At 62.6% G+C, this 57,045-nt stretch carries 49 protein-coding genes, 1 tRNA gene and 2 pseudogenes (1 of these 52 only partly in view); 26 read left to right on the top strand and 26 right to left on the bottom strand.

The genetic code is table 11. From position 1 onward, the window contains the following. On the top strand, positions 1-126 hold the final stretch of the coding sequence (locus DGA31_RS16165) for a hypothetical protein (RefSeq protein ID WP_109513240.1). The gene continues 393 nt to the left of window position 1, outside the view; 126 of the gene's 519 nt are visible here — the last part of the coding sequence; the start codon falls outside the window, past its left edge; it ends in the stop codon at positions 124-126. A 14-nt stretch (positions 127-140) separates the two neighbouring features. Here the strand turns inward: DGA31_RS16165 and DGA31_RS16160 are convergent, their stop codons facing one another. Beyond that, a complete protein-coding gene (locus DGA31_RS16160) occupies positions 141-641 on the bottom strand; it encodes an Lrp/AsnC family transcriptional regulator (RefSeq protein WP_109513239.1) in 501 nt (166 codons plus the stop codon). A gap of 119 nt (positions 642-760) precedes the next feature. Between DGA31_RS16160 and DGA31_RS16155 the strand changes: the two genes are divergently transcribed. The 4 genes from DGA31_RS16155 (at position 761) to DGA31_RS16140 (ending at position 5,979) form a co-directional block, all read left to right on the top strand. Further along, a complete protein-coding gene (locus DGA31_RS16155; protein ID WP_109513238.1) occupies positions 761-1,795 on the top strand; it encodes a histone deacetylase family protein in 1,035 nt (344 codons plus the stop codon). 46 nt (positions 1,796-1,841) lie between these two features. Beyond that, positions 1,842-2,894 (top strand): ornithine cyclodeaminase, encoded by a 1,053-nt coding sequence (locus tag DGA31_RS16150; protein ID WP_109513237.1) that lies wholly within the window; start codon positions 1,842-1,844, stop codon positions 2,892-2,894. 168 nt (positions 2,895-3,062) lie between these two features. Beyond that, positions 3,063-4,478 (top strand): amino acid permease, encoded by a 1,416-nt coding sequence (locus DGA31_RS16145; protein ID WP_109513236.1) that lies wholly within the window; start codon positions 3,063-3,065, stop codon positions 4,476-4,478. Positions 4,479-4,842: 364 nt separating this feature from the next. Beyond that, positions 4,843-5,979, top strand: a complete 1,137-nt coding sequence (locus DGA31_RS16140) for a sensor histidine kinase (protein ID WP_109513235.1) — start codon at positions 4,843-4,845, stop codon at positions 5,977-5,979. A gap of 26 nt (positions 5,980-6,005) precedes the next feature. On the opposite strand, the gene DGA31_RS16130 is transcribed toward DGA31_RS16140, so the two are convergent. The 3 genes from DGA31_RS16130 to DGA31_RS16120 form a co-directional block, all read right to left on the bottom strand. Continuing rightward, a tRNA-Thr gene (locus DGA31_RS16130) sits at positions 6,006-6,078 on the bottom strand. Positions 6,079-6,143: 65 nt separating this feature from the next. Further along, positions 6,144-6,536 (bottom strand): hypothetical protein, encoded by a 393-nt coding sequence (locus DGA31_RS16125; RefSeq protein WP_109513234.1) that lies wholly within the window; start codon positions 6,534-6,536, stop codon positions 6,144-6,146. Positions 6,537-6,586: 50 nt separating this feature from the next. After that, a complete protein-coding gene (locus DGA31_RS16120; RefSeq protein WP_421957973.1) occupies positions 6,587-8,227 on the bottom strand; it encodes a hybrid sensor histidine kinase/response regulator in 1,641 nt (546 codons plus the stop codon). A gap of 144 nt (positions 8,228-8,371) precedes the next feature. Here DGA31_RS16120 and DGA31_RS16115 point away from each other — a divergent pair, with 144 nt between their 5' ends. Next, positions 8,372-10,507, top strand: coding sequence for a TonB-dependent receptor family protein (locus DGA31_RS16115; protein WP_109513232.1), 2,136 nt, complete (start codon positions 8,372-8,374; stop codon positions 10,505-10,507). 217 nt (positions 10,508-10,724) lie between these two features. On the opposite strand, the gene DGA31_RS16110 is transcribed toward DGA31_RS16115, so the two are convergent. The 6 genes from DGA31_RS16110 to DGA31_RS16085 form a co-directional block, all read right to left on the bottom strand. Further along, positions 10,725-12,263, bottom strand: coding sequence for a methyl-accepting chemotaxis protein (locus DGA31_RS16110; protein WP_109513231.1), 1,539 nt, complete (start codon positions 12,261-12,263; stop codon positions 10,725-10,727). An 82-nt stretch (positions 12,264-12,345) separates the two neighbouring features. Then, entirely contained in the window at positions 12,346-13,284 is a 939-nt protein-coding gene (locus tag DGA31_RS16105; RefSeq protein WP_109513230.1) for a SphA family protein, read from the bottom strand. Between the two features lie 40 nt (positions 13,285-13,324). Continuing rightward, positions 13,325-13,858, bottom strand: coding sequence for a flavin reductase family protein (locus tag DGA31_RS16100; RefSeq protein ID WP_109513229.1), 534 nt, complete (start codon positions 13,856-13,858; stop codon positions 13,325-13,327). A 34-nt stretch (positions 13,859-13,892) separates the two neighbouring features. Then, positions 13,893-15,131, bottom strand: a complete 1,239-nt coding sequence (locus DGA31_RS16095) for a styrene monooxygenase/indole monooxygenase family protein (protein ID WP_109513228.1) — start codon at positions 15,129-15,131, stop codon at positions 13,893-13,895. Between the two features lie 76 nt (positions 15,132-15,207). After that, complete coding sequence (locus tag DGA31_RS16090) at positions 15,208-16,011, bottom strand: SDR family oxidoreductase (RefSeq protein ID WP_109513227.1); 804 nt, start codon at positions 16,009-16,011, stop codon at positions 15,208-15,210. 9 nt (positions 16,012-16,020) lie between these two features. After that, positions 16,021-17,265 carry a dienelactone hydrolase family protein gene (locus DGA31_RS16085; protein WP_109513226.1) on the bottom strand — a complete coding sequence of 415 codons (1,245 nt, stop codon included), beginning with the start codon at positions 17,263-17,265 and terminating at the stop codon, positions 16,021-16,023. Positions 17,266-17,559: 294 nt separating this feature from the next. Between DGA31_RS16085 and DGA31_RS16080 the strand changes: the two genes are divergently transcribed. After that, complete coding sequence (locus tag DGA31_RS16080; protein WP_109513225.1) at positions 17,560-18,588, top strand: AraC family transcriptional regulator; 1,029 nt, start codon at positions 17,560-17,562, stop codon at positions 18,586-18,588. A 51-nt stretch (positions 18,589-18,639) separates the two neighbouring features. On the opposite strand, the gene pcaD is transcribed toward DGA31_RS16080, so the two are convergent. Next, positions 18,640-19,431 (bottom strand): 3-oxoadipate enol-lactonase, encoded by a 792-nt coding sequence (pcaD, locus tag DGA31_RS16075; protein ID WP_109513224.1) that lies wholly within the window; start codon positions 19,429-19,431, stop codon positions 18,640-18,642. Between the two features lie 120 nt (positions 19,432-19,551). On the opposite strand from pcaD, the gene DGA31_RS16070 reads away from it, so the two are divergent. Further along, positions 19,552-19,908, top strand: coding sequence for an MmcQ/YjbR family DNA-binding protein (locus tag DGA31_RS16070; RefSeq protein WP_109513223.1), 357 nt, complete (start codon positions 19,552-19,554; stop codon positions 19,906-19,908). 102 nt (positions 19,909-20,010) lie between these two features. On the opposite strand, the gene DGA31_RS16065 is transcribed toward DGA31_RS16070, so the two are convergent. From DGA31_RS16065 to gnd, 4 genes and pseudogenes are all read right to left on the bottom strand, one after another. After that, complete coding sequence (locus tag DGA31_RS16065; RefSeq protein WP_109513222.1) at positions 20,011-21,837, bottom strand: glycoside hydrolase family 15 protein; 1,827 nt, start codon at positions 21,835-21,837, stop codon at positions 20,011-20,013. 31 nt (positions 21,838-21,868) lie between these two features. Beyond that, positions 21,869-22,684, bottom strand: coding sequence for an HAD family hydrolase (locus DGA31_RS16060; RefSeq protein WP_109513221.1), 816 nt, complete (start codon positions 22,682-22,684; stop codon positions 21,869-21,871). After that, on the bottom strand, positions 22,677-24,203 hold the full coding sequence (gene zwf / locus DGA31_RS16055) for a glucose-6-phosphate dehydrogenase (RefSeq protein WP_109513220.1): 1,527 nt from the start codon (positions 24,201-24,203) through the stop codon (positions 22,677-22,679). Before zwf ends, DGA31_RS16060 begins: the two co-directional genes overlap by 8 nt. Then, positions 24,203-25,183: pseudogene (gene gnd, locus DGA31_RS16050) on the bottom strand (phosphogluconate dehydrogenase (NAD(+)-dependent, decarboxylating)); the annotation flags it as partial. The gene zwf and the pseudogene gnd, both read right to left, overlap by 1 nt. A gap of 298 nt (positions 25,184-25,481) precedes the next feature. Between gnd and DGA31_RS30020 the strand changes: the two are divergent. Further along, the gene (locus DGA31_RS30020) at positions 25,482-25,658 is read left to right on the top strand and encodes a DUF6026 family protein (protein WP_164708443.1); all 177 of its coding nucleotides are present in this window, start codon (positions 25,482-25,484) and stop codon (positions 25,656-25,658) included. 37 nt (positions 25,659-25,695) lie between these two features. On the opposite strand, the gene DGA31_RS16045 is transcribed toward DGA31_RS30020, so the two are convergent. Further along, positions 25,696-26,187, bottom strand: a complete 492-nt coding sequence (locus tag DGA31_RS16045; RefSeq protein ID WP_056836362.1) for a GNAT family N-acetyltransferase — start codon at positions 26,185-26,187, stop codon at positions 25,696-25,698. 122 nt (positions 26,188-26,309) lie between these two features. On the opposite strand from DGA31_RS16045, the gene DGA31_RS29640 reads away from it, so the two are divergent. From DGA31_RS29640 to DGA31_RS15995, 11 genes are all read left to right on the top strand, one after another. Beyond that, the gene (locus DGA31_RS29640) at positions 26,310-26,618 is read left to right on the top strand and encodes a hypothetical protein (protein WP_152035044.1); all 309 of its coding nucleotides are present in this window, start codon (positions 26,310-26,312) and stop codon (positions 26,616-26,618) included. Between the two features lie 151 nt (positions 26,619-26,769). Further along, positions 26,770-28,359 (top strand): glycogen synthase GlgA, encoded by a 1,590-nt coding sequence (gene glgA, locus DGA31_RS16040; protein WP_161959194.1) that lies wholly within the window; start codon positions 26,770-26,772, stop codon positions 28,357-28,359. A gap of 17 nt (positions 28,360-28,376) precedes the next feature. Beyond that, entirely contained in the window at positions 28,377-30,188 is a 1,812-nt protein-coding gene (gene treZ, locus DGA31_RS16035) for a malto-oligosyltrehalose trehalohydrolase (protein WP_109513218.1), read from the top strand. Beyond that, positions 30,181-32,259 (top strand): 4-alpha-glucanotransferase, encoded by a 2,079-nt coding sequence (malQ, locus tag DGA31_RS16030; RefSeq protein ID WP_109513217.1) that lies wholly within the window; start codon positions 30,181-30,183, stop codon positions 32,257-32,259. Before treZ ends, malQ begins: the two co-directional genes overlap by 8 nt. Beyond that, complete coding sequence (locus tag DGA31_RS16025; RefSeq protein WP_109513216.1) at positions 32,256-35,060, top strand: malto-oligosyltrehalose synthase; 2,805 nt, start codon at positions 32,256-32,258, stop codon at positions 35,058-35,060. Before malQ ends, DGA31_RS16025 begins: the two co-directional genes overlap by 4 nt. Before the next feature lie 17 nt (positions 35,061-35,077). Then, entirely contained in the window at positions 35,078-35,467 is a 390-nt protein-coding gene (locus DGA31_RS16020; protein WP_056836355.1) for a DUF2934 domain-containing protein, read from the top strand. Positions 35,468-35,628: 161 nt separating this feature from the next. Beyond that, positions 35,629-37,800 carry a glycogen debranching protein GlgX gene (gene glgX, locus DGA31_RS16015; protein ID WP_109513215.1) on the top strand — a complete coding sequence of 724 codons (2,172 nt, stop codon included), beginning with the start codon at positions 35,629-35,631 and terminating at the stop codon, positions 37,798-37,800. Between the two features lie 5 nt (positions 37,801-37,805). Further along, on the top strand, positions 37,806-38,807 hold the full coding sequence (locus tag DGA31_RS16010) for an acyl-CoA dehydrogenase family protein (protein ID WP_206606845.1): 1,002 nt from the start codon (positions 37,806-37,808) through the stop codon (positions 38,805-38,807). Continuing rightward, positions 38,804-39,574: a PIG-L deacetylase family protein gene (locus DGA31_RS16005; RefSeq protein ID WP_109513214.1), complete on the top strand. Its 771-nt coding sequence runs from the start codon at positions 38,804-38,806 to the stop codon at positions 39,572-39,574. The genes DGA31_RS16010 and DGA31_RS16005 overlap by 4 nt, the downstream gene beginning before the upstream one ends. Continuing rightward, positions 39,571-40,197 carry a class I SAM-dependent DNA methyltransferase gene (locus DGA31_RS16000; RefSeq protein ID WP_109513213.1) on the top strand — a complete coding sequence of 209 codons (627 nt, stop codon included), beginning with the start codon at positions 39,571-39,573 and terminating at the stop codon, positions 40,195-40,197. Before DGA31_RS16005 ends, DGA31_RS16000 begins: the two co-directional genes overlap by 4 nt. Beyond that, complete coding sequence (locus DGA31_RS15995) at positions 40,166-40,837, top strand: glycosyltransferase family 2 protein (protein ID WP_109513212.1); 672 nt, start codon at positions 40,166-40,168, stop codon at positions 40,835-40,837. Before DGA31_RS16000 ends, DGA31_RS15995 begins: the two co-directional genes overlap by 32 nt. A 403-nt stretch (positions 40,838-41,240) precedes the next feature. On the opposite strand, the gene DGA31_RS15990 is transcribed toward DGA31_RS15995, so the two are convergent. From DGA31_RS15990 to DGA31_RS15965, 6 genes are all read right to left on the bottom strand, one after another. After that, a complete protein-coding gene (locus DGA31_RS15990) occupies positions 41,241-42,287 on the bottom strand; it encodes an alpha/beta hydrolase family protein (RefSeq protein WP_109513211.1) in 1,047 nt (348 codons plus the stop codon). Positions 42,288-42,390: 103 nt separating this feature from the next. Next, positions 42,391-42,945: a cupin domain-containing protein gene (locus tag DGA31_RS15985; RefSeq protein WP_056836345.1), complete on the bottom strand. Its 555-nt coding sequence runs from the start codon at positions 42,943-42,945 to the stop codon at positions 42,391-42,393. A gap of 100 nt (positions 42,946-43,045) precedes the next feature. Beyond that, positions 43,046-45,109 carry a maltose alpha-D-glucosyltransferase gene (gene treS / locus DGA31_RS15980; protein ID WP_109513210.1) on the bottom strand — a complete coding sequence of 688 codons (2,064 nt, stop codon included), beginning with the start codon at positions 45,107-45,109 and terminating at the stop codon, positions 43,046-43,048. Between the two features lie 95 nt (positions 45,110-45,204). Further along, positions 45,205-45,813: a LysR substrate-binding domain-containing protein gene (locus DGA31_RS15975; protein ID WP_109513209.1), complete on the bottom strand. Its 609-nt coding sequence runs from the start codon at positions 45,811-45,813 to the stop codon at positions 45,205-45,207. Positions 45,814-45,833: 20 nt separating this feature from the next. Further along, complete coding sequence (locus DGA31_RS15970) at positions 45,834-46,094, bottom strand: LysR family transcriptional regulator (RefSeq protein ID WP_056836341.1); 261 nt, start codon at positions 46,092-46,094, stop codon at positions 45,834-45,836. 280 nt (positions 46,095-46,374) lie between these two features. Further along, the gene (locus DGA31_RS15965; RefSeq protein WP_056836339.1) at positions 46,375-46,980 is read right to left on the bottom strand and encodes a DJ-1/PfpI family protein; all 606 of its coding nucleotides are present in this window, start codon (positions 46,978-46,980) and stop codon (positions 46,375-46,377) included. A gap of 110 nt (positions 46,981-47,090) precedes the next feature. Here DGA31_RS15965 and ftrA point away from each other — a divergent pair, with 110 nt between their 5' ends. Further along, positions 47,091-48,044: a transcriptional regulator FtrA gene (ftrA, locus tag DGA31_RS15960; protein ID WP_056836336.1), complete on the top strand. Its 954-nt coding sequence runs from the start codon at positions 47,091-47,093 to the stop codon at positions 48,042-48,044. A gap of 15 nt (positions 48,045-48,059) precedes the next feature. Here the strand turns inward: ftrA and DGA31_RS15955 are convergent, their stop codons facing one another. From DGA31_RS15955 to DGA31_RS15945, 3 genes are read right to left on the bottom strand one after another with little or no spacing between them, the layout of a single operon-like run. Next, positions 48,060-49,001, bottom strand: coding sequence for a hypothetical protein (locus DGA31_RS15955; RefSeq protein WP_109513208.1), 942 nt, complete (start codon positions 48,999-49,001; stop codon positions 48,060-48,062). Positions 49,002-49,031: 30 nt separating this feature from the next. After that, positions 49,032-50,168 carry a lysozyme inhibitor LprI family protein gene (locus tag DGA31_RS15950; protein WP_109513207.1) on the bottom strand — a complete coding sequence of 379 codons (1,137 nt, stop codon included), beginning with the start codon at positions 50,166-50,168 and terminating at the stop codon, positions 49,032-49,034. A gap of 51 nt (positions 50,169-50,219) precedes the next feature. Further along, positions 50,220-50,501 (bottom strand): hypothetical protein, encoded by a 282-nt coding sequence (locus tag DGA31_RS15945; protein ID WP_056836487.1) that lies wholly within the window; start codon positions 50,499-50,501, stop codon positions 50,220-50,222. Between the two features lie 249 nt (positions 50,502-50,750). Between DGA31_RS15945 and DGA31_RS30780 the strand changes: the two are divergent. Then, positions 50,751-51,836, top strand: a pseudogene (locus DGA31_RS30780) (cache domain-containing protein); the annotation flags it as partial. Between the two features lie 87 nt (positions 51,837-51,923). Continuing rightward, a complete protein-coding gene (locus DGA31_RS30775) occupies positions 51,924-52,691 on the top strand; it encodes a methyl-accepting chemotaxis protein (RefSeq protein ID WP_421957974.1) in 768 nt (255 codons plus the stop codon). A 63-nt stretch (positions 52,692-52,754) separates the two neighbouring features. Here the strand turns inward: DGA31_RS30775 and DGA31_RS15935 are convergent, their stop codons facing one another. Continuing rightward, positions 52,755-53,225 (bottom strand): hypothetical protein, encoded by a 471-nt coding sequence (locus tag DGA31_RS15935; protein WP_109513205.1) that lies wholly within the window; start codon positions 53,223-53,225, stop codon positions 52,755-52,757. Between the two features lie 316 nt (positions 53,226-53,541). Here DGA31_RS15935 and DGA31_RS15930 point away from each other — a divergent pair, with 316 nt between their 5' ends. The 3 genes from DGA31_RS15930 to DGA31_RS15920 all read left to right on the top strand — a co-directional run. Then, the gene (locus DGA31_RS15930; RefSeq protein ID WP_109513204.1) at positions 53,542-54,762 is read left to right on the top strand and encodes an MFS transporter; all 1,221 of its coding nucleotides are present in this window, start codon (positions 53,542-53,544) and stop codon (positions 54,760-54,762) included. A gap of 61 nt (positions 54,763-54,823) precedes the next feature. Then, positions 54,824-55,597 (top strand): AraC family transcriptional regulator, encoded by a 774-nt coding sequence (locus DGA31_RS15925; protein ID WP_109513203.1) that lies wholly within the window; start codon positions 54,824-54,826, stop codon positions 55,595-55,597. Positions 55,598-55,774: 177 nt separating this feature from the next. Then, positions 55,775-57,045 (top strand): methyl-accepting chemotaxis protein (locus DGA31_RS15920; protein WP_109513202.1); only part of this gene is annotated, 1,271 nt, incomplete at its 3' end.

The following is a 57,045-nucleotide window of genomic DNA, read 5'->3' as shown; positions in this document are numbered from 1 at the left end:
GCCGCAGACTATGCCGCCCATGCCGACAAGGCCGAGCAGATCGGCGGCGTGTTCTGGGCGCTGTACCAGCAGTGGCAACAAGCGTTCAGCCTGGCGAAAGACGATGGAGCGGTGGTGTTTGGTTGAGTGTCAGGGGTGACTCAGGACGTGCCCGGCTTCGGTATCGCGATACGGTTGCCGGTCTTGACCTCGCGCAGGGCCAGGCTGGACTGGATGGAGGCGATGCCCACCTGGCGCCTGAGCACCTGCTCGATGAAGTCACTGTAGCTGTCGAGGTCTTCTGCCAGCACTTGCAGCACATAGTCGGCATCGCCGGTGATCTTGTGACAGGCCAGGACCTCGGGCAACTGCGCAATCACGGCCTCGAAGTCATCCGGCGCATGGTCGGCGTGGGTAGAAAAGCGGATGTGCACAAAGGCCATGATATCCAGCCCCAGCATGCGCCTGTCGAGGTTGGCCTGGTAGCCCTTGATCACGCCGGCCTCCTCCATGCGCTTGCGCCGTCGCCAGCACGGCGTCAGGCTTAACGACAGCCGCTCACTGAGTTCGGCGTTGGAAATACTCGCATCGTCCTGCAGCAACTCAAGGATCGCCAGGTCGGTTTCATCAAGACTGATGCGTTTGGATAATTTTTTCTTCATCGCGTCATTCCTGAGTAAAAAAACCCGAATTTTTTTAAAAGGCACGAATACAAAGCAAAGAAAGCGCCCCGGGGTCGGAACAGAATAGTTTCACCGGCTCACATTAACGGATGCGCAGAATGTTTACAGTTTTTAGTGATTCCCACCGCCTGCATCACGGCACCGAATTGAAAGACGGTGTGCTCAAGCCTTCGTTCGAACAGCCCAGCCGGGCAGACACTGTTCATCACCGCGTCAAGCAGGTCGGCCTCGGCCAGATCATCGAGCCGCGAGCCTTTGACCGGGCGTGCTATGTCAACGCCCACAGCGAGCGCTATGTCAGTTTTCTGGAAACCGCCTGGGCGCAGTGGTCCGCCACCGGACGCACCCACGATGCCTTGCCGCTGGTATGGCCGGTGCGCGACCTGGCCAACCAGCAGGTGCCCGCGTTCATCGACGGCCAGCTGGGTTTCTATGCCATGGATGCCGGCTCACCGATTACCGCCAGCACCTGGCAAGCGGCCAGGACCAGCGCCGACATCGCCCTGACCGGCCTGGCGCTGCTCGATGAAGGCCACGACAGTGCCTTTGCCCTCTGCCGGCCGCCCGGCCATCACGCGGCACGCGAATACATGGGTGGCTACTGCTATCTCAACAACGCCGCCATCGCCGCCCAACAAGCGATCACGCAAGGCGCCCAACGCGTCGCGGCGCTGGACGTCGACTTTCATCACGGCAACGGCACCCAGAACATTTTCTATGACCGCCGTGACGTCATGTTCGTCTCGCTGCACGGCGAGCCGGCAGTGTCCTATCCGTACTACTCGGGCTTCAGCCACGAAGTCGGTGTCGGCCACGGCGAGGGCTTCAACCACAACTACCCATTGCCGAAAAACACCACCTGGCAACGCTATCGCGATGCCTTGCTGCATGCCTGCAAGCAACTCCAGCAGTTCGCCCCTCAGGTGCTGGTGATCTCCCTCGGGGTCGATACGTTCAAGGACGACCCGATCAGCCACTTCCTGCTCGAAAGTGACGATTTCATCGGCATCGGCGAGCTGATCGCGAGCATCGGTTGCCCCACGCTGTTCGTCATGGAAGGCGGCTACATGGTCGACGAAATCGGCATCAATGCCGTCAACGTGCTGCATGGCTACGAAAGCAAGCGCGCCTGACATTCCCAAGCTGCACCTTTCAACCAGTCAATCCAGGAAGCACACCATGACGCTTTTCATCGACGTCGATCAGGCCGCGCGCCTGTTCACCACGGTCGGCATTCGCCAGGCCATTCGCGAAATGGCCTGCTATATCGAAGCCGACTACTTGCGCTGGGCCGAATTCGACAAGTCGCCGCGCACCGCCAATCACTCGCCCAACGGGGTGATCGAACTGATGCCGACCGATGATGGGCAGCAATATGCGTTCAAGTACGTCAACGGCCATCCGGACAACGGTCAGAACGACCTGCTGACGGTCATGGCCTTCGGGGTGCTGGCCGACGTCCACAGTGGCTATCCCACCCTGCTCAGTGAACTGACCCTGACGACCGCCGTGCGCACGGCCGCCACTTCCGCGCTGGTCGCGCAATCGCTCGCCCGGCCCGGGGCAAGCTCGATGGCAATCATCGGCAATGGTGCCCAGAGCGAATTCCAGGCCCTGGCCTTCCATGAAATGCTGGGCATCGACGAAATCCGCGTGTTCGATATCGATCGGGCCGCCTCGCTCAAGCTCAAGCAGAACCTGGCGGCCTTCCCCGGGCTGCGGGTGATCATTGCCGACTCGATACAGGAGGCGGTCAAGGGCGCGCACATCGTCACCACCGTGACCGCCGACAAAGCCTATGCAACGATTCTCACCCCCGACATGGTCGAGCCCGGCATGCATATCAATGCCGTAGGCGGCGACTGCCCGGGCAAAACCGAACTGCACGCCGACATTCTGCGCAACGCCCGGGTCATCGTGGAATTCGAACCACAAACCCGGATTGAAGGCGACATTCAACAACTGGAAGCCGACTTTCCCGTCACCGAGTTCTTCAGGATTGCCCAGGGTGAAGTACCGGGTCGTGAGCGCACCGATCAGGTCACGGTCTTCGATTCGGTGGGCTTTGCCCTGGAAGATTTTTCATCCTTGCGCTACCTGCAGGACCTGGCACGACAGCACTCGATCGGCGAGCGCATCCACCTGGTGCCGACGCCGGCCAACATCAAGAACCTCTACCAGTTGCTCGACCCGCAACCGCTCAGGGCCGGGCATTTGCGCTCGGCCACCTGAGCGGCCGGGGCTGAGCCTGCACCTAGCCCTGCATCACCGTCAATAGCCGTTATCTCTGACAAGAACACTCGCGGGATGATTCGCGCGTTGCGTCCTGACGCGTGAACCGACGCACCCGATTTCTACTTTCTGCCAAAACTCAAAAACATAAAATCAAGAGGTTTTGTAATGAAATCGACGCCACCAAGGCTGGCCGACCAGCCTGCACTGCAGCGCACGCTCAGCAATCGCCACATCCAATTGATGGCCATGGGAGGAGCCATAGGAACAGGCCTGTTCATGGGCTCCGGCAAGATCATCAACCTGTCAGGCACCTCGATCATCCTGATCTACATGATCATCGGCCTGTTCGTGTTTTTCGTCATGCGGGCCATGGGCGAAATGCTGCTGTCCAACCTGAACTTCAAGACCTTCGCCGACTTTGCCGGCGCCTATTTGGGCCCCAGGGCGGCTTTTTTCCTGGGCTGGTCCTATTGGCTGAGCTGGAGCGTGGCGGTCATCGGTGATGCCGTCGTGGTCGGCGGGTTCTTCCAGTACTGGTTTGCCGATGTCCCGGCGTGGATGCCCGCCGTCGGCATGCTGGCGACCTTGTTCGCCTTGAACGTGCTGACCGTCCGGCTTTTCGGTGAAGTGGAATTCTGGTTCGCGATCATCAAGATCATTGCTGTCGTGACCCTGATAGGCGTCAGTCTGACGCTGATTGCAACGTCGTTCGTATCCCCCAGTGGTGTGACGGCATCCTTGAGTCACCTGGTGGACAAGCAGGCCGCCTTCCCCAATGGCCTGCTTGGCTTCTTCGCCGGCTTTCAAATGGCAATCTTCTCGTTCGCCGGCACCGAACTGATCGGTACGGCCGCCGCAGAGACCCGCTCGCCGGAGAAAACCCTGCCCAAGGCCATCAATGCCATCCCGCTGCGCATCATCCTGTTCTATGTGCTCGCGCTGACCTGCATCATTGCCGTGACGTCCTGGCAACAGGTTTCACCCATCAAGAGCCCTTTCGTCGAGCTGTTTCTGGTGGCGGGGTTTCCGGCCGCGGCCGGCATCGTCAACTTCGTGGTTCTGACCTCGGCAGCCTCATCGGCCAACAGCGGTGTGTTTTCATCCAGCCGCATGCTGTTCGGGCTGGCCAATCAGGGCAATGCGCCAACGGTCTTCCAGCGCCTGTCGGGCAACAGCGTGCCGCTGATCAGCCTGGCGTTCACCTGCCTGCTGATGCTCATCGGTGTGCTGGTGCTGTTTATCGTGCCGCAAGTCATGACGGCGTTCACCATCGTGTCCACCGTGTCGGCGATCCTGGTGATCTTCACCTGGTCGACCATCCTGGCGTCCTACATTGCCTACCGCAGAAAGCGTCCCGAGCTGCATGCACGCTCGGCCTTCAAGATGCCGGGCGGCGTGCCCATGGCCTGGCTGTCCCTGGCTTTCCTGGGCTTTGTGCTGTGCCTGCTGGCGTTGCGCCCTGACACCCGGATCGCCTTGATGGCCATGCCGGCCTGGTTCATCTGGCTGGCCATTGCCTACCAACTGACCCGCAGCCGCAAACCAGAACCGCTCGCGGACTCGGCGGGCGATTACAGTTGAGGCATGACTGGCCTGTCCTTGGCTGCAGCAGGTATGCGCACCGCCGCAGCCAAGGTTCAACCAAGGCCCTTCTTCAAGGCCGTCAACTTCACCCACTGCTGCCGGCTGTTTACGCCACTGAGTCATTTCGGATCACAGGGAGTGTGTTCGGGCAAAAAATCAATGAATAAAGGCGATGGGCATTTCATTTTCTGGCCATCTGTGCGGCAATGACAGGCTTGTGGCATCGCCTTGAAAGACTTCAAGTCAAGCCGGCCCTGTACCTGCCAAAGCACCATGGAACACCCAGACTGACCGTCGGCGCTCTTGCCCTGTCGCGAGGGTGCCCGGCGGCGGCTCATACTCTCTTATTAGGATCACCAGCGTGCGCCTGCCCGATTTTATCGTCAAGAACGCTGAGTCCATCCTTCAGGCCTGGGAAGACTTTGCGAGAACCATCGAGATTTCCGGGGTGGCATTGGACAGGGAGTCGTTGCGCGATCATGCCGCGCAGATGCTTGAAGCCATCGTGGCGGACCTGCGTACCAAGCAGACCCGCTCAGAGCGCATTGCCCGCTCCCAAGGCCAGGGGCCGATTGCCACAGAAGAAACACCTGCCGAAACCCATGCTGTCACACGCTTGATGGCCGGTTTTACCATCGACCAGATGGTTTCGGAGTATCGCGCCTTGAGATCCAGCGTCCTCAATCAATGGATGAAGCAAATCAAGTCAGGGGCAGACTTTGATGCCGACGACATGAATCGTTTTCATGAAGCCATCGACCAGGCACTCGCCGAATCCATTGCCAGCTACTCCAGGGCAGTAGACGTCTCTCGCACTGTATTTCTGGGCATCCTGGGTCATGATCTGCGTACACCGCTTGGCGCCATCATGCTGGGCGCCGACAGCATGCGACGTTCGGCCGACACCAGCCCCCGCGGGGTCAAGCTCTCCAATCAGATCTACACCAGCGTAAAACGCGCCAACCAGATAGTGGGCGATCTGCTCGATCTGACGCGCTGCCAGATGGGACCGGGCATTCCCATTAAAACCACAGCGCTGGACCTGGTGCCTTTGTGCGAGCGTATCGTCGATGAAATCCGTGCGTTTCACCCTGACGTCCACCTGAACTTCATGGCTCATGCGGCGGTGACCGGCCAGTTTGATGGTCCTCGCATGGAGCAGGTCTTTTCCAACATCATCAGCAATGCGATACAGCATGGCGATAACCGAACGCCCATAGCAGTCACCCTGGCACAGGCAGACGGTCACGCAATCTTTACCGTCCACAATACCGGTGAGCCTATCCCGGAGGCGGCATTACCGTTCATCTTCAATCCCATGGGGCGTTTTTCGCAGCGCTCGGTTGCCGACAATCCGCCGACAGAGGGACTGGGCCTGGGGCTTTATATTGCGTCGGAAATTGTCACCGCTCATACGGGTGTTATTGACGTCATTTCAGATAGCGTACAAGGCACGGTCTTTACGGTGACGGTGCCGATGCAGAGACCGGCGGCCTGAGTCGGCGTCGACAGTGTTCAGGCTGATGCCGGCAAGAGGAGTCGAACCCCTGACCTGCGCATTACGAATGCGCTGCTCTACCGACTGAGCTATGCCGGCATTATCTGGAGCGCAGCGATCAGTACGCCGCTGCACCTTCATTTCAGCATAGCCGTATTTGTCCATTAGTCCGTGGTGTTCAACCGTTCGACTCGAGTCCCACTGAACACCGTCTGCAAGGCACTTTTCAGCACAGCGACCTGCTCTGGAACAGCATCGCTACCTCGCGGCAGCTCAGCCAGAAAACGCGAGCCACCAAAGAACTCGACAAACTCGGGCTTGACCACCACTTCCAGACTGGCTGGGCACAAGACCACTTTCTCGATGGCATCGGACCGTTCATATTCCGCCTGGTCGGTATGAAAACCGATCCCCTCCTCCACACTGGCGTGATCGTCATCGTCCAGGCGCGTAATGATCATGAAGTTGGCAGGCGCTTGCGCATCATCACCCAGCGCCACCACCAGGACATTGTCTTCTTCGTAGCATTTTATGGTCGACGCAAAAAAACGCTTCATGCTTATCCTTCTCGATCAGGCTTGAGCAGCTTTGGACAGCAGTCATGCATTCAAGCAATCCCGTTCGGCCCATCCAGCACCTGCCGGACCTTGCGCGCCAGGTCTTGCGGCATGCACGGCTTGGACACCACGTCGAACTCCGAGCCGCCCATGTCGGTGCGCTCGATGGAGTTTTCCGCATACCCCGTGGTCAGCAGCACCTTGACCTGCGGGTGACGGCGCTTGACCTCGCGGGCCAGCATCACGCCGTTCATGCCGCCGGGCATGATCAGGTCGGTGAACAGCAGGTCGTACTGGGCGCCTGACTCGAACTTGCCCAGTGCCTCACGGGCATTGAACACGATCTCGGTGCTGTAGCCACAATCGTCCAGCACCATCTTGGCCAGTTCGGCCACGTCCGGGCGGTCTTCGACGATCAAAATCCGCTCGCTGCCCTGGCGTTGTTCGCCAAGGTGTTTCACCTCGTGATTGACCACACTGGCTTCGTCCACCGGGAAATACAGGCGCAGAGTGGTGCCGACGTTTTCCTCGGTATAGATACGGGCGGAACCACCGGACTGTTTGGCAAAGCCATAGACCATCGACAGGCCAAGGCCCGAGCCCTTGCCTTCGTCCTTGGTGGTAAAGAATGGGTCCATGACCCGGTCGCGGATGCTGGCCGGCATGCCGACACCGTTGTCGGTGATGGCGATGCTCACATAATGTCCGGGCCTGAGCCCGTCAGTGGACAGGCTGGCCAGGTCGTGAATCACCACGTTACGTGTTTCGATAAAAATCTTCGGATCGGGCCGACCGAACAGGGCATCACGGGCATTGTTGAAAATATTGAGCAGTGCCACTTCGGCCTGGGTCGGATCGATACGGCAGTTGCGCAGCGCCGGCTCCAGGTCGGTCTCGACCCGCACACCGGCGCCGAAGGTACGCTCGATCATCGGTTCGCTGGCGTTGACCAGGCCGTTGAGGTTGAGCACCCGGCCATGCAGTTTCTGTTTGCGGGCAAAGGCCAGCAGTTGCTTGGTCAGGGTGCTGGCGCGTTCAACGGCAGCCTTGGCGTGATAGACGCTGCGTTGCACCCGTGGTCCATCGATCTGTGGCTTGTCGGCAGCGCTGCCGATCAGGTCGATGTAGCCGCCCATCACCTGCAAAAGGTTGTTGAAGTCGTGGGCGATGCCGCCGGTCAACTGGCCCAGCGCTTCCATTTTCTGCGACTGGCGCAGCGCGTCCTCGGCGTCGCGACGCCGGCTGATGTCCAGCTGCGAGGCGAAGAAATAGATCAGTTCGCCGCTGTCGTTGAAGATCGGCGAAATGAACAGCGCATTCCAGAAGGTCGAGCCATCCTTGCGATAATTGAGCACTTCGGTGGAGATATCGGTACGGTTGGCGATGGCCTGGCGAATGTCGGCAATGATCTGTTGATCAGTTTCCGGCCCTTGCAGGAACCGGCAGTTATGCCCCAGCACCTCGGCATCGCTGTAGCCGGTCATTTTCAGGAACGCCTGGTTGGCGAAAATGATCGGGTTGTCCGGCCGGTTGGGGTCGGTAACGATCATCGGCATCCGGGTGGTTTCCACCGCCGCAAAGAAGATGTTCTTGCCCTGATGGGAAAGATCACCGGTTGCCGCATTGTCGACCCGTGTTTTATCGTGCGCCACGCCCAGCCACTCCCGTGATATTAATCCGCAACTACTCATCGCCTACGACTGGTGTCAGGGGCAAAGAGTTCGATTCGGCGCGGTTAATGTGCCGCGACGTGACGTCGCGGACCGGCGCAGCATCGAATCAGCGCACAACTGTAACCCTCTCGCTCCGCTACCCGCTTTCAAGGATCAAGGCCCATGCCCGCCCAAACTACCCCTCTGTTTGCCATCAGTGCCCTGAGCGCTGCCCTGGCGTGCGCGCCACAGGCATTGGCGGCCAGCCAGACCGTCACATTGACGGGCATCGAGGTCAATGCCAGCGAAAGCAATCCGGTGCAGGACGCCCGGGAGCGCCTGCAGCGTGTGCCCGGCGCCACCAACGTGGTGGACCTGAACCGGGTCGAACAAGGCCGGGTCAGCAGCAGCGAGGATGTGTTCAGGTATCAGCCGGGCATTTATGCGCGCACCGCCCATAACGAAGGCAGCAAGCTGTCGATTCGTGGCTCGGGCCTGAACCGGGCGCCAGGCGGCCATGCTTCGGGCTTGTTCGAGATGTTCGACGGCCTGCCGTTGACCGGCCCGGGCGGCACGCCTTATGAACTCAAGGAGCCGCTGTGGCTGAGCCGGGTCGAGGTGTATCGCGGTGCCAACGGCTTCGAGCGCGGCGCGCTGGCATTGGGCGGCGCGGTCAATTACGTGACCCACACCGGCTACGACGCCCCGCACCTGCAAGTGCGCTATGAACTGGGCAGCCATGGCTACAGCAAGCGCCAGATCAGCTCCGGCCAGGTGCTGGGCGACCTTGACTATTACGTCAGCCTCAACGACTCGCGCACTGACGGCTTTCAGGACCAGACCGCCGGCAACAGCCAGGGCATGGCCGCCAATGTTGGCTATCGCTTCAGCCCTGACCTGGAAACCCGCTTCTATTTCCGCTACCGGGAAAACGACTACGAAACCCCGGGCCGCCTGACCCGCGAGCAGATCCGCCACGACCCGCGCGCGGCCAGCCCGGTCAACGTGGCCCGCGACAACAAGCGTGTGCAGCCGGGCAGCACCTGGCTGGCGAACAAAACCACGCTGTACCTGGATGACAGTTCGCGCCTGGAAACGGGCCTGGTCTATCACGACTACCCCATGGACCTGCGTGAAGGCACCAACCGCCTGAAAGTCGCCTACACCGACATCAGCGGCACCTTGAACTACATTCGCCAGGACCAGCTGTTCGGGCTGGCCAGCCAGACCACCGTGGGCCTGCGCCACACCAAGGGCCTGCCGAACAACGGCACCTCGGAGTTCGTGCGCAGCCCGGCCGGCAATACCGCAGGCTTTGCGCCGGGCACCCGCACCCGCGACTACAGCTACCTGGGCTCGGACAGCGTGCTGCATGCCTCCAATGAGCTGGAGCTGGCCCCGGACCTGTGGCTGACCACGGGGGTGGCGGCGATCTACACCCGGCGCGAAACCGAAGTCACCTACCCCGATGCCCGTGACCCGTTGAGCATGAGCACTTGGGACTATGCCGCCCGCCTGGGCTTGCGCTACCAGTTAACCCCACAGACCCAGGTGTACGGCAACCTCAGCCGTTCGGTGGAGCCCCCGCATGCCTGGTCAATGATCTGGGGCTCGAACAAGGTTTTTTCCGCCGGTAGCGGCGCCGCCACCGGCCTGCAAAGCGGTGGTGTCGAGCTGAATAACCAGACCGCGACCACTGTCGAACTGGGCGCGACGGGTCAGGCCTGGGTGGGCGATTGGTCTATGGGGTGGTATTACTCACAGTTGAGGCATGAGCTGTTGAGCGTCGAAATCCAGGCCGCCACGGCCACGACGTCCTCGATCATTGCCGAAAGCAACGCCAGCCCGACCGTGCATCAGGGCATCGACCTGAGCCTGGACAGCCCGTTATGGCAAGGCCCGGCCGGCCGCCTGAACCTGCGCCAGGCGTACACCTGGAGCGACTTCCATTACCGCGACGACGATCGTTTCGGCAACAACCGCCTGCCCGGCCTGCCGCAGCACTACTACCAGGCCGAACTGCGCTTCACCCATCACAGTGGCGTGTACGTCGGGGTCAATACCGAGTACGCCTCCAGGGTGGCGGTGGATTACGCCAACTCGTTCCATGCCGACCGCTATGCCTTGCTGGGCGCCACCTTGGGCTACCACTCGCCCGACGAGCAATGGCAGACCTGGCTGGATCTGCGCAACCTGACCAACCAGCGCTACGCCACCACGGTCACGCCGGGCTACAACGACAACGGCGTGGACGTAGCGCGCTCGACGCCGGGCGAAGGTGCGGGTGTGTATGCCGGGGTCTCGTGGAGCTTGCGCTGATGCAGTAGGAGCGCGCGCTGCCGGAATGCCGGACCACCGCGAACGGCTGCGTAACAGTCGTAAATTTTCAGCGTTTCCGAGATTTTGCGGTCATTCGCTGTAGATTTTCAGCGTTGCGAAAATTTTGCGAGCGCTTCGCACTCGGTCGCGGGCAAGCGCGCTCCTACCGGGGGTGAATTCAATATTCAATAAAATCAGTAAGTTATTGTGCAGACCGTTACCGGTCAAAGCGTTCCGCCAGGTTGCGCAGGGCCTCAAGCTGGCGGTCAATGGCCTGGCTGATGCTGTGCCCTTCTTGCGCCTTGCCGGCGCTGACCCGTGACCGTTCGGCGACCTGCATCACCTGGCGGTTGAGATCCTCGGCCACCTGGCCTTGTTGCTCCATCGCACTGGCAATCTGGATGCTCATCGCCGAAATGTGTTCGAGCGCCTGATTAACGCCGACAAAGCTGGCATTGACCGACAGCACCGCCTCGCTGCCCTGCCCGGCCAGGGCCTGACCTTCGCGGGCCAGGCGCACGGTGTTTTCCGTGCGCTGGCGAAACCCCGATAACAGCGGCTGAATGTCTTGCGTGGCCTGCTGCGTACGGCTGGCCAGTTGGCGCACTTCATCGGCCACCACGCTGAACCCGCGTCCCGCCTCCCCGGCCCTGGCCGCCTCGATGGCGGCGTTGAGCGCCAGCAGGTTGGTCTGTGCGGCGATTGAACTGATGGTGTCGGTCATCGTGCCAATGGCCTCGGTGGCCGAAGCCATCTGCGTGGCGGCGGTGCTGATGTCAGTGACGGCGTCTGCCAGGCGCTGCATCACGGCCAGGCTTTGTCCGCTCAATTGCTGGCCTTGGGCAGACAGGTCCGTGGCCTGGCGGGTGGCAACCACGCTGTCATGCAGGTTGCGCGACACCTCTTGAATGGTCGCGGCCATCTGGGTCAAGGCCACCACCGACTGGTCCGATTCGCTACGCTGCTGCTCAAGCCGGCCCGCTTCGGTCTCGATCAGTGCCACCAGGGCCGTCATGTGCCGGTCAATCGTGCGACCGCTCAGGCCGATGCGCGACAGGGCGGCCTGCAGACGGGCTTCGGTGCTGAACAAGGCCATGTGCATCAGGGCACCACTGTCGCCCTGACTGCTGTAGGCCTCGGACAGCCCGGCCTGGGCAAACACCTTGGGATGCGCCGCCAGGACCTGGTCGACACGCCGTGTGAGACGCGCTTGCTGCCATAGCCCCAGCGCGAGGCCCGCGCCCAGCAGCACGCCCCCTTGCCACAGCGCCGACGGCAATGCTGGCAACAGCAAGGCCAGGACGCCGGCGCCGGCCAGGGTTGGCCCCAATGCGGCGGCCCACCTGGCTAGCCAGCGTCCCCGACTCAGCGGTCGACCGTAAAGATGCCAGTGCGCGTAGACACGCTCGGCACGCTGGATCTGCCCGGCACTGGCCGGCAGGTAGACCGCGCCATACCCTTGCACGCCGCTGTCACCGAAGACCGGCTTGACGTACAGGTTGAACCACAGCCGTTCGCCACTGGCGTGACGGTTGCAGATCAACCCCATCCACGGCCCCGGTTGGCGCAGGCTGGCCCACAGGCTCTGGAATACTGCAGCCGGCATCGTGCCGTGGCGCAGCCGGGCAAAGGTCTGCCCGACCAGCGCGTTTCCCGGGTAACCATGAGCGGCAGCAAAATCCTCACTGCAATGCTCGATGCACCCGCTGGGGTCAGTGCGGCAGATCAACGCCGCCGCCCCTGCTGAAGTCGACATAAGAACGTCCCCGCCCTGTTGAATACATGCACATCAGCAAAAAAGCCTGCCGCGAGGCAGGCAAGGAGCCGGGTACGGTGCGTCAGAAATGGTGCACGTAGCGGGCCTGCACGCGCGTCCCTTCAGGACGGTTTTCGGCGTCCTGCTCGAAGTAGGCGTTGAAGAACAGGTGATCGTCGGGCGAGAAGCTGTACATGGCGCCCGGCCCGATGGCCCAGACCTTTTCCCGGCGCCCGGACACCTCATGGCCATCGAAGCGGGTGTCGCTGATCTGCTTGAGCCAGTAGCCGTTGAGCCCCAGGCGCAGGTGCTCGGTGACGGCGTATTCGGTGGTGAAGTTGGCGTGCAGCGCCTGGCCGGCCTGCATGTCGTCCAGGTCGCCCAAGGCGCGTACCGGCGCGTTGTTCTTGCCGTTGTACAGGTAGTGGGCGCGCAGCGAGGCGGTCCATTTCGGGGTGAACCAGTAGGTGGCGGCCCAATAGGGGTTGAAAGACCAGGCATTGTTGCCGGGGTTGATGTCGCGGTCACGGTCGTACTCACCGGTGGGCAGGTTGACCTGCAGTTCGATGCGATGCACAAAGCGCGGACCGTCCGGCCCCATGATCGGGTCAAACTGGATGAACGGCCCGATCAGCAGGTCGCCCACCCCGCTGCGGGCCTTGAGCGCGGCATTGTCCAGGCCGTCGTCGACATCGATGTGGGCGATGATCGGCACCAGCATGTTCAGGCCCAGGCTGGCATTGCCGACGCGCAGGTCCGACAGGTAGCTCATTTGCGTCAGGGCCAGTTGGTAGTCCAGTTCGTGCCTGGGCAAACCCAGGTCATTGCCGTCCTTGTCGCGCAAGTGGTTGGCTGAATAGTTCTGCAGGTATTGCTGCACGTACCAGCCGCCGCCGGCCGGCAAGCCGCCGTCCATGAAGCTGGTCAGCCCCAGGTTGAGCGCTGGCAAATCGTAGGCACAGGCTATTTGCGTACTCGCAAGTCCCGCACTGCAGGCGCAGATTGAAAGCAGTTTTCTCATGTTGGCTCCCCGTTACGGCCTATCAAGCGTGGCGGCAGGTTCACAAGGCCGGATGCTGGGCGGCAACACGGTAGCGTCCGGCGTGAAAGACCAGCGGTTCTGCGTCGCTGTGTCGGCATTGTTCGATCTGGCCCAGGAAAATCAGGTGGTCGCCGCCTTCGTACTGGGTGACGTTGCGGCACACCAGCACCGCCACCACGTCATCGAGCACCGGCATGCCGGCCTTGCCCTGGCTGAAGGACACGCCGGCAAACTTGTCGCTGGCGGGCCTGGCGAATTGCGAAGACAAACCATGCTGGTCGGCGCCCAGTACATTGATCGCAAAGTGACTGGCGTCGAGAAAATCGCCCAGGCTCGGCGCCGAGCGCGCCAGGCTCCAGAGCACCAGTGGCGGGTCAAGAGACACGGATGAAAACGAATTGGCGGTCATGCCGACGTTGCGTCCGTCAGCGGTACGGGTGGTGATCACGGTCACCCCGGTGGCGAACTGGCCCAGCAGGTTGCGCAGGTCGCGCACCTCCAGGGTGTGCGCATCCAGAAGATCGGCAGGGTTCAGGGCGGTGGCGGCATTCATGGTCGGTTCCTCGGCTTTTTATGGGAGATGCCCTTCAGGCAGCCTGTTGACTCATCTTCTGGATAAAGCTCTGGCACTGGCCGGCGTCAAACCACCAGGGGGCGAAACGGCGCGGGTCGTCAAAGGCATTGGTGATGGCGTGGGCCAGCGGCTGCGACTGGCTGGCCGCGCCCAACAGTTGCAACAGGTGCGGGGCCGGTGGTTGCAGCATGCTGTTGGTCCACTTGACCACGTCACCGGCATAGGCCCAGTACTGCTCGAAGGTCTGCTCCATCCAGGCGCGGCTGAAGGCTTCGGTGCCCTGGGCCAGAATCGCGTCCAGGTATACCTGGCTGCACTTGGCGGCGTTATTGGCGCCTTGTCCGGTGATCGGGTCGTTGACCACCAGCGCATCGGCCATGCCGAACACACTACGACCGGACGGCAAGGTCAGCACCGGGCGGCGGACCATGGGTGTGAAGCGCCCAGACAAGAAGCCCTTGTCATCGGTCAGGCTCAGGTCGGTGCAGCGCTCGGCCTCCCAGGGCAGGTAGCGGCGTACCAGCTCCAGGCTCTTTTCCAAGTGTTGTTCGGGGCTGGTGATGCCTTGCCAACAGTCCATCGGACCGCCGGGAATGCCTTCGAAGACCATGATTTCGCACGGCCCGCTCAAGGTCAGCGCAGGGAATACAAAATACTCACCGACGCCTGGAATCAGGTTGAACGCCACCCGTGAATACGGCGACACCGGTGTCATGCCCTTGACGTAGGTCAAGGCCAGGGAGCGTTGCGGGCTGCTGAACACGGTGCGCACCGGGTCCCTGGCGAACAGGTTGACCACCTCGCCCTTGCCGGCCGCGAGCAGCACCAGGTCATGGCTGGCCGACAGGGCTTCCAGCTCGGCAAGGCCGACATCTTCGATCAGCAGGTCGCCGCCACGTTGCACCAACGCCTCCATCCACACCGGCATTTTCAGGCGCTGGTCGACCGACTGGGCGCAGCGCTCCAGGCGGGCGCTCCAGCTGAACAGCGACTGGCCGGGCACTTCGGGGTTGACCACGTTCAGGCCGATGCCCTCGACGGCCGGGCATTGCTCCTGCCAGAAGTCGATGCCCAGGTCGCGCTCGGTCTGCAGCGCGCTGTTGAACATGCACTGGCTGGACATGACCTTGCCGTCACGGATTTGCTCGGCTGTGCGGTTGGTGGCCAGGGTCACCTGATACCCGTTGGCCAGCAGGCCCAGGGCCAGTTGCAGTCCGGCCTGGCCGGCTCCGACGATAGCGATACGACGCATTGTTATTCTCCATTGGCTCGAAGGATCGGCCCCGCACAGGCGGCGCCATCGGGTTGATGAACAGGGGGTGGCCGGGTCATTCGGCCAGGCGCGGGATGGCCGGCAGGTTCTGCTCGGGACCCATCACCGAATAGCCGCCGTCGACCGCATAGTCGGCGCCGGTGACAAAGCTGGCCGCCGGCGAGCACAGGAAGGTGACCACATTGGCGACCTCCTCCGGCTCGCCCAGGCGTCCCAACAGGTGGTAGGCCGCCGCGACCCGGTCGGCCTTGGCGCGATCGCCGCCGCTGACCTCGGCGATGACCCGCGACCAGGTCCAGCCCGGCGACACCGAGTTGACACGAATGCCATCACCGGCCAGGTCCATGGCCATGCTGCGGGTCAATTGCTTGATCGCGGCCTTGGACACCGGATAGAGCCAGCGCCCGGTCTGCGCGCATCCGGCCGAAATGGAGCTGAAATTGACGATGGCACCGCGCCGTTGCCTGAGGTCCTCGTGCAGCGCCTGGGCCAGGGCGACCGCCGACACAAGGTTGATGTCCAGCGCCCGCAACCAGTCCTGGCGCGATGAGGCAAAACCGTCGTCCTGATAAGTACAGGCCAGGTTGATCAGCAGGTCCACCGCCCCCCATTGCCCACGCACCTGGGCCAGGGCCATGTGCAGGGCCGCATCATCGGTGATGTCCACGGCCACGAAGGTCGCCTGGTCACCGAGCAGGCGCGCGGTCTGTTCACCGGCTTCGCGGTCGATATCCAGCAGCGCCACCCGGGCGCCGGCCGCGATCAGCCCGCGGGCCACCGCCAGGCCGATAAGGGTGGCGCCGCCACTGATCAGTGCGAGTTTGCCTTGCAGGGCCTGGCCATTGAGAAAACCGGACATGACAGCTCCTTATACGCTGAGGTGGGCGCTGTCGGCCCAGTTGGGCATCAGCGTGTTGGACGGCAGGGTTTCATCGCGCAGCTTGTCGGCAGTAACGCGACCGGCCACGGGCAAGCCGTGCGGGTCCAGCAGGCCGATCTGCACCAGCACGCTGGCCTGGTCCCAGTAGATGTGCTCGTGGCACAGTTTCGGCCCGCGAAACCGGACCACGCCCAGCATCGGAATCTCGACGGTACGCCCGGTGGGCGGCACCCCCGGCAGCAGCCAGTCGATGACGCTGTCATGGGTAAAGGTCATGATGAATTCGTCGACGATCTGGGTCTGGCCGACGGTGCGCGAAATCGGAATCAGGGCCATATCGACGGGGTTGCCGTGCACGAAGTGGTGCTGGTAGAAGCGGCTGAGCTGGGTATGCCCGACCCCGCCGGTCATGGTCGGAATGTGATTGACGTAGGGCTCGGCGACCATGGTCGCCATCGTGGCGGGCACATCGCGGGTAGCGAACTCATGGCGGATGTGTTCTTCCCACAGCGCCGACAGGTCGTAGTCCGGGCCGATGCTCAGGCGCAAGGCCGCCACGGTGCGTTCATGGGCAATCTGTGCGGCGGCCTTGTCGAAATGATGACCGGCAGGCCGGGCAAAGGCGTGGTCGACGCCTGGGTACACATGAGCAGTCAGGCCCTTTGCCTGGCCGGCAGCGGCCTGGATCTGCGCCTGTGCGGGGGCCGGGCAGAACTGATCGTTGCCGGCCAGGTGCAGCACCAGGCGCCGGCCTTGCAGGCCTTCGAGCTCATGCAGGGCGGTTTCGATGCCGACGCCGTAGTAGCCCACCGCGCAGGCCACCTCGGGCAATCGGCAGGCGGCCAGGTACGCCAGCTTGCCGCCCAGGCAATACCCCACCACCCCTTGTGGCCCCGGGGTGCATTCAGGCAACCGGCTCAGGGCTTTCAGGCTGCTGGCGATGTCGTCGACGCCCGCGGCTTCATCGAAGGCCTGGTACAAGGAAAAGGCGATGGCGAAGTCTTTCTCGCTATAGCCCAGCTCAACGCCCGGCACCTGGCGCCAGTACAGGTCGGGCACCAGCACCGTGTAGCCCTCCTCGGCCAGGTCATCGGCCACTTGGCGCATGGCCGGGTTGACGCCGAAGATTTCCTGGCACAGCACGACCCCAGGGCCGCGCCCGCCGACAGCGGTGGCCAGGTAAGCCTGAAACTCGCCGGCCGGGCTTGTAACCGTGATAGAGCGACCTTTCATGGGAATGTTTCCGATGCGATGGACATGGCAAACATTCTTGCGGCACGGGCGGCAGGCGCACTATCCGATCAGCGCAAGGGCTGTCCGGCGGGTGCATAAAGTTTCACCTCCGTTTGCGGCTCATAAAGTGGCGCGGCGCTTGCAGATACCCCGTCAAAGGCCCGCTCAAGTGGCCATTGGAAACAGCAGAGGCACCGCAGTATCCGTTTGCCGCAGGCACTGTCCGGATACTGCAGACGCCCGGTAACAGGGTGGCGCACTCTGCTCGCAAACCGTGCGTGCGCGAGGTAGAACATGAACACTTCCATTGAATCGGCCACCAACAGCAATCGCCTTGAACAGGCGCCGTTGTTCAATGCCAGAAACCGCCTGTTCGTGCTCAACGATGCCGAAAGCATCCGGCAAAACGTCGGCACGGTGTTCAAGCCGCATGAGCTGCGGGCCACCGGGCCTTCAAGGGCAATCAGTGCGGCCATGCACCATTTGCAGCGCGGCAACCTGTCACTGAGCCGCCTGGAATACGGCGCGCCGGTGTCGATTGACCCGGGTCGGCTGGAAAGCTTCTTTCTCGTGCAAATGCCTCTGCGCGGCAGCGCCGAGATCGACTGCGACGGCCAGGTCTTTACCTCTTCGCCCCTGTGCGCCTCATTTATTTCCCCGGAGGTGCCGGTACACATGCGCTGGGCGGCCGACGCCCCGCAACTGGCCTTGCGCCTGGAGCGCAGTGACCTGGAGCGCCATTGCCAGCAGCACCTGGGCCATTCGCTGGACAAACCGCTGCAGTTCGCTCCACAACTGCACCTGGACAGCCCTGGCGGCGCTTACTTCCTGCAATTGCTCGGCACCCTGATGGAAGCGTTGTGCTGCGCCGGCCATCCACTGCACCAGCCGCTGGTGTTCAAGCAGTTCGAGTCGACCCTGCTCAATGCCCTGCTCTACGGCCAGCCCAACAACCTGCCGCTGGCCTCCGGTGCAGACACCGCTCGCAGGCTCTCGCCCTGGTTCGTCAAGCGTACCGAGGAATTCATTCACGCCCATGCCCACGAGCCCTTGACCGTCGAGCAACTGGCCGCGTATGCCGATGTCAGCGTGCGCACCCTGTTTGCCGGCTTTCGCGAGTACACCGGCACCAGCCCGATGGCCTACCTGCGCGATGTGCGCCTGGAACAGGTGCATCAGGCGTTGTGCGCCGGGCACGACGTGTCGGTCACCGATGTGGCGCTGAAGTGGGGGTTTGCCCATCTGGGCCGGTTTTCACAGGAATACCGAAAACGCTACGGCGAGTTGCCGTCGACAACCTTGCGCTGTCGTTCGGGCGGGTGAATATGTGTCGGGTCCAGGTACAGGCCCGGACCCGACACCGTGCAGGCGGGGTTACTGCGCGGTCAGAAATGCCAGGATCGGGCGGGTGAACGCCTCATCGGCTTCGACGCTGGACAGGTGCGCGGCGTGCAGGTCGACCTGGCGGGCGCCCTTGATGCGTTCAACCATGAAGCGCCCGTGCTCGGGCGTGGTCACCGGATCCTGGGTGCCACACACCACCAGCACCGGCAGTGTGATCGAGGCGATCTGCTCGCGGTAGTCGGCATCACGCACCGCCGCACAGCTGGCGGCATAGCCTTGAGGCGAGGTCTGCGCCAGCATGCCGACGATCGGCTCGACGAGGGCCGGTTCGCGCTCGGCGAACTCAGGGGTGAACCAGCGCGAAATGGACGCATCGCGCAGTGCCACCATGGCCGCCTGGCCGTCGCGCAGCACGGTTTCGATGCGCGGGTTCCAGATTTCGGCGCTGGCGATTTTCGCGGCGGTGTTGCACAACACCACCCGGTGCAGGCGCTGCGGGGCATTGATGGCCAGCCACTGGGCGATCAGACCGCCCATCGACAGCCCCAGGAACGAGACCTTGTCGATGTCCAGCGCATCCAGCAGGGCCAGCACGTCGCGGCCGTTCTGTTCGATGCTGTACGGGCCTTCGGTCACCAGCGAGCGGCCATGGCCACGGGTGTCGTAGCGCAACACGCGAAAATGCTCGGTAAAGGCCGGCATCTGGGCGTCCCACATGTGCAGGTCGGTGCCCAGCGAGTTGGACAACACCAGCACCGGCGCATCAATCGGGCCTTCGAGCAGGTAGTTGAGTGGACCATCGGCAAGTTGCACGGCAGACATTCGAGGCTCCTGACAGGATAAAGCCTGCACACTACAGATTGGGCGAACGCGGCGACAGTCCGCTGACCGATTATTCGTGCGACTATCGAACACCTTCACATCTCACAGGAACGCCACACCATGCACAGCGAAGCCATCGCCGAATTCTGCCTGCAACTGCCCGGTGCCCGGGAGGATTACAAATGGGGCGGCGTGCGGGTGTTTTCCGTGGCGGACACCAAAATGTTCGCGCTGATGCACCTGGCGGGGGACGGCCTGGCCTTCAAGGTCGCGGCCGAGCTGTTCCTGGGTTACGTCGACCGCCCCGGCATCCGCCCCTCCCCGTATCTGGCCCGCGCCCACTGGATCAGCCTGGCCCGGCCCGAGACCTTCAGCGACGAAGAAATCCGCGACCTGCTGACCCGCTCGCACCAGTTGGTGGTAGGCAAGCTGCCCAAGCGCCGGCAGGCAGGATTACGCCTGGATGACACAGCCTGAATACGCTGCATGATCGGCCTGAAAATCAATCCTGTGGGAGCGACCAACGGTCGCGAATGGCGCAGGTTTATTCGCGTCCGTTGGTCGCTCCCACAGATCACATCACCCTATTTCCACTGCCGCTTCGCCGGTGCGCTCGCGTATCGGGCACGGTGCCTGGGCGCGGTGCAGGTTCAGGGCGGTGTTGATGATGCCGATATGGCTGAACGCCTGCGGGAAATTGCCCAGCATGCGCTGATCCTTGACGTCGTATTGCTCGGCCAGCAGGCCTACGTCGTTGCACAGCCCGCACAAGCGCTCGAACAGCGCACGCGCCTCGTCCATGCGGCCCAGCAACACATAGACGTCGGCCAGCCAGAACGAGCAGACCAGGAACGTGCCCTCGCCGCCGCTGACGCCATCGCTGGTGCGTTCGCTGTCATAGCGCAGCAACAGGCCATCCTGCATCAGCGTACGCTCGATCAGCTCTACGGTGCCCAGTACGCGTGGATCGTCGGCCGGCAAGAAGCCGGTCATCGCGATCTGCAACAGGCTGGCGTCGACTTCCTTGGAGCCATACGACTGCACAAAGCTGCCCAGTTGCTCATCAAAGCCATGGCGGCAGACATCGGCATGGATTTCTTCGGCCACTTCGCGGCAACGCTGCGCCAGGCGGCGGTCACGGTCGCTGGTGGCGATGCTTGCCAGTTGCTTGGCATTGCGGTCGAAGGCCACCCAGGCCATGACCTTGGAGTGGGTAAAGTGCCGTGGTTCACAGCGGATTTCCCAGATGCCGGCATCCGGCTGGCGCCAGACTTTTTCCAGATACGGCATGACCAGGCGCGAGATACCGATGCCACGCGGGTGCTGCGGCATGCCGCTGCGCATGGCATGGGTCATGGCATCGGCCACTTCGCCGTATACGTCCAGTTGCAACTGGGTGGCCGCGCCGTTGCCGACCCGCACCGGTTTCGAGCCTTCGTAGCCGGCCAGCCAGGGCAGTTCGTATTCCTGCAGCCGGCGTTCGCCCGCCAGGCCGTACATGATCTGGATCTGCTCGGGGTTGCCGGCGATCGAGCGCAGCAGCCAGTCGCGCCAGGCCGTGGCCTCTTCCAGATACCCCAGGTTGATGAAGGCCAGCAAGGTCATGGTGGCGTCACGCAGCCAGCAGTACCGGTAATCCCAGTTACGCTCGCCGCCGAGTTCTTCAGGCAGCGAAGTGGTCACCGCCGCGACAATGCCGCCGGTGGGCGCATAAGTCATGGCCTTGAGGGTGATCAACGAACGCTTGACCTGTGCGCTCCAGGCGCCCACCTCAGGGCAGTGCCCGGAGAAATCAAGCCAGAAGCGCTCGGTGTCCCTGAACGCCCGGTCGATGTCGATGGCGACCTGTACCGGTTCGTTGGACGGCTGCCAGGCCAGGCAGAAGGTCTTGCGCTCACCGGCCGCCACCTGAAAGCGGCTGCCGGTGTGGTGGTCCTTGGGGTGCAGGTCGACCGGGCTGTGCAGCACCAGCATGTCGGGGCCGGCCACGGCGGTCAGTACATGCGGCTCGCGCTTTTCCACCCAAGGCACGGTGCTGCCATAGTCGAAGCGGATGGCCAGGTCCATGACGAACTCCACCTGCCCTTCCAGCCCGACCACGCTGCGCACCACATGCCCCTGGGTGTTCATGGGCATGAAATCGACCAGCATGGCGCGGCCGGTATCGGTGTGAAACTCGGTTTCAAGGATCAGGGTGCCGTCCTGGTAGCGCCGCTCGGTGCGCCTGATTTCGGCAGACGGGGCAATCTTCCAGCAACCGTTGTCGCTGTTGCCCAGCAAGGCGGCAAAGCACGCCGGTGCGTCAAAGCGTGGAAAGCACAGCCAATCGAGTGAACCGTCCCGTGATACCAGTGCTGCCGTCTTGCAATTACCCAACAGGGCATAGTCTTCAATCAGTGCAGCCATGGTGGGTCTTCCTTCTCTAAACGTCAGTCATTCATTCACGCTGCAGCAGATCGCGCAGGATCGCTTGCGCCACACCCTCCTCGGTGTTGCTGCCGGTCACCCGGTCGGCCTGACTGCGCACCTCGGGGCGAGCCTGGCCCATGGCGATCGACAGCCCGGCCACGCGAAACATCGCCACGTCGTTGTGACCGTCGCCAATGGCAGCGGTCTGCGCCATATCGATGCCCAGGTGCTCGGCCAGCGCGCGCAAGGCAGCGCCCTTGTTGGCCTGCAAGGCGGTGATGTCGAGGTAATAATCCTGTGAACGTGCGGCCAGCGCACGGCCTTCAAGCCGGGCGGCCATCTGGCTTTCCAGCACCTTGAGTCCGGCAAAATCGCGACTGGATGCCACGATCTTGTCGACGCGGTCCAGGTACGGCGTGAAGCTGTCGACCCGTACCGGCTCATAGCCCAGCGCACTGCGCTCATGGCCGACGTAGTCGCCGTCGAGATCGCGCAGCAGCCACTGGTCGTCGGCGAACACCCAGACATCCACAGCGTGCCCGGCAAAAGTATCCAGGCACAGGCGCACCGCCTCAGGATCAATGTGGTGCGCGACCAGAAGGCTGCCATCGGGATTGACCAGCGTGCCGCCGTTGAAGCCGGCGGTGGGCAAGTCGAGCTGCAGGCGCTCGATCACCTCGCGCATGGCCCGTGGCGGCCGGCTGCTGGCGAGGGTGAAGGCAATGCCCGCCTCGCGCAGTTGCCCGACGGCGGCCACGGTGGCGTCGCTCAGGCTGTGGTCAGGTTGCAACAGGGTGCCATCCATGTCGGACAGCAAGAGGCGAATCGGCGTGTGATCAGCCATCGATCTGCCGCCATTCACGGTTGTCGTTGCGCAACAGCTCGTCGCTGGCCTCCGGACCACTGCCACCGGCAATGTACGGCTGGACCTCGGGGTGCTTGGCCCAGGCATTGAGGAACGGTTGCACCGCACGCCAGCCGTTCTCGATGTTGTCGGCGCGCTGAAACAAGGTCTGATCGCCGGTCAGGCAGTCGTAGATCAGGGTCTCGTAGCCGGTGGAAGGCTGCATCTCGAAGAAGTCCTTGTAGGCGAACCCCAGCTTGATGTCTTCCATTTCGAGGTTCGGCCCCGGGCGCTTGGCCAGCAGGTCGAACCACATGCCCTCGTTGGGCTGGATCTGGATGCGCAGGAAGTTGGGCTTGAGCCGGTCAACTTCAGTGTCGCGAAATTGCGCATAGGGCGCCGGCTTGAAGCAGATGGCAATCTCGGTGCTGCGCGTGCTCAGGCGCTTGCCAGTGCGCAGGTAGAAGGGCACGCCGACCCAGCGCCAGTTATCGACCATGACCTTGAGCGCGACGTAGGTTTCCGTGTTGCTGTCCGGCGCGATGTTCTCTTCGTCGCGATAGCCCAGCAGATCGGCGCTCTTGTTGCCGGTGTACTGGCCACGCACCGAATTGGCCAGCGCTTCCATTTCGCTCCAGGGGCGGATGGCGCCGACCACCTTGGCCTTTTCGCCGCGCACCGCATCGGCGCCGAACGCAGCCGGCGGTTCCATGGCGACCATGGCCAGCAGCTGGAACAGGTGATTGGGCACCATGTCGCGCAGGGCGCCGGTGTTTTCATAGAAGCCGGCACGGGTGCCGACCCCGACGGTTTCAGCGGCCGTGATCTGTACGTGGTCAATGTAGTGGTTGTTCCAGAACGACTCGAACAGCCCGTTGGAGAAGCGGCTGACCAGGATGTTCTGCACCGTTTCCTTGCCCAGGTAATGGTCGATGCGATAGATCTGCTTTTCGCTCATGACCTTGAGCAGGCTTTCGTTGAGGGCCATGGCGCTGGCCAGGTCGTGACCGAAGGGCTTTTCGATCACTACGCGGCGAAATACGCCGCCACGCTCCTTGAGCAGCTTGGCAGTGCCCAGGCGCTTGACCACTTCGCTGAAAAAGCGCGGGGCGGTTGCCAGGTAGAACGCCGCGTTACCGGTGCCGGTGCTTTCGATCTTGCTGGCAATGCTCTGGTAGGTGCTGTCGTCAAGAAAGTCGCCCTGGATGTAACTGATGCGCGCCGCCAGGCGCTGCCACAGCTCAGGGTCGAGGGCGTCGCCGCCCTCGGTGTTCTTTTTCGCACCTTCTTCGCGCATGAAGGTTTCGAGTTTCTGCGCGAATTCGGCGTCGGTGGCGGCGTTGTGGTCGACCCCGACGATGTGCAGGTGGTCGTCCACCAGACCGTCGCGGGTCAGGTTGCACAGCGCCGGCATCAGCAGGCGCTTGACCAGGTCACCATGGGCACCGAACAGAAACAACGTGGTGGGCGGCGCCACTTCCGGATTTTTTTCAGCTTCAGTCGAATGCCCGAGACCCATTATTTAGGCTCCTTGTGACCACCGAAACCGAAGCGCATGGCCGACAGGATCTTGTCGGCGTAGGTGCTCTGCTGGCGCGAGCGGAAACGGGCAAACAGGGCGCTGGACAACACCGGTGCCGGCACGGCCTGTTCGATGGCAGCCTCGATGGTCCAGCGGCCTTCGCCACTGTCGGCCACCGAGCCCGAATAGGCGTCCAGGGCCGGATCAGTGGCCAGTGCGTCGGCGGTCAGGTCCAGCAGCCAGGACGAGACCACACTGCCACGGCGCCAGACTTCGGCGATGTCGGCCACGTTCAGGTCGAAGCGCTGCTCGGCCGGCAGGTGGTCCGAATTCTTCTGCTTGAGGATGTCGAAGCCTTCGGCGAAGGCCTGCATCATGCCGTACTCGATGCCGTTGTGGATCATCTTCACGAAGTGCCCGGAACCGGCGGGGCCGGCATGGATATAACCCTGCTCGGCACGCGGGTCGGCCGAGGCCGCACGGTCGCGGGTACGCTCGATGTTGCCAATGCCCGGTGCCAGCGTGGCGAACAACGGGTCGAGGCGTTCGACGATGGCCTGCTCGCCGCCGATCATCATGCAGTAGCCGCGTTCCAGGCCCCAGACGCCACCGGAGGTACCGACGTCGACATAATGCAGGTCCTTGAGCGCCAGCGCCTGGGCACGACGAATGTCATCCTTGTAGAAGGTGTTGCCGCCGTCGATGATCACGTCATCGGGCTCAAGCAACTGGCTCAAGGCCTCGATGGTCTGCTCGGTCGGCTCACCGGCCGGCAGCATCACCCAGACCGCACGCGGCGCCTGCATGGCGGCAACCAGGCCGGCCAGGTCGGTCACGGCGGTGGCGCCTTCGGTGGCCAGGGCTGTGCGCGAGGCTTCGTCACGGTCGTAGACGACGGTGGTATGGCCACTTTGCATCAAGCGTCTGGCGATATTGCCGCCCATGCGGCCAAGTCCAACGATCCCGAGTTGCATGAAGTGTGGCTCCCTGAGGCATGTTCTTGAGAAATAAAGCGCAACGTTAAAGCATGCAGGTTAGTCCAGCCAGGGTATTGATCGTTCCCGGCCAAGCTGAACGCACGCTGTCGCACGGGTAATAGTCACTGTGACATCACAGACTGATAAGTCACGCTACCGCTGAAAAATATAAAAGTTCCAATCCACCGGGAAAGAAATCAGAATTGCCGCCGACAGGACGCCCGGCCAGCGCACATGAGAAATGATCGCCATGGCTTGCGCGTTTGCAAGATTGAACCCGCCATTTGCGAGGTGAGCAATGGGCACCGTACACGCAGTACTTGCACCCCAGACCCTGTATGTCAGCGTGCGCCGCGACGAGCTGCGCGCACTCAAAGAGGAACGCGCCCGGCTGCAGCATCAACTGGCGCAAGCCACCCGATTACTGCAACAGGCCCGCGAGGCCGGCTATGGCCGGGAAACCGACGCCGTCTAGTTGCTACTTGACCGCGCCTGCGACCAGGGTCGTGCGCTCAGAGTGACTTCTGCCAGAACAGTGCCCGTCCCATCGACGGGTCCAGTTGGTAGCTCTCAAAGCCCTGCTTTCTATACGCCGCCAGTGCTACATCATTGCCCTCGAGCACCTCGAGGGTCAATTTGCAGCAACCACGCTGGCGGGCAATTTCTTCGACCTTGACCAGCATTTTCTGGCTGATGCCCTGCCCACGGTACTGGGCCAGCACCACCACGTCATGAATATTGACCAAAGGCCGACAGGCAAAGGTCGAAAACCCTTCGAAACAGTTGATCAGCCCCACAGGCTCCCCTGCGATAAAGGCCAGCACGCTGAAGGCGTGCGCGCGCTTGGCCAGTTCCCTGGCCAGTTGCTGGCGGGTGTCCATGGGCAAGGGCTCGCCGCCACCCATGACATCCTCGGCATAGTGATTGAGCACAAAACCGATGGCATCGGCATGGACCGGATTGGTGTAGCTTGCTTGCAGTACCAGCACCTCTGGGGATTGCATGGGGTTCCTCGTCACAATCGGCAGGCAGAATCGCACTATGCCCCGTTAATGGGCATGGGGCGGGCGATTCTAGCGCGACAACGCCGAAAGTGATCCAGTTGATGTGCAGGAATTTTCAACTAATGCGCAAGAAGATGTCATCCGATGCCGAAGGAAATGACCTACAGGCAATTCAAGCTGCCCATACAGTGGCATCACAGCAGGCCTATGCCTCTGGAAAGGTACTTCCGGCCAACAGTGTCGGACAATCCGACGAACGGTATGGAACTCGCCTTTATGCCCTTAACGTGCGTTTCAGACCCTTCATTTTCAAGGTTTTTACCCAATTGGATCGCTGCCAAGCCGCATGCCAGACATTTGCCAATAAAAAAGTCGAAACTTATGAAAAAGCACCGGGTCATCTGCTAAGAGGCGCCTATGCTGGGGAATGATCTGGCTCATGGCACCTACCACCCTGTCCTTTAAGCTGCAGAGACAGCAAACGGGTACTGATCTTGCGTGAAAATCTGTACCCGGCCGCAGGACATGGCCTGGGAACACTGGAAAGACCGCATCAACACTTGTATTCATTGGGAGAACACGATGATAAGCGCCGCTGTAAAAACCCAGCAGGGAGAGAGTTTTGGTCAGCCGGCCAGCGAGCTGAATCATCTGCCGGTTCTGGGCAGGCCCCAGATACCCGTACTGCATCTGCCACCCGCACCTCAACACACGATTTCGCAGGTCAACCGCCGCAAGGTGCTGTTTGTCACCTCGGAACTGGCCGACCTGGTCAAGACCGGCGGCCTGGGGGACGTGTCTGCCGCACTGCCCCGCGCCATGCGTCACCTGCACGATGTGCGCGTACTGATGCCGGGTTATCCGCAAGTGATCAACAGCGGCAATCCGATTCACATCATCAGTGAACTGGGGGGCCATGCCGCCCTGCCGCCCTGCAAGGTCGGGCGCATGGACATGAAGGACGGCCTGGTCATCTATGTACTGATCTGCCCCGAGCTGTACGAACGCGAAGGCACGCCGTACGGCGACAAGAACGGTCGCGACTGGAACGACAACCATATTCGCTTTGCCCGCCTGGGCCTGGCGGCCGCCGAATTTGCGGCCGGTGCCGTCAAGACCCAGTGGTGCCCCGAGCTGGTCCACGCCCATGACTGGCCAGCAGGCCTGGCACCCGCCTACATGCGCTGGCGCGGCCAGAGCACCCCGAGCATCTTCACCATCCACAACCTGGCCTACCAGGGCACGGTCAGCCCGACCACCTCGCGTGAGCTGGGCATACCAGAAGAAGCGCTGGGCAGCGAAGGCATGGAGTTCTACGGCAAGCTGTCGTTCATCAAGGCCGGCATGGCCTACGCCAGCCATATCACCACGGTGAGCGCCACCTATGCCCGGGAAATCACCACCCCCGAGTTCGGCTGCGGCCTGGAAGGTTTCCTGCAGAGCAAGGCCGAACGAGGCCAGCTCAGCGGCATTCCCAACGGCATCGACGCCAGCTGGGACGCCGCGACCGACCCGCACCTGATCTGCCACTTCGCGCCCAATGAGTGGCTGCGCAAGGAAATCAACGCCGACTACGTGCGCGAACTGTTCGAACTGGAGCCCTCCAGCGGCCCGTTGTTTGCTGTCGTATCGCGCCTGGTTTATCAGAAGGGTCTGGACCTGACCATCGGGGTGGCTGAACACATCGTTGCCAACGGCGGGCAGATTGCAATCATCGGCTGCGGCGAACCCGAAGCTGAAGAATCGATGCGTGAGCTGGCTGCACGCTTTCCCGGCAGGATCAGTGCACGGGTCGGCTTCAACGAAACCGATGCACGGCGCATGTTTGCCGGCAGCGATTTTCTGCTGATGCCTTCGCGTTACGAACCCTGTGGCCTGAGCCAGATGTACGCCCAGCGCTTCGGCTCGCTGCCGGTGGCACGCAATACCGGCGGACTGGCCGACACCATCGAAGATGGCGTGACCGGTTTTCTGTTCAACGAATCGACCATCGAGAGCTACACCGACGCACTGAACCGCGCCTTCAAGGTTTTCGAAAACACCGAACTGCTCAATGCCATGCGTTGCCGCGCCATGGCAGCACCCTTCAACTGGCAACAGGCGGTTGAACCCTATGCCGAGCTGTATCAGGACTTGCTGAAGAAAAACCTGGGCGCTGCCCTGCACTACTGACACCAAAGAGGTTACGGATGCCCCTGCGTACAGAACCTGACTGGCGCCACGGCGCCGTCTTGCTTGACCCGGAACAGACCCGTTTTGCCCTCTGGGCGCCCGATGCCGACACCGTTACCCTGCTGCTCGATGACGGTCAGGCATTGGCCATGCCCGCCCAGGCCGATGGCTGGTTCGCGCTTGAAACCCGGGCGCCGGCCGGCACGCGCTACCGGTTCAGAATAAACGACCAGCTTGAAGTGCCCGACCCGGCCTCACGCGCCCAGGACGGTGATGTCCATGCCTGCAGCGTGGTCGTCGACCCGAATGCCTGGCATTGGCAGCACCCGGACTGGCAAGGCCGTCCCTGGCATGAAGCAGTCATCTACGAGGTGCACGTCGGTGCCCTCGGCGGCTATGCCGGGGTCGAGAAACACCTGCCACGCCTGGCTGCCCTGGGCGTCACGGCCATCGAACTGATGCCGCTGGCGCAGTTTCCCGGCGACCGTAACTGGGGCTACGACGGGGTCTTGCCATACGCCCCCCAGGCGTCCTACGGCACCCCGGAACAGCTCAAGCAACTGATTGATGCCGCCCACGGCCACGGCCTGATGGTGATTCTCGATGTGGTCTACAACCACTTCGGGCCGGACGGCAATTTTCTGGGTGCCTATGCCCGCGAATTCTTCCGCACCGACCTGCACACGCCGTGGGGCGATGCCATCGACTTTCGTCGCCCTGAAGTGCGCCGCTTCTTTATCGACAATGCCCTGATGTGGCTTAACGAGTACCGCTTCGACGGTTTGCGCATGGACGCCGTGCATGCCATCCGCGACGCCACCTTTCTGGAAGACTTTGCCCTGCAGGTACGCGCCGCCATCGAGCCGGGCCGGCATGTCTGGCTGAATCTGGAAAACGAGTTCAACCAGGCACACAAGCTCGAGCAGGGCTTCGATGCGCAATGGAACGACGACGGGCATAACACCCTGCATGTCTTGCTGACCGGCGAAACCGATGCCTACTACCAGGACTTTGCCGCGCACCCGACCCAGAAGCTGGCACGATTGCTTGGCGAAGGGTTTGTGTATCAGGGCGAAACGACGCGCCACGGTGAAGCGCGTGGCGAACCGAGTGCGCACTTGCCGCCCACCGCCTTCGTGCTGTTCCTGCAGAACCATGACCAGATCGGTAACCGCGCCCTCGGCGAGCGCCTGCCACGCCTGGCACCGCCACAGGCATTGAAGGCCGCCACGGCCTTGCTGTTGCTGTCACCGATGATTCCACTGCTGTTCATGGGCGATGAATGGGCGGCCAGCGAGCCGTTCCTGTTCTTCACCAGCCACCACGGTGAACTGGCCGACGCCGTGCGCGAAGGCCGGCGCAACGAGTTTGCCGACTTTGCCGCCTTCGCCGATCCCGAGGGACGCGAGCACATTCCCGACCCCAACGACCCGCAGACGTTCGAAGCCTCAAGACCCGCCCTGGCTGCGCTGGACCTGGAAACCGACCAGGGTCTGGACCACCGCCAGTGGCTTGAGCTGTACCAGCACCTGCTGCAACTGCGTCATCGCGAAATCATTCCGCGCCTGCCCGGCAGCTTTGCCCTGGGCGCCGAGGTACTGGCCGAGGGTGCCGTCAGCGCACGTTGGCAACTGGGCGATGGCACGATCCTGCGCATTGACCTGAACCTCGGCGAACAAGCGGCCAACATGCAGCCTGTACGCAGTGAAGAGGTGCTTTTCGGCAGCCCACGACATTCGATCGAACCTTCCCGAAACGGCATCCTCGAACCCTGGACGGCGATTGTCAGCCTGACAGCCCATGATGCAGCGGAGAGCCGGGATGAGTAGTGAACAATTGGAAAAGCTGGCCACCGAGGCCGGCCTGTCGGTGCACTGGGTCGATGCCAATGATCGCCCGCAGACCGTCAGCCCCGAGGTCTTGATCAAGGTGCTGGAAGCCTTGGGCCATGCGGCCGACAGCCGCGAAGCCATTGATGCCAGCCTGCAACGCCTGCAGACCGAACGCCTGGGCGGCAGCGCCCCGCCGCTGCTGACTGTCGAGCAGGACACCCCGTTGAACCTGTCGGCGTGGTTTGCTCCGCACACGCCCTTTACGCTGCACCTGGAAGACGGCACGACGGTCGAGTCGCAGTTGACCGAGGACGCCCTGTTGCCGGCCCAGGCCATGATCGGCTACCAGCGCCTGACCATCGATGGACAAACGCTGACCATTGCCGTGGCGCCCCCCAGCGCCTATAGCATGGCCATGGCCTGCGACGACCCGGTGCCGCGGGCCTGGGGCCTGAGTGTGCAGGTCTACAGCCTGCGCCGTGAGGGCGACGGCGGCTTTGGGGACACCCAGGCCCTGGAGGCCTTTGCCCGCAGCGCCGGTGAGCGCGGCGCCGACGCCCTGGCGATCAGCCCGCTGCACGCGATGTTCGCCAATGACCCGGAACGCTACAGCCCTTATTCGCCGTCCAGCCGCCTGTTTTTCAACAGCCTGTATGCCTCTCCCGGCCTGCTGCTGGGCGAACGCGCGTGGCGCCAGGCCATTGAAGACAGCGGCCAGGCCGAGGAACTCAAGCGCCTGGAACAACTGGCGCTGATCGACTGGCCCGCAGCGGCCAAAGCCAAGTGGCAGGTACTGCGCAGCCTTTACGACGGTTTTGTGGCCGGCGACCACCCCCTGCTGGAAGACTTCAACAGTTTCCGTCACGCCGGCGGTGAAGCGTTGGAAAATCACTGCCGCTTTGAAGTCCTTTGCGAGCAGGCCAGCGCGCTGGGTATCAGCGGCAACTGGCACGAATGGCCGAATGATTTCAAGCAGCCGGACAGCCCGGCGGTAGCCGCCTTTGCCGCCGAGCACACCCGGCAGATCGGTTTTCATGCCTTTACCCAGTGGCTGGTCGCCCGTGGCCTGGAGCGCGCCCAGACGGCCGCACGCAGCAGCGGCATGCGCGTGGGCCTGATCGCCGACCTGGCCGTGGGCGCCGACGGTGCCGGCAGCCAGGCCTGGAGTCGCCAGGACGAACTGCTCTCGGCACTGACCGTCGGCGCGCCCCCTGACATCCTCAACCGCGCCGGGCAAAGCTGGGGCATCTCGGCGTTTTCGCCCGAAGGCCTCAAGCGCAATGGCTTTCGTGCCTTTATCGAAATGCTCCGGGCGTGTTTTGCCCACGCCGGCGGCCTGCGCATCGACCATGTGATGGGCCTGCAACGCCTGTGGGTCATCCCGGTGGGCGCACCGCCCACCGAGGGCGCCTACCTGAACTTCCCGATCGACGACATGCTGCGCCTGCTGTGCCTGGAGTCGTGGCGGCACAAGGCGATCGTGCTTGGCGAGGACCTTGGCACCGTGCCGGCCGGCCTGCATGACAAACTGTCGAGCCGCTCGATCCTGGGCATGCGCGTCTTGCTGTTCGAACAGCGCAATGGCGTGTTCAAGCCGATCCTCGACTGGTCGCCGGACGCGCTGGCCACCACCAGCACCCACGACCTGCCGACCCTCAATGGCTGGCTCAATGAGCTGGACATCGAGTGGCACGCCCGTCTGGGTCATGTCGATGCGCAGGCCCAGCAGCACTGGCGCGAGGAACGCAGCCGCGAATACGACGGCCTGCGCCAGGCCTTGAGCCAGAACAATGCAGGCTTTGCCGCCGACACCGAAGACAGCAGCCTGATCATCGACGCGAGCATCCGCTACCTGGGCCATACCCGTGCGCCCCTGGTGCTGTTGCCCATCGAAGATGCCCTGGGTTTGCTGGAGCAGGCCAACCTGCCCGGCACCATTGACACTCACCCCAATTGGCGGCGCAGGCTTTCGCCGGTGCCTGTTAACCTGCTGGACGAGCAAGACGCTGCCCGGCGCCTGGAACTGTTGTCACAGGCCCGTCAGCAAGCTGCGGAGCGTGACCGATGAGTACCACCGTTACCCCCAAGGGTCCTGCGCTGTTGCGCGCCACCCAACGCCTGCAGTTTCACAAGGACTTCACCCTCGACGACGCTGTCGCCCTGGTGCCATATTTTGCCCGTCTGGGCATCAGCCACATCTACGCCTCGCCGTTGCTGAAGGCGCGGGCCGGCTCCATGCACGGCTATGACGTGGTCGACCCGACCGTGATCAATCCGGAGCTGGGCGGCGAAGACGCCCTGCGCCGGCTGGTGGCGGCCCTGCGTGAGCACCGTATGGGCCTGATTCTGGACATCGTTTCCAACCATATGGCGGTTGGCGGTGCCGACAACCCGTGGTGGCTGGACCTGCTGGAGTGGGGCCGTGGCAGCCCGTTCGCGATGTTCTTCGACATCCAGTGGCACTCGCCAGACCCGCTGCTCAAGGGGCAGTTGCTGCTGCCCTTCCTGGGCGACGACTACGGCAAGGTGCTGCAGGCCGGGGACATCCCGCTGCGCTTCGACGCCGGGCAAGGCCGCTTCTACATTGAGCATTACCAGCATCACTTCCCGATCTGCCCGGTCAACTACGGTTCGATTCTGCTCAGCGCCGGACACCCGGCGCTCAGCGAACTGGCCGAGCGTTTCACAGCGCTGGACCAGTATCCGCAGGCTTATGAACGTGCGCGCCAGCTGCGCGAACAACTGGCCGAGGCCGCTGGCGAACCGGCCGTGCTCAAGGCCCTGGAAAGCGGCCTCAAGGCTTGGGACTCCAGCCAGCCCGAAGGCTTCAAGCGCTTGCATCAGTTGCTTGAAGACCAGCATTACCGACTGGCCAGCTGGCGCACTGCCGGCGACGACATCAACTGGCGGCGCTTTTTCGACATCAACGAACTGGGCGGCCTGCGGGTCGAGCGCCCGGCGGTGTTCGAAGCCACCCATGGCAAGATTTTCCAGCTGATCACCGAAGGCCTGGTCGATGGCCTGCGCATTGACCATGTCGACGGCCTGGCGGATCCGCGCGGTTACTGCCGCAAGCTGCATCGGCGTGTGCAGGGCCTGCTGGCCCAGCGGCCTGCCGAGGCGCAACTGGACCATCTGCCGATCTACGTCGAAAAGATCCTGGGCAGCGATGAAGCCTTGCGCCAGGACTGGTTGATCGACGGCACCACCGGCTATGAATTCATGAACCAGGTGTCGCTGCTGCAACACGACCCCAAGGGCGAGGCGCCGCTGGGCGAGCTGTGGCGCCAGGTCAGCGAACGCACGGCGGTGTTTGCCGAAGAAGAACTGGTTGCCCGCGACCTGGTGCTGCATGGCACGCTGGCCGGCGACTTCGAGAACGTTGCCCAGGCACTGCTGCAGGTGGCCCGCAGCGACCTGATGAGCCGCGACCTGACCCTGGGGGCCATTCGCCGGGCCCTGCTGGCACTGGTGTGCAATTTTCCGGTGTATCGCACCTACATCAGTGTGTGCGGACGCTCGGCCGAAGACGAACGGTTCTTCCAGCAGGCCATGGAAGGCGCGCGCAGCCAGCTCAATGAAGGTGACTGGCCGGTGCTGGAATGGCTGCAACGCTGGCTGGGTGGCACCTCATGGCGTTCGCTGCCACGCGGCAAGCTGCGCAAGCTGTACCGCAACGCCTGCGTACGCTTCCAGCAGCTGACCTCGCCGGTGGCAGCCAAGTCAGTGGAAGACACTTCGTTCTACCGCTCGGCGGTGCTGCTGTCGCGCAACGATGTCGGCTTCCATCCCGGACACTTCAGTGCGCCGGCAGCTGACTTTCATGCGGCCTGTGCCGCGCGCCAAACGCATTTCCCCGCCAACCTGCTGGCCACCGCCACCCACGACCACAAGCGCGGTGAGGACACCCGTACGCGCCTGGCCGTGCTGAGTGAACAGCCCGGCTGGTATGCCGAACAGGTCGAACGCTGGCGCCAACTGGCCCAACCGCTCAAGGACGGCGAGGTCAGCATCAGTGGCGGTGACGAGCTGATGCTGTATCAGGCCCTGCTGGGCAGTTGGCCGCTGGACCTGGAACTGGACGACGAAAGCGCTCGCCAGGCCTATTTCGAGCGTGTCAGCCGCTGGCAGGAAAAGGCCCTGCGCGAAGCCAAGCTGCAAAGCAGCTGGGCCTCGCCAAACCAGGCCTATGAAGGGGCTTGCCGGGCGTTCCTCGAACGCCTGCTACTGGCTCCGGAGACACAACCGCTGCGCCAGTCGCTGGGCGCGACCGCGCAGCGCCTGGCACCTGCCGGCGCCCTCAACAGCTTTGCCCAGATCTTGCTGCGCATGAGCGTGCCGGGCGTGCCGGACCTCTACCAGGGTACGGAATTCTGGGACTTCAGCCTGGTCGACCCGGACAACCGGCGCCCGGTCGACTACCAGGCCCGTGCCAAGGCACTGGCCGAGCCTGCACCGGTCAGCGAGCTGCTGACGCACTGGCGTGACGGACGCGTCAAGCAAGCCCTGATTGCCCGCACCTTGAACCGGCGCGCCGAACAGGCCGACCTCTTCGCTCACGGCGACTATATTGCTTTGGAAGTGACCGGTCGCCATGCCGACAACGTGCTGGCTTTTGCACGATTCTGGCAAGACCGCTATGCCGTTGTTCTGGTACCGCGCATCTGCAATGAACTATTGGGCACGGCATCAACTCCATTCATACAGACCGATGGCTGGGGCGACACGCGTGTGCTGCTGCCGTTTGCTGACCCTGACAGTGCCTGGCAAGGGCTGTTCGATGAAAAGGTCAGCCTGAGTGAAAAGGAGTTGCCGCTCAGCGATGCGCTCAAGGAATTTTCTGTAAACCTGTTCATACAAACCTTGTAATACCCGGGAGTGTCGAGATGAGTGCCGACGAAAAAAGAATCCGCGAATTTGCGTACCAGATATGGGAATCGGAAGGTCGGCCGGACGGCCATGACAGCCGCCATTGGGAAATGGCGCGCAAGCTGGCCGAGGCGCAAGCCTTGGCGCCTGACAAAAGCCCCGCACGCAAAGCCAGCAAACCCAAACTACCCAGCGTCGAGGGTGTTGATGATGGCAAACCGGTTCCGGCCAAGCCGGCCGGCAAGGCCGCGTCGGCTGCCAAACCGGCGGCCAAGGCAGCACCCAAGCCTAAGCCTGCCGCGGCGGCCAAAGCGCCGGATGCGGCGGACAAGCCGGCCTTGAAATCGGCCTCCGAGCCTGCACCAAAGCCTGCTGTAAAAAGACCCCGCAAGCCCGCCGCGCCTTGATCGCGTGACGGTTCCATGCCACAGCGCCGGCTGATTCGCGGCGCTGATGGCGTTGATTGACCCTGCTTTTTCTCGACCTTGTCGGGCCTTGGCCGCGATAACGGGAACGGCCGCCCGTAAAACACCTTTCAGGCACTAAAATCTTATTTCAGGAAACAACCATGAGCACGTCGTCGAAAAAAGCTTCCCATGACACCCCTGAATCCAAGCCTTCCATTTCACGTCTGCGTGAAGGTCTGCCCTTTCCACTCGGCGCCAACTGGGACGGCCTGGGCGTCAACTTCGCCCTGTTCTCGGCCAACGCCACCAAGGTCGAGCTGTGCCTGTTCGACTCCACCGGCGAGGTGGAGCTGGAACGTATCGAACTGCCTGAATACACCGATGAAATCTTCCACGGTTACCTGCCCGACGCCCATCCAGGGCTGGTTTACGGCTATCGGGTATACGGCCCTTACGATCCACGCAATGGTCATCGCTTCAACCACAACAAGCTGCTGATCGACCCTTATGCCAAGCAATTGGTCGGCGAGCTGAAATGGTCCGAGTCGCTGTTTGGCTACACCATCGGCCACCCCGATGGCGACCTGAGCTTCGATGAGCGCGACAGCGCACCCTTTGTACCCAAGAGCAAGGTCATCGACGAAGCCTATACCTGGGGCCGCGACCAGCGTGTCGGTACGCCGTGGGACAAGACCATCCTCTATGAAACCCACGTACGCGGGTACACCAAGCTGCACCCGGCCGTACCTGAAGAATACAAGGGCACCTTCCTGGGCCTGAAAGTGCCGGAAGTCATCGAACACATCCGCAAGCTGGGCGTGACCTCGGTCGAGCTGCTGCCCATCCATGCCTTCGTCAATGACCAGCACCTGCTGCAAAAGGGCATGACCAACTACTGGGGCTACAACAGCATTGCCTTCTTCGCCCCGGACCCGCGCTACCTGGCCCACGGCAAGATTGCCGAGTTCAAGGAAATGGTCGCGCACATGCACAAGGGCGGCCTGGAGGTCATCCTCGATGTGGTCTACAACCACACCGCCGAAGGCAACGAACTGGGCCCTACCCTGTCGATGCGCGGTATCGACAACGCCTCCTACTATCGCCTGATGCCCGATGACAAGCGCTTCTACATCAACGACTCCGGCACCGGCAACACCCTGGACCTGAGCCACCCGTGCGTCTTGCAGATGGTCACCGACTCGCTGCGCTACTGGGCCTCGGAAATGCATGTCGACGGCTTCCGCTTCGACCTGGCGACGATTCTGGGCCGCTACCACGACGGCTTCGACGAGCGCCACAGCTTCCTGGTTGCCTGCCGCCAGGACCCGGTGCTGCGCCAGGTCAAACTGATCGCCGAGCCCTGGGACTGCGGCCCGGGCGGTTATCAGGTCGGTGGTTTCCCGCCGGGCTGGATGGAATGGAATGACAAGTTCCGCGACACGGTGCGCGCCTTCTGGAAAGGCGACGAAGCGCAGTTGCCTGACTTTGCCGCACGCCTTACCGCCTCGGGCAACATGTTCAACCAGCGCGGCCGTCGCCCACAGGCGTCGGTGAACTTTATCACTGCCCACGACGGCTTCACCCTGCACGACCTGGTGTCATACAACGACAAGCACAACGAAGCCAACGACGAAAACAACCAGGACGGCAGCAACAACAACCTGTCCTGGAACCACGGTGTCGAAGGCCCGACTGACGATGGCGAGATCAACGCCCTGCGACTGCGCCAGATGCGCAACTTCTTCGCTACCCTGCTGCTGGCCCAGGGCACGCCGATGCTGGTCGCCGGTGACGAGTTCGCCCGAACCCAGCATGGCAACAACAATGCCTATTGCCAGGACAGCGAGATCGGCTGGATCAACTGGAACCTGGACGGTGACGGCGAGGCCTTGCTCAAGTTCGTCAAACGCGTGATCAAGCTGCGCCAGAGTTACCCGATCCTGCGTCGCAGCCGTTTCCTGGTGGGCGACTACAACGAGGAAATCGGCGTCAAAGACGTCACCTGGCTGGCGCCGGACGGCAATGAAATGAGCGTCGAGCAGTGGCAGGACCCTAACGGTCGTTGCCTGGGCATGCTGATGGACGGTCGCGCCCAGGAAACCGGTATTCGTCGGCCCGGTGCCGACGCCACCTTGCTGCTGGTGGTCAATGCGCATCACGAAGGCGTGGAATTCACCCTGCCCGAGGTACCGGAAGGCACGCATTACACCTGCCTGATCGACACAAACCTGGACGATGCACCGCGCAAGACGCGCCTGGAGTCGGGCAGCACCTACACCGTCACGCCACGCTCGCTGCTGCTGTTCGAACTGCAGCACGACGAACAGGCGTAACCGTCATGCTGGCCGCATTCTTCGACCAGCACAGCCTCACCCGGGCCGGCACCGCTGAATTGAGCGTGTGCCTGCAAGAGATGGTCAGCCAGGGCCTTGATCGTCTGCCGTTACCGGCAGGCGGCCAGACCCTGGCGCGCTGGCAGGCCCTGGCCTGCGTAGCCGGCCATGACCTTGGATTATGCAAGTTCTACGAAGGCCACACCGATGCGCTGGCAATCATGGCCGAACTGGGTGCGCCGCAGGTTCCTGCGGGCAGCACCTGGGGGATGTGGGCCGCCGAACCACCGCAGGCCTGCGTGCGGGTCAGCGGTGTCGGCGACACCGTGCGCCTGGATGGCCTCAAGGCCTGGTGCAGCGGCGCGCCGGTGCTCAGTCACGCGCTGTTGACCGCCTGGGACGAGCAGAACCGCCAGCAACTGGTCGCGGTGGCGCTCGATCAGCCCGGCGTACAGGTGACCGACGAGGGCTGGTGCGCGGTGGGCATGGGGGCAACCGCCAGTGTCGAGGTAGGCTTCGAGCACGCCGTCGGCTGGCGGGTCGGCGCGCCTGGTGCTTACCTGCAACGCCAGGGCTTCTGGCAAGGGGCAATCGGCATTGCCGCCTGCTGGTACGGGGCGGCCCAGGCACTGGCGCGGTATCTGCCGCGCCAACTGGCGCAACGTGATGAACCGCATGCCCTGGCGCACCTGGGTGCCGTGGATGCGGCGCTGTACAGTGCCGTGCAGGTGCTGCGCAACGCGGCCGTGCAACTTGACCAATATCCCTTGGCAGACGCTGAACACCTGGCCCGGCGCTGCCGCGCCAGTGTCGAGGCGTGTGTCGATACCGTGATCAGCCATGTAGGCCGGGCGCTGGGCGCCGGGCCTTATTGCAAGGACACAGGATTTGCCCGTTTGATGGCCGACCTGCCCGTATTCCTGCGCCAGAGTCATGCCGAGCGTGACCTGGCGACACTCGGCCTACTGGCCGTGAAGCACGCACCCATCCAGGAATGGAACCTATGAATGAAGGCTTCGTGGTCAGCGACGACGTCGATGGTCGCGGCACCCCGCTCAGTGCCTGGCAGGCCTCAAGCAGGCTGGCCGCCGTACCCGCCATCAGCGCCGACCTGCTGGTGCCCCCAGAGTGCCGGGCAGTGATCGTGGCGCCGCATCCAGACGATGAAGTGCTCGGTTGTGGCGGCCTGATGAGCCAGCTGCACCTTCTTGAACGCGAACTGTTGCTGATTTCGGTCACCAACGGCACCGCCAGTCACCCGGGCTCGGCCCTCTGGCCGGCCTCGCGCCTGGCAGCGGCCCGCCCTGAAGAAAGCGCCGAGGCGCTGCAGCGGCTCGGCCTGCCGGCTGACCTGCCCTGGCTGCGCAGTGCGTACCAGGACGGCGCCGTGGTCGAGCGCGAAGCCGAACTGCAAGCCTTTCTGGAAAGGCACCTGCTGCCCACCGACGTGGTGTTCGGCACCTGGCGCGGCGACGGGCATGGTGATCACGAAGCCGTGGGGCGTGCGTGCGCCAACGCCTGCGCGGCAGTCGGTGCGCAGTTCAACGAAGTGCCGATCTGGGCCTGGCACTGGGCAGGCCCGGAAGACGAGCGCCTGCCCTGGGAACGTGCACGCAAATTGCTCCTGGACCCGGCCTTGCTGGCACGCAAGCATGACGCCGTGCAGGCCTTTGTCAGCCAGTTGCAAGGCGATCCGGCCATCGGCCTGGCACCGGTACTGCCTGTATGGGCACAGGCGCGCCTGTTGCAACCGTTCGAACTGGTGTTCCTATGAGTGTGGCGGACGATTATTTCGATGACCTGTTCCAGAACACTGACGATCCCTGGGCCTTCCGCCAGCGCTGGTATGAACGGCGCAAGCGGGCGCTGACCCTCGCCACCCTGCCCCGCGAGCACTATCGGTCGATTTTCGAGCCCGGCTGCGCCAATGGCGAGTTGAGCGCCGCCCTGGCCGGGCGCTGTGACCGCTTCCTGGGCTGCGACACCTCAAACCGTGCAGTGAACCTGGCCCGCCAGCGCCTGGACGGTGTGGCCCACGCCACGGTCATCCAGGGTCGCCTGCCCCACGACTGGCCCGAAGGTCCTTTCGACCTGATCGTGTTCAGCGAACTGGGTTATTACCTGGACGCACAGGACCTGCAGCAATTGATCAGGCGCGCGCTGACCTCGCTCAGCGACGACGGCCAATTGCTGGCCTGCCATTGGCGCCCGGCCATCGAAGGCTGTCCGCTGGATGCCGAACAGGTGCACCGCTTGCTTGCCGAGCACTTGCCTCTGCACCGGATCTGCACGCACCGGGAGGCGGACTTTCTTCTGGATGTATTCAGCCGTGACAGGCTTTCAGTCGCGCAAAAGGAGTTCGATGATGATCGGCGTGCTCATCCCGGTTCACAATGAAGAACAGTTGCTGGACCTGTGCCTGGCCACCGTGCAACTGGCCGCCGTGCATCCGGGCCTGCATGGCGAGCCCGTGTGCATTCTGGTGGTGCTCGACAGCTGCACCGATCGTTCGGCCGAGATTGCCCGTCGTCGCGGCGTGATGACGCTGGAAGTGGAGGCCCGCAACGTTGGTCAGGCGCGTGCGGCCGGCGCCCGGGCACTGGTTGACGCAGGGGCGCGCTGGCTGGCGTGCACCGACGGCGACAGCACCGTGGCCGAAGACTGGCTGTACGAGCAATTGCTGCTCGACGCCGATGCCGTATGCGGCACCGTGACCCCAAGCCAGTGGTGCGAACACTATTCGCCAGCGGCCAGGGCGCATTACCTGAGCCTGTACCAGCAGCGCGACGATCATCGCCATATCCACGGCGCCAACCTGGGCATCAGCGCCCAGGCCTACCAGCGCGCCGGCGGATTCCCGGCGCTGGCCTGCCATGAGGATGTGCACCTGGTACGCCAACTGGAAATCACCGGCGCCCGCATCGCCTGGAGCTGCCGCCCGCAGGTGACCACCAGCACCCGCCTGGACCCACGGGCACAGGGCGGGTTTGGTGATTACCTGCGGGCGCTGGAAGCGGCTGCGCCGCTGCCTGTGTAACGGCCGAACGGCTTCATACGCGCCCCCTGTCTGTAGGAGCGCGCTTGCCCGCGACCGAGTGCGAAGCGCTCGCAAAAATTTGTGAAACGCTGAAATTTTACGACTGCTAACGCAGCCGGTCGCGGGCAAGCGCGCTCCTACAAGTGGTGTGCGGTCTGCAGGCCGGAGCGGTCGCTTTCCGGGGTGCCCAGGGCATCGCTGAAGAAACGCCCCGCCTCGGCACTTACCTGCGATCGCTGGAAGCGGCTACGCCGCTCCCTGTGTAACGGCCAAGCGGCTTCATACACGGCCCCTGTCTGTAGGAGCGCGCTTGCCCGCGACCGAGTGCGAAGCGCTCGCAAAAATTTGTGAAACGCTGAAATTTTACGACTGCTAACGCAGCCGGTCGCGGGCAAGCGCGCTCCTACAGGTGGTGTGCGGTCTGCAGGCCGGAGCGGTCGCTTTCCGGGGTGCCCAGGGCGTCGCTGAAGAAACGCCCCGCCTCGGCACTCAAGGTGCGATGGATGTCCTCGCGGTCCACGCCTTCGGCGTCGTTGCACAGAATCGGCATGGTCGCACGCTGTTCGTCGCTGCACGGGGCCATGAACACGAAATGCCCGGCCCCGGCCAGCAACTTGTAGTCGGGCGCCTGCGGCAGCTTGCGCGCCAGGGCCTCGGCGTTCTTGTCCAGCGCCAGCAGGCGGTCGTCGTCGCCGGCATACATCAGCACCGGCACATGCACATCGCTCAGGGTCTGGCGGCCGAACATCAGGCTCAACGGCGCCATCAGTAACAGCGCGCCCACCCGTGGATCGGCCTCGGCATGCAGGTCGTCGCGGTCAGCCACCAGGTGACCCTGGGTCTTGCAGGCATCCTGGTCGTCGGGGCGTTCGATGCAGTACTGGCGCAGGCGTTTCGGGTCCGGCTGGGCGCCGGCCAGAATCAGCGCGGTCTCGCCACCGGCCGAATAGCCGATCACCCCGACCTGGCTGGCACTCAGGTAAGGAGCCAACAAGGGTTCCTGCAAGGCGGCGCTGATGGCGGCAGAAATCTGCAAGGGCCGGCCATACAGGTTGCTCAAGCTGCCCAGGCGGCTGTGGTCGCGGTCGTTGTCGCCGGGGTGCACCACCGCCACCACCACAAAACCCTGGCGCGCCAGCGAGGTGGCCAGGTCATGCATGGCCAGTGGCGTGCCGGTGTTGCCGTGCGACAGCAACAGCAGCGGAAAGCGGCCCATGGCAACCGGGGCGTCAGCCGTGGCCTCGACATCGTAGCCGCGCAACCGGTTGACATGCTCGGCGGCGGTGGAAGGATAAAAGGCAATGGCCCGCATCGCCTGCCCGTCGAGCGGGTCGGCAAAGCTCAACTCGTGAAAACCTGCGCCCCAGAGCGTTGGCGTGTCGGCCTGGGCCTGCACCGAAACAAGGCCACCGAGCAGCCCCATCAGCATCACTGCACATAGACGCACCATAACCTTCTCCCTCACCCTGCCCTATACAGCCTGAGACCTTGCTCCACGATGATCGTGCACAAGGCGGGCCAGATTTAATCCGTGTTCAAGGTTTGTTTCAGGGTCAGAAATTGGCCGGTGTGTTGGCGCTGATGATTTCCGCCTCATCCTGGCCAATGTTGCGAAAGCGGTGCGCCAGGGTGGTCGGGAAATAATAGCCATCGCCAGCCCCCAGCACATGGACCTGACCGTCGATGGTCAGCTCGATGGTGCCACGGGTGACCAGGCCGCATTCTTCGCCTTCGGCATGCACGATGGACTCGTCACCGGAGCTGGCACCGGGGGCGTACTGCTCACGCAGGAAGCGCATCTGCCGGCTGGGCAAGGTGGCCCCCACCAACAGCAGGCGCAGGCCATCACGGCCCAGGTCCGGCTGGTCGCCGGCGCGGAAGACGTGTTGCTCGTTGACGCGCCCAGGCGGCTGATCGAAGGTGAAGAATTCCGCCAGGCTCATGGGAATGCCTTCAAGCAGTTTTTTCAGGGAACTGACAGAGGGGCTGACGCGGTTTTGCTCGATCAACGAAATGGTCGCGTTGGTCACGCCGCTGCGTCTGGCCAGCTCGCGCTGTGAGAGTTTGTGGCTTTCGCGAACCAGCTTGAGTCGGGTGCCCGTGTCCATAACCGCCTTGAATGAAGAATGCTTGCAGGGTGAAACACGGCCAGATACTGGCCGTGTGCCGTGAAGGGCGCGTATTAAAGCACGATTGCCGCCGGCATGATCACACCAGATTGCTCACCACTCTCAACGCCAGGCCCTCATAGGCATCCAGGTTGATGGTGAATTCGCCCTGCTCGCTCAGGTCGCCTTCGACCCGCTCGTTGATGATGTCGACCACCGGCCCCGGTACGATATCGGCCGGCAGATGCAGGGTTTCGGTGATCGGCTGGTTGCTGAAGTTCAGCGCCGTGATCTGGGTGCCGCGGCCCGCCGGCAGCTCATGCACCATGATCAACAGGCCCGGATGCTCGACATCCGGAATCAGCACCTGACGGCTGGCCGCAATGTCATAGGCGCGGCGTACCGCCAGGATCTTCTTGAGCTGCGAGGCAAACGAGTCCGGCCGTTGCAACTGTTCGCTGAGGCTGCCGTACAGGCTTCTGGCCCGTGGCATGCCGCCGGATGACACCGCCACCGTCGGATCGGAATCGACCAGATCGTAGGCGCCACGGTGGATCCAGCGCGTGTCGCCGTCCTGCATCAGGTGCTCGACCTGCTCGGCCGGCAACGGCAAGGCACCCACCATGTCCCAACCCGACAGCGCAAACACGCCAGGCTGCATGGCATTGAACATCACCAGCAGCAGGTGAATATGCTGGACCTGGCGAATATCTTCCTCGGTCAACGTGTCCAGGTCGCGGATGCCCAGGGCGGCGGTGATGATGCTGGCCGTGGTGCATGACACGCCGTTGGTGACGAACTTGAGGTTGTACGGCGCGTGCTCACCGGCCAGGCGCTCGTACATCTCTTCACGAATATGCTCGCGCAGGATGTTGCCGGGAAAGGTCTGCCCTTGATAGTGGTAGGTATCATGGGCGTGCAGGGTCCAGAAATGCACCAGTTCCAGGGTCAGTTCATCATGGTTCTGCAAGGCATGGATCAGCGACGCCGGATCGATGCCGAAAGCATGCACCTGGCGCAGCATCAGGCGCAGGAATTCGGTGGTGCCGGTCAGTAGCGCATGCTGGTAGGCCGGCCGGGTAATGAAGTCATAGGACAGGTCGGCACCGCCGTGCGACATCGAGGCAATGTCGTCGATGGTCAGGTTCAGTTCCTGGAAGCTGAAGCCGCCAGCCTTGCGAATCGCCCCGCCAATCAACTGATTGCCGGTGATCGACAGCGGATGGCTCTCCGACCAGGCTCCGCCTTCGATCTTGCGCTCCACCCCGAGAAAACCGTTGGCATCCAGACGCAGCACGCGCGCACCCATGACGTCGATGGCGTGCAGTGCATCGCCGATGATCATCTGTTGCGCCGCAAAACTTGGGTCGAGCCAGTTCAGCGACGGCTGGCCTTCCTTGAAGTAATGCAGGTAGACCCAGCGTCGTGGCTTGCCGTCCACGCCCACCACGATATCGGTGGCGCTCCAGTCGGTTTCCTTGACCCCTGGCTCGAAAAAGATCACCCGCTGCAACTGGCCGACGATGTAGTGCTTGTCGCGCAGCAGGTCGACGACGTCCGGCACCAGGTTGACCGCATCACGGCCCTCGGGTACCGCCGGCAGCAGTGGCCAGTCTTCCTCGCGGATTTCGACCATGTGGTAGAGGCCGGGGTAGTCTTCGTACGCCATCTCGGCCAAGCGAAAGTCCGCCCCCTTGCCGGTGTGCGACGGAATGATGTCGTCGATTACCACCGCATTGTGCGCAGCGGCAATGCGACTGAGGTTAAGCAGGTGGGTTTCACTGCCCAGCTCCGGGTCGATACCGAAGCTGATGCGGTCGAAATTACCGTCAATGCTGGGCGTGCGGTTGTAGCCCTGCAGCCCGCCCGACAACTTCAACGGCCCGTTGTGAATGCCCTGGATGCCGACTTCCGACAGCGCACGCCAGAGTTCCTCATCGCCCAATGCCTCCAGGACCGAACCGCCCTCGCGGGTAATGATCGACGCCGGGTAAGCGGTGAACCACACCGAAGCGATGGCCGAGGCATCACGAGGCCGGGCCTGGGCGAACGGGCGCTGCCAGAGCCGCCCCTGCCCGCCGTAGGTCTTGGCACGTTGGCGGGCGGCGTTGAGCATCGATTGCTCGACCAGCCAGTTCACATACTCTTTGTCCGGTGTTGTCATAAGTCCATTCACCCGCTTGAAGTGGTACGGCGCGAGAGACCAGCTCTCGGAAATTCAGCTACTGTGTATGAGCCCCTGACGGGACAATCGTTGCATCAAAGTTGATTGCAGTCCTGTGGCAAGGGGCGCGCGGCCTGAAAAGCCGGTGCCCTTTTCAAGGCGTCGATGACCACCGCAGCGGCGTTGGACAACAAGGATGACGGCCGTGCCACGACACTGATACGGCGGCTCACCGGCACTGGCAGGGTCAGGTACTCCAGCCCCGGATTGGGCCGTGGCAGCAAGGCACTGGGCAATACCGTCAGGCAATGGCCCTTGATCACCAGGTCCAGCAAGGTCTCCAGGCAGCTTAGCTCGCCGCGATGGCTCAGGCGAAACTGGGCAGCGGCCAGTTGACTGTGCAGCCGGTCGAGTCCCGGATGACGCCAGGCCACATACCGTACGGTCTGTGCCATTTCAGCCAGGCTCTGGGCAGTGTTCCTGAGGTGACGGGCAACCACCATGACATAGTGGTCAGACCAGCGATGGTGTTCGATATGGTGCTCGTCAAGCACGGTGCTGGGCAGGATGAGGATGTCGGCCGCTTCACGGCGCAGGGGGTCCAGGCTGGGGTGCAGGTCGGTACTGTGTAATACACTCAACTGGATATCAGGGTAATACCGGGCGAGAAAATCAAGCGAAGGTCCCAGGTTGGTTTCCTGCATATGCGTGCTGTAATGGATGGCTACAGTGCCACTGACTCCATTTTTTTTAGTTGCTCAAGCGTGGCCAGCATGTTGCTCAGGGTCTGGGTGATGATCTTGCCTTCGGGGGTCAGCGTGCAGCCTGTGCGGCTGCGGATGAACAGGCGCTTGTCGAAGTAGTCTTCAACCTCCTTGATGGCATAACTGATATTCGACTGGCTGCAGCCCATGATAGCGGCAGCCTCGGAGAAAGAACCATGCTGAGCAACGGTCTGAACGATCTTGAAGAAATGGGTTTTCATGTTTCCTTGACTCTGTGGACGCAAGCCTGCGATCAGGCGGGTGGGGATGGCGAATGCGTCTTGCCCTGCTCCCTGGCTAGGTAGCAAATATGGCAACAGATCAAAGGCAATGCACACGAATATGCGCATCGGCTACACCGTTGACCAGGCCTGTATGACGGGCACAACGGCGCAATGCCCCGAATGACGGGGCAAAGCAGGGTCAGGTCTGGCGCCGCTCCTGCCGGCGCTGCTGTGCGTGTAAAAGACGTGTTACATCAGGCCTCGTGACGCAGACCTGTCAGTCGTTTTCAGTCCAGTCGAAGTCCATCTGCAACGCGGTACGCTCGGCCAGCGCACGGTCGTGCAAGCGCTCGACCAGGTGCAGGCTCATGTCGATGCCGGCCGAAATGCCCGCCGACGTCACGAACGCGCCCTCGTCCACCCAGCGCAAGGTGCTGAGCACATCGATCGAGGGGAACATCTCCTTGAGGTCGGCAATGTCTTCCCAGTGCGTGGTCACCTGTCGACCGGTCAGCTTGCCGGTGCGGGCCAGCAGGAAGGCACCGGTGCAGACGGCAGCCACTACGCGGCCGGGCACCGACTGCTGGCTGATCCACTCGATGACATCGGCCTTTTCCATCTCGGCGGTAATCACGCCACCGGGCACGATCAGGCAATCCAGCGGCGGATGGTCATGGATCGAGTAGTCCGGGTCGACCTTCAGGCCTGCCCGGGCCCGGACGGGCGCGGTGGTACGGCCGATGGTGAAGACATTGAACAGCGCACGGTCGTCACGGCTGTTGCGCCCGTGCATGCGTGTGGCGGTGGTAAAGACTTCGTAGGGCCCTGCGAAGTCCAGGACTTCGACGTCGTCAAATACATAGATACCGATATTGAGTGACATATGGAACGGGCTCCGAAAAAATGATTTCACCTCAGTGACAGGGCAAAGATTACGCAGTAGCATCAAGGCCAACTACTGTCGGTAATGCCAATATCCGGTCACATGCTGCCATGAAGAATCATCTCGTCGTCGCGCTCATCTACAACCAGTTGTGCACCTTCGAATTCGGCTGCACGGTCGAGGTGTTTGCCCTCAAGCGCCCGGAACTGGGCGTGCCCTGGTACGAGTTTGCCACCTACGCGGTGGACGACGGCCCGATCACCGCCGCTGGCGGCATCACCATCACCCCCACCGCAGGCGAAGTGCTGCTGGAAAGCGCGGACACCATCATCGTGCCCGGCTGGCGCGGTGTCGAAGCCGAAGTGCCACAACGCCTGATCGACCAACTGCAGGCCGCCCATGCCCGTGGCGCGCGCATCTGCTCGATCTGCACCGGCGCCTTTGTGCTGGCCGCCGCCGGCCTGCTCGACGGCCACAAGGTCACCACGCACTGGCGCTTCACCGACCTGCTGGCCAGCATGTACCCGGCGCTGAGCATCCAGCCCAACGAGCTGTACGTCGATGAAGAAACCATCGTCACCGCCGCAGGCTCCGCGGCCGGCCTGGACATGATGCTGCACCTGGTGCGCAAGGATCATGGTTCGCGCGTGGCCAACATGGTCGCCCAACGCATGGTCATCCCGCCGCACCGCGAAGGTGGCCAGTCGCAATACGCCACCCGCCAGCTGGTCAGCACCAGCGATGCGCCCATTTCCAACCTGATGGACTGGATCCGCAGCGATCTGCAGCGCCCGTTGACCATCAAGGACATGGCCGACCGTGCCGCCGTGAGCACCCGTACGCTGCATCGCAGTTTCATGGAATGCACGGGGCTGACGCCATACGACTGGCTGCTGGGTGAGCGGGTGGCCTACGCCAAGGAGCTGCTGGAGTCCTCGCGGGTCAGGCTCAGCGAAGTGGTGGAAAAGGCCGGCTTTGGTTCCGAGGAATCGTTCCGGCGGCATTTCCGCAATCTGGTGGGGGTGAGCCCGATGAGCTATCGCAAGCAGTTTGCGCGGGCTTGAGGGCCCGCTGACGGATCACTGAATACCGTCAGCATGAAACTCAAGATACTCCCGCCACGCCAACGGTGCCTTGCGCTCATCAAGAAACGCCTGCTTTTGCGATACGTCGAGCGAGTCCCAGAAAGGCTGGAAATACAACGCCCACCATCCCAGCAGAGTGCCCTGCATATTGCCCAGCCCTTGCGGGTTGAAGTCAGGAAACACGACCCACGGCGCAGGCGGCGTGATGGGCAGCTCGCGCACGGCCTGCACCAGGGCGGCGCTGTGGGTGATCATGATCACTGCATGCCCGTCGAACTCGGCGTTTTCACGCCATGACAGCACTTCACCCTCAGCATTGCCAAGCGTGACGAAACGCGCCGTGCGCGCTATTTCAGTGGTGAGCCCCTGGCGTTCGATAAGGCTGTGCAACCGTTGCCGGCTGGCGGCGCAGGGCATGAAGGCCATCTGGTAGGCGCCCATGCCCACGGACGCCAGCGACCGTACCCACGGATAACCTTCGCGAAGTGCCGGCAGCCGCGGTGGAAAATGTCCGGCAATGTCCTTCAGCTCCTGTGCCAGCCCCGAGGTTTTTCCGACGGCGACCTTACGCCGGCACCAGGCATCCAGCCCGGCGCAGGCAAGGATGGCCGCCAGGGTAAAGGCCCCTTGGGCAACACCATAGAACAACGCCCGCAACGGGTGGTACGGCAGCAACCACAAGGGAATCAGCGCCACCCACACCGCCCACAGCAACAACCTGATCCGCAGTGACGGTATCAACGCCAGCACCAGGTTGATGCCGATGAACACCTCGAAGAGAAACCGGCTGGTCAGCCGGATATTCACGCCCCGTGACGTCAGCCCGCCATTGATCGAGCCGTAGAGATGGGCCACGAAGTCGTTGAGAAAAACGTAGCCCACGCAAAAAAGCCCGTGGATCAATATGCCGCAGAGCATGCGCCGCCACAGGGTCATGACGTCAAACTTGAGCTGTTGGATTTCACATCAGTCATCCGGCGCTATGGCCATCATCAACTGGTCATCCTCCAGGTAAATGACGCCTTCCCGACCATTGACCTCCATCGGGGTCGGGCTGTGGACCTGCGTCTTGTCGTCCACCTCGATAATCTTGCTCAGCGTCTTGTCGACCAGGTCAGCACGCCAGATAAAGCTCAGGCTGTTGATGAAATACACCACCGGGCGCGACGGGTTCCAGGTGGGGTTGTAGATCAGCCATCGGGTTTGCGGGCCATTGCCGGGCGCAATGTCTTCTGACTTTCCGACATGGCTGTAATACATGCCCAGTTGGCCGTAACCGTTGTCAGCAGAGAACAACAAGACCGCCTTGGCGTTTTCCAGCGAGCGGGAAAGCGACCGGTGCAGCAGACTGCTTTCCCGCGGTGCCGCATTGGAGCCCAGCACGTAGGACATGCCCTTGAACTCATAGGTGCTCATCTGCTGGCGGTAATAAAGCATGCCATCAATCAGGCCGGCATAATGTTTGCCCTCATCGTTGCCCCCGATATCGTCAGCCCCGTCCAGGCAAATGTTCTCGGCAATGGTGTGCAGGGTCGGTCGGGGTCCCGGGAACTTGTCGACGTACTCGTACAAATTGCCCCGGTAACAGAACAGGCTTTTATCGAAGTCCCCGGAAAACAGGATGACATGCATGATGCCTGAGCGCCGGGTAGCGGCAACAATATAGCGCTGGCGACCCAGGTCGCCTTGCGGCATGCCGGACAGCGTCCAGCGCGGCCACGGGTGATCACGCTGAACATAACCCTGCCCGGTCGGCAACGGCTGCAGGCTCTTCGGATTTACCGACGACTTTTCCGGCACCGGCGTCAGGAAACGCACCTGCCGTGTGTAAGCATCCTCCAGGCACTCGACCGTCTCACACTCGTCACGCACGCTTGCCAGCCAATCGCTCTGGATCGACTGCAACGAGCGCTGGTTTTTCAGCGGTTTGAAGGCGGCCGCCAGTTGCTCATCGAGCAATGACAATGAAGGTGTATCGCAAATCATGTGTTCAACGTCGGCCGTGGCCTTGCGGCAGTCGAAACTGGCGGCCTGCGCCTCTGATCCATCAAACAGCGACAGGGCACTTGCTGCCACCATCACCTGGCATATCCAACGCTTCATAAAAGGTAATCCAGCCAAGGGAAAACAGGGAGTGTCGCGAAAAGACAGGTGTTACGGCGCGCACCAGGTGCGGACATCGCGCCGGTCAAAACCTGCACACCGATTGCGCTTGGCAATCAGCCGGTAAGGCATCTGTGGGGTATAGGCAAAGTAGTAGTAATTGACCCGGTCTTCACCGTAGATCCAGTAATTGGAAGATCCCTGGTTGATTTCATAGGGCTCGAAGGTCCAGATCGATGACTCGGCCGGAATGAAGTTGTTGCGCTCCGTCAACAGCATCCAGGCATTGGACAGCACCGGCGCGCCCAGCCAGAGGCCGGCCAGCACCGACATGGCCAGCGCCAGGATGAGTCTCGGTCTGAAGCGCAGCTGCGCAGGATTCACTCGGTCACCACTCCCTGGGATACACACCTTTTCATTCCCCGGTGCACAAAGTCCTGAATCTTAAAGCCTGGTCGCTGTGTCTGCACAGGATGGTTTACCCACCTTGCTTCAAGTTTTGCTGTTATTGGCCGACACAAACCAGGCAAGTCGCCCCTGTAGCCGGCCATTTGCGCATCCTCCTAAACAGATGGTCTGCCCATGAATATCAAGAACAAGCTGGTGCTGGCGTTCATATCGGTGGCGTTCATTCCGGTGAGCGTGGTGGCCGTGATCGCTATCCTGAATACGCGTACCCAGGCATTCGAGCAATTTGTCGACGGCAGCACGCGGGAGATGCTGCAGATTGACGGCAACATTCGTCAGTTCTTCGACGGCACGGCGCAGAACGTCGACCAGATGTCGACTGACCCGGCCTACAGCACTGTCGAGACCTTGAAGGATTATCGAGGCGCCAACGCCGCCAGCGAGCCGCTTCCCGCCCCAGCCGCCCAGACCATCGAGCGCTTTGCGCGCTACGGCGCCACGCACCCTTCGGCCGCGATCCTCTCGATCGGCCTGGAGGATGGCACCTATGCCAAATGGCCGGATGACCCACAACTGGCCAACTACGATCCACGCGCACGCCCCTGGTATAAAGCGGCGATGGCCAGCCCTGGCAAGAGTGTGCGTACACCGGCCTATTACTACGCCAAGGACGACGTCGCCCTGGTGGGCAGCGCCCGCACCTTGCTGGACAGCGCCGGCAAACCCAAGGGCGTCTTTGTCGTCAGTGTTTCGCTCAAGAACCTGACTGAACTGATCAAGAGCATCAAGCTGGGCAAAAGCGGCTACGTCATGCTGGTCGAGGATGGCGTGGTGCTGGTCGACCCGCGAGACGCGGGGCACAACTTCAAACCGCTCAAGGAACTGGGCGCGCCTTACGCACAACTGGCAAGCACTGAACAAGGCGCCACTGAAGTTGAAATCAACGGCGTGCGCTACATGGCCAACGTCTGGACATCGCCTGTCCTTGGCTGGCGCTATGTCGGCTTGATCGAACATGACGAGGTCATGGCCGAGGCCACGCGGATGACCTACCTGACGATGTCCATTGTCGCGATACTGGTGCTGATCTTCGGGCTGGTGGCGGCCGCCTTCTCCCGGATCATCGTCAAACCCATCAACCAGGTGAGCCACGGCTTGCAGGCCATTGCCCAGGGCGAAGGTGATCTGCGCAAAGAGTTGTCGGTGCAAGGCAAGGACGAGACGGCCGAACTGGCAGGCTGGTTCAATAAATTCCTGGGCGCCATCCGCCAGTTGATTCAGCACATTGGTGCGGCATCGACCAACCTGCAGGATGCCTCGCGCACCAACAGCGAGGTCGCCACCAACATGAACAAGGCGGCCGAGCGCCAGCGTGAGGCGGTCGAGCTGGTCTCCACGGCATTCAACGAAATGGTGGCCACCGCCAACGAAGTGGCGCGCTCGTGCAGCGGCGCGGCAGGCTCTGCCGAGAACGGGCACCGTCGAGTGGCCGAGGGCAAGCAACAGATCGAGGCCACCACCGACAACGTCAATCGGCTGGGCCGGCGCCTGACCGAGTCGTCCCAGGCCATGCTGGAGCTGGAGGCCGGCAGCCGCAGCATCAACCAGATCATCGGCACCATCCGCAGCATTGCCGAGCAGACCAACCTGCTGGCCCTCAATGCCGCCATCGAAGCGGCCCGCGCGGGTGATCAGGGCCGTGGCTTTGCCGTGGTGGCCGATGAAGTCAGGGCGCTGGCCAAGCGCACCTCCGACTCCACAGGCGAAATCGAACAGTTGCTGGGCACGCTGGGCAGCAAGACCGAAGAAGTGACGCTGAAGATGGAAAGCTGCCTGGACCTCTCGCGTGCCAGCGTCTCATCCATTGAAAGCGCGCGCGACAGCTTTGAAGGCATCCAGCTGTCGGTCAACGAAATACGCGATCAGAACCTGCAGATTTCGGCCGCCGCCGAAGAGCAGCACAGCGTGGCCGAAGAAATCAACCGCCACATCCAGCAGATCTACGACGATGCCCAGCTGGTTGAAAGCCTGGCCCATTCGGCCCAGGACGACTCGGGACGCCTGTCGGACCTGTCGCAAGAGCTGAACCGGCTGGTGGGACGCTTCAAATCCTGACATGCCTGGCAAGACCCGCTCCCTGGTACAACCGGAGCGAGTCTTGCGTTCATATGTCCCGCCTCACTCGCTGTGCCGGTCACAATAAAACACCGTACGCCCCGGCTGTTTGGGATCGTCGATCAAAAACGGCGTAGCGCCGTCATCACGGTTGAATGCAATGCCCTTGAACCGCGCCCGCAGCCTTTGCTCGACCACGGGGCGGCTTTCTTCCAGATACACCGCATGCACGCTGAACGGCCCGCGATAGGGAATGACCACCTCACTTACGGTCAACCCGTAGAACGTGTCCTTGATGCAATAGAACGCTGCCTCATCAAGGCGGCACGGCTGCAACCGGCGCTCGGTAAAATAGGCGCCTGTGGCCTTGCTGGTATTGGCATCAAGGTACACATCCTTGATATCACAGGCCTCGATGCCCTGGAACTGCTGCTCCAGGGTGGTGTGAGTACACCCGACCGAGGCCACAGACAAGGCCGCGACCGCCGTCGCCCTGAGTGTTCTGCAAGAAAAAATGCTGCTGACAGCAGGCATGAACCTGTACTCCTTTACCTGAAAACGATAATCCTGATCGCAACCGGAAGCGGTCTGTGCCCCCGACACCTGCGGGGCCCATGGGGTATGCGCGCTCTGCAGCGAGCACGGATCTTAAGCCAGGCCGCGGCCCGGAAGAAGCCATTGGCCGCCATCACTGCACGAATAAGCGCAGATTGTCCTAAACGCAACAGTCACCGCCCATAGCGCGCGAGACAGGCATTGCGTAACCCCCTACGCTGGCCAGACCTTCACAGGCGGCGGGCCTCATCCGGCAAGCCGTCATGTCTCTGGCCCCTGCGTACAGTGTTTGCTCATGACAATACAGACCGCGATACCCGGCACGTCCTCGCCTGCCGCTCATCCCCATGCGCCGTCAGGCTTTTTGCTGCCCGTCGTTGGCGCGGCAGCCTTTGCCCATCTGCTCAATGACCTGATCCAGGCCGTGCTGCCGTCCATCTACCCCCTGCTTAAAAGCGATTTTTCCCTGAGTTTTGCGCAGATTGGCTCGATTGCGCTGATCTACCAGGTTACCGCTTCGTTGTTGCAACCCTGGGTGGGGATGTACACCGACAAGCGTCCGCTGCCCTGGCTGCTGCCCTCTGGCATGGTGATGACCCTGGTCGGCGTGGCCTTGCTGGCTTTTGCCGACAGCTACGCGATGCTATTGGTCGCCGCCGCCGTGGTCGGGGTCGGCTCGGCGACCTTTCATCCGGAGGCCTCGCGGGTCGCACGGCTGGCCTCGGGCGGACGCTTTGGTACCGCGCAATCGACCTTTCAGGTCGGCGGCAATACCGGCTCGGCCATCGGGCCGTTGCTGACCGCGGCGGTGGTGATTCCGTACGGGCAGTCGGCGATTGCCTGGTTCATGCTGGCCGCCGCGCTGGCAATCTGGGTGCTGGTGCGCCTGGCACGCTGGAATCTGCGTCATGGCCAGGCCACGCTCAAGCGCATGCCACCCAGCCTGGCGTCGGGACTGACATCAAGCCAGGTCGTGCGGGCCATGGTCGTGATCTGCCTGCTGATGTTCGCCAAGTTCGTCTATATCGCCTCATTCACCAACTACTTCACCTTCTACCTGATCGAGCGGTTCGGGGTGAGCGTACAGCAGAGCCAGCTGTATCTGTTCGTATTTCTTGCCGCCGTGGCATTGGGCACCTTTGCCGGCGGGCCGGTGGGTGACCGCATCGGGCGCAAGGCGGTGATCTGGGTCTCGTTCCTGGGCGTGGCGCCCTTTGCCCTGGCCCTGCCCTACGCCAACCTGGCGTGGACGGCGGCGCTGGCAGTGGTCATCGGCCTGGTGATGTCCTCGGCGTTCGCCGCCCTGGTGGTCTATGCGCAAGAGGCCGTACCCGGCCGGGTCGGGATGGTCTCGGGCATCATGTTCGGGCTGATGTTCGGCATCAGCGGCATCGGTGCCGCAGGCCTGGGCGAGTTGGCCGACCGGTTCGGCATCGTCTGGGTCTACCAGTTGATCGCCTGGCTGCCCTTGCTGGGGCTGGTGACCGCCTTGCTGCCGAAAACCCGCGTGCGTTGATACCCATGCCGTGCAGGGTGTTCTACAGTGCGCCCTGCACTTTGATGACTGTTTAAGCACCATGATCCGATCACTGCAAGAACACGTAGCCGAAATCGACGCCAGCGCCGGGTCGATCACCAGCAGCGCCACGGACTACCCGGAAAACTGGTTCATTGCCTCGCACAGCCATGCCAGGCATCAGCTTATCTATGCCATCGAAGGCGTGATGGTGGTGCACTCGGCCGCCTGTCAGTGGGTGGTGCCACCCAGCCGCGGTATCTGGATGCCCTGCGGGCAGCCGCATGCCGTGCGCTGTGTGGGCGCGGTAAAAATGCGCAGCGTGTTCGTGCAGCCCGAGTGCACGGCGGGTCTGCCGACCCGGACCAAGGCGGTGAGCATCTCGGCCTTGCTGTGCGAGCTGATCAAGGCCTCGGTAGGGCTGGACATGAGCGGCCCCGAAGACTCGCGCACCGGGCGGATCATGCGCTTGATCCTCGACGAGATCGTCACCTTGCCCACCCTGCCCCTGGCCTTGCAGCAACCCACCGATCCGCGCCTGAAAACCATCTGCACCACCTTGCAGGACAACCCCGGCGACAGCAGCACCCTGGCCCTGTGGGCACAGCGCCTGGCGGTGGATGAAAAGACCATCCAGCGCCTGTTCCACAAGCAGACCGGCATGACCTTCGGGCAATGGCGCCAACAGGCACGGCTCTTGATGGCGCTGGAACTGCTGGCCTGCGGCGAACGCATCATCGATGTGGCGCTGCAACTGGGGTACGACAGCCCCAGCGCATTTACCACCATGTTCAAACGGCAGTTCGGCGTGACGCCCAGCGGGTTTTTCAGGTAGTACCGGAACCCGAGTCTTGCCTACGAAAGCGCCATGTAGAGCCTTGGCCGCTCAAGAATACCGTCTGTCGGCCGAAACCCTCTCGCAGCATCTTGAAATCCCGGTCGTCCTGGGAGGAGCCGCCTGCGTGCATCTGCGGTGGCGCAATCATGGTTGATAAAGCAATCCGGAGCCTACATGAACATCAAGCAAAAGCTGACGGGGGCGTTTGCAATCATCGCGTGCCTGCCCATCGTGGTCGTCGCCAGCATCGTCATCCTCAACCTGCGCAGCGAAGCCACCGAAGGTTTTATCGACAGCAGCGGCCGCGAGATCCGCCAGATCGAGAACGCCATGCAACTGTTCTTCGAAGGCATCAGCCAGAATGTCGACTACCTGGCCAGCAATCCGCTGCTGCGCAATTCCGGCAATGACGTGAAAAGCTACATGAGTGCCAACGCCGCGAGCACCGCGCCGTCGGAAACGGACCGGCAGATCACCGCCCTGTTCACTCGCATCATCAAGAGCCACCCGGCCTATGCCTATGTCCAGCTGGGCTTGAGCAACGGCAGCTATGCTATCGGCCCCGAAGAACCGCAGCTAAGCAACTACGACCCGCGTACTCGTCCCTGGTACAGCCTGGCCATGGCCAACCCTGGCAAGACTCTGCGCACCGAAGCGCACTATTGGGCCGCCGATGATGCCGTGCTGGTCAGTACTGTGCGCGCCATTCCCAACGCATTGGGCAATCAGGGTGCGGTGATCAATATCGACGTGTCGCTCAAACAACTGACCACCCTCGTCAAGCAGATCAAGCTGGGCGAGACCGGCTACCTGATGCTGATGGAGAACAACGGCACCGTGCTGGTCGACCCCAAGCAACCCGAGCACAACTTCAAGAAACTGGCCGAACTGGGCGGCGGCTACAGTGAGCTGGCCAAGACAGGCCAGGGCCTGCGTCAGGTACAAATCAACGGCGAGCACTTTATGGCCAACATCTATCCTTCGGCACAGTTGGGCTGGAGCTTCATCGGCCTGATCCGCCAGGATGAAGTCATGGCCTCGGCCAATAAACTGACCTGGCTGATCGGCATTATCGCCGCCGTGCTGGCCGTGGTTTTCGCCCTGGTCGGTGCCAGTTTTGCCAGCCTGATCGTGCGCCCGATCAACAGCGTCTCCACCGGCCTTGAAGGCATTGCCCAGGGTGAAGGTGACCTGACCGTGACCCTGGCGGTGCGCGGCAACGACGAAACCGCGCAACTGGCCGGCTGGTTCAACCAGTTCCTGAGCGCCATCCGCAGCCTGATCCAGCACATCGGCCAGGCCGCCACGCGCATTCTTGATTCGTCACAGAGCGCCACCCGCGTGTCCGGTGACATGGCCGAAGCGGCCAACCGCCAGCGCGAAGCGGTGGACATGGTCTCCACGGCGTTCCATGAAATGGTCGCCACCGCCAACGAGGTCGCCCG

Source organism: Pseudomonas ovata (genome assembly GCF_003131185.1).
In the GTDB taxonomy this organism is placed as follows: domain Bacteria; phylum Pseudomonadota; class Gammaproteobacteria; order Pseudomonadales; family Pseudomonadaceae; genus Aquipseudomonas; species Aquipseudomonas ovata.
Note: the sequence above shows the minus strand (reverse complement) of the source record. Positions and strands in the feature narration are given on the sequence as shown.

What these genes read in the sequence shown, in the direction of transcription:
- DGA31_RS16160 (WP_109513239.1), bottom strand. Translation starts at nt 641, where the DNA reads ATGAAGAAAAAATTATCCAAACGCATCAGTCTTGATGAAACCGACCTG.
- DGA31_RS16155 (WP_109513238.1), top strand. Translation starts at nt 761, where the DNA reads ATGTTTACAGTTTTTAGTGATTCCCACCGCCTGCATCACGGCACCGAA.
- DGA31_RS16150 (WP_109513237.1), top strand. Translation starts at nt 1,842, where the DNA reads ATGACGCTTTTCATCGACGTCGATCAGGCCGCGCGCCTGTTCACCACG.
- DGA31_RS16145 (WP_109513236.1), top strand. Translation starts at nt 3,063, where the DNA reads ATGAAATCGACGCCACCAAGGCTGGCCGACCAGCCTGCACTGCAGCGC.
- DGA31_RS16125 (WP_109513234.1), bottom strand. Translation starts at nt 6,536, where the DNA reads ATGAAGCGTTTTTTTGCGTCGACCATAAAATGCTACGAAGAAGACAAT.
- DGA31_RS16120 (WP_421957973.1), bottom strand. Translation starts at nt 8,227, where the DNA reads ATGAGTAGTTGCGGATTAATATCACGGGAGTGGCTGGGCGTGGCGCAC.
- DGA31_RS16115 (WP_109513232.1), top strand. Translation starts at nt 8,372, where the DNA reads ATGCCCGCCCAAACTACCCCTCTGTTTGCCATCAGTGCCCTGAGCGCT.
- DGA31_RS16110 (WP_109513231.1), bottom strand. Translation starts at nt 12,263, where the DNA reads ATGTCGACTTCAGCAGGGGCGGCGGCGTTGATCTGCCGCACTGACCCC.
- DGA31_RS16105 (WP_109513230.1), bottom strand. Translation starts at nt 13,284, where the DNA reads ATGAGAAAACTGCTTTCAATCTGCGCCTGCAGTGCGGGACTTGCGAGT.
- DGA31_RS16100 (WP_109513229.1), bottom strand. Translation starts at nt 13,858, where the DNA reads ATGAATGCCGCCACCGCCCTGAACCCTGCCGATCTTCTGGATGCGCAC.
- DGA31_RS16095 (WP_109513228.1), bottom strand. Translation starts at nt 15,131, where the DNA reads ATGCGTCGTATCGCTATCGTCGGAGCCGGCCAGGCCGGACTGCAACTG.
- DGA31_RS16090 (WP_109513227.1), bottom strand. Translation starts at nt 16,011, where the DNA reads ATGTCCGGTTTTCTCAATGGCCAGGCCCTGCAAGGCAAACTCGCACTG.
- DGA31_RS16085 (WP_109513226.1), bottom strand. Translation starts at nt 17,265, where the DNA reads ATGAAAGGTCGCTCTATCACGGTTACAAGCCCGGCCGGCGAGTTTCAG.
- DGA31_RS16080 (WP_109513225.1), top strand. Translation starts at nt 17,560, where the DNA reads ATGAACACTTCCATTGAATCGGCCACCAACAGCAATCGCCTTGAACAG.
- pcaD (WP_109513224.1), bottom strand. Translation starts at nt 19,431, where the DNA reads ATGTCTGCCGTGCAACTTGCCGATGGTCCACTCAACTACCTGCTCGAA.
- DGA31_RS16070 (WP_109513223.1), top strand. Translation starts at nt 19,552, where the DNA reads ATGCACAGCGAAGCCATCGCCGAATTCTGCCTGCAACTGCCCGGTGCC.
- DGA31_RS16065 (WP_109513222.1), bottom strand. Translation starts at nt 21,837, where the DNA reads ATGGCTGCACTGATTGAAGACTATGCCCTGTTGGGTAATTGCAAGACG.
- DGA31_RS16060 (WP_109513221.1), bottom strand. Translation starts at nt 22,684, where the DNA reads ATGGCTGATCACACGCCGATTCGCCTCTTGCTGTCCGACATGGATGGC.
- zwf (WP_109513220.1), bottom strand. Translation starts at nt 24,203, where the DNA reads ATGGGTCTCGGGCATTCGACTGAAGCTGAAAAAAATCCGGAAGTGGCG.
- DGA31_RS30020 (WP_164708443.1), top strand. Translation starts at nt 25,482, where the DNA reads ATGGGCACCGTACACGCAGTACTTGCACCCCAGACCCTGTATGTCAGC.
- DGA31_RS16045 (WP_056836362.1), bottom strand. Translation starts at nt 26,187, where the DNA reads ATGCAATCCCCAGAGGTGCTGGTACTGCAAGCAAGCTACACCAATCCG.
- DGA31_RS29640 (WP_152035044.1), top strand. Translation starts at nt 26,310, where the DNA reads ATGCGCAAGAAGATGTCATCCGATGCCGAAGGAAATGACCTACAGGCA.
- glgA (WP_161959194.1), top strand. Translation starts at nt 26,770, where the DNA reads ATGATAAGCGCCGCTGTAAAAACCCAGCAGGGAGAGAGTTTTGGTCAG.
- treZ (WP_109513218.1), top strand. Translation starts at nt 28,377, where the DNA reads ATGCCCCTGCGTACAGAACCTGACTGGCGCCACGGCGCCGTCTTGCTT.
- malQ (WP_109513217.1), top strand. Translation starts at nt 30,181, where the DNA reads ATGAGTAGTGAACAATTGGAAAAGCTGGCCACCGAGGCCGGCCTGTCG.
- DGA31_RS16025 (WP_109513216.1), top strand. Translation starts at nt 32,256, where the DNA reads ATGAGTACCACCGTTACCCCCAAGGGTCCTGCGCTGTTGCGCGCCACC.
- DGA31_RS16020 (WP_056836355.1), top strand. Translation starts at nt 35,078, where the DNA reads ATGAGTGCCGACGAAAAAAGAATCCGCGAATTTGCGTACCAGATATGG.
- glgX (WP_109513215.1), top strand. Translation starts at nt 35,629, where the DNA reads ATGAGCACGTCGTCGAAAAAAGCTTCCCATGACACCCCTGAATCCAAG.
- DGA31_RS16010 (WP_206606845.1), top strand. Translation starts at nt 37,806, where the DNA reads ATGCTGGCCGCATTCTTCGACCAGCACAGCCTCACCCGGGCCGGCACC.
- DGA31_RS16005 (WP_109513214.1), top strand. Translation starts at nt 38,804, where the DNA reads ATGAATGAAGGCTTCGTGGTCAGCGACGACGTCGATGGTCGCGGCACC.
- DGA31_RS16000 (WP_109513213.1), top strand. Translation starts at nt 39,571, where the DNA reads ATGAGTGTGGCGGACGATTATTTCGATGACCTGTTCCAGAACACTGAC.
- DGA31_RS15995 (WP_109513212.1), top strand. Translation starts at nt 40,166, where the DNA reads ATGATCGGCGTGCTCATCCCGGTTCACAATGAAGAACAGTTGCTGGAC.
- DGA31_RS15990 (WP_109513211.1), bottom strand. Translation starts at nt 42,287, where the DNA reads ATGGTGCGTCTATGTGCAGTGATGCTGATGGGGCTGCTCGGTGGCCTT.
- DGA31_RS15985 (WP_056836345.1), bottom strand. Translation starts at nt 42,945, where the DNA reads ATGGACACGGGCACCCGACTCAAGCTGGTTCGCGAAAGCCACAAACTC.
- treS (WP_109513210.1), bottom strand. Translation starts at nt 45,109, where the DNA reads ATGACAACACCGGACAAAGAGTATGTGAACTGGCTGGTCGAGCAATCG.
- DGA31_RS15975 (WP_109513209.1), bottom strand. Translation starts at nt 45,813, where the DNA reads ATGCAGGAAACCAACCTGGGACCTTCGCTTGATTTTCTCGCCCGGTAT.
- DGA31_RS15970 (WP_056836341.1), bottom strand. Translation starts at nt 46,094, where the DNA reads ATGAAAACCCATTTCTTCAAGATCGTTCAGACCGTTGCTCAGCATGGT.
- DGA31_RS15965 (WP_056836339.1), bottom strand. Translation starts at nt 46,980, where the DNA reads ATGTCACTCAATATCGGTATCTATGTATTTGACGACGTCGAAGTCCTG.
- ftrA (WP_056836336.1), top strand. Translation starts at nt 47,091, where the DNA reads ATGAAGAATCATCTCGTCGTCGCGCTCATCTACAACCAGTTGTGCACC.
- DGA31_RS15955 (WP_109513208.1), bottom strand. Translation starts at nt 49,001, where the DNA reads ATGACCCTGTGGCGGCGCATGCTCTGCGGCATATTGATCCACGGGCTT.
- DGA31_RS15950 (WP_109513207.1), bottom strand. Translation starts at nt 50,168, where the DNA reads ATGAAGCGTTGGATATGCCAGGTGATGGTGGCAGCAAGTGCCCTGTCG.
- DGA31_RS15945 (WP_056836487.1), bottom strand. Translation starts at nt 50,501, where the DNA reads ATGTCGGTGCTGGCCGGCCTCTGGCTGGGCGCGCCGGTGCTGTCCAAT.
- DGA31_RS30775 (WP_421957974.1), top strand. Translation starts at nt 51,924, where the DNA reads ATGAACAAGGCGGCCGAGCGCCAGCGTGAGGCGGTCGAGCTGGTCTCC.
- DGA31_RS15935 (WP_109513205.1), bottom strand. Translation starts at nt 53,225, where the DNA reads ATGCCTGCTGTCAGCAGCATTTTTTCTTGCAGAACACTCAGGGCGACG.
- DGA31_RS15930 (WP_109513204.1), top strand. Translation starts at nt 53,542, where the DNA reads ATGACAATACAGACCGCGATACCCGGCACGTCCTCGCCTGCCGCTCAT.
- DGA31_RS15925 (WP_109513203.1), top strand. Translation starts at nt 54,824, where the DNA reads ATGATCCGATCACTGCAAGAACACGTAGCCGAAATCGACGCCAGCGCC.